Source organism: Micromonospora sp. NPDC005707 (assembly GCF_040631005.1).
In the GTDB taxonomy this organism is placed as follows: Bacteria; Actinomycetota; Actinomycetes; order Mycobacteriales; family Micromonosporaceae; genus Micromonospora.
The window spans coordinates 335975-392042 of record NZ_JBEXYR010000008.1 but is presented as its reverse complement, the minus strand read 5'-3'; the positions used below and the strand labels follow the sequence as shown (position 1 = coordinate 392042).

Sequence of the window (56068 nt, the reverse complement as noted above, 5' to 3'; positions counted from 1 at the left end):
GTTGACCAGCGGCGCGTACCGGGCGGCCCGGAGCAGGAACTCGTAGTCCTCGGCGTAGCTGCCCGGGATCTGCTCGTCGACCAGCCCGATCGCATCGAGCAGGGCGGCCCGGCGGATCAGGAACGTGGACGGGTGCAGCTCGGTGAGCCGGTCGCGGAGCAGCGCCTCCAGCGACACCCGGGACCGATCCAGCGACCGGTCCACCGTGCGGTCGTCGTAGCTGACCCGGATGCCGCAGCTGACCAGCGCGCCGTCCGGGTGCACGTCGAGCGCGCCGAGCTGGGCGGCGAGCTTGCCCGGCAGCCACTCGTCGTCGTCGTCGCAGAACGCGACGAGGTCGCCGGTGGCCGCCTCGATGCCGGTGTTGCGCGCCCCCGCCAGCCCCGGGCTGCGGGTGTTGGTGATGACCCGGACCCGCCGGTCGCCCCGGTCCAGCTCCAGCGAGCGGTCCGGCTCGGACTGGTCGTAGACCACGACGGCCTCGATCAGGCCGGGATGCGCCTGGCTGAGGATCGCGTCGAGTGCCGCGCGCAGCAGCTCCGGACGGTCCCGCGTCGGTACGACGACCGAGATGCTCGGCCCACTCATGCTTTCTCCACGGACTCGTCGGAACCCCGCTGGCCCAGGTAGCCGTAGCGGACTCGGAAGGGCAGCGTGGCCAGGCTGACCACGGCCCGGCTGCGGCGCGGCAGGCGATCCCGCCACGCCTCGTCCCGCCGCACGGTCAACGGCCCGCCGCTGAACCGCAGCGGGTTGCCGGCGACGCTGTGCGCCCGGAACGGGGCGGCGGGGGGCGACGGCTCCAGGTCGGGGTGCGGCGACGGACGCGCCGAGCTGGACTCGTCGGAGGTGAGGATGCGCAGCGCCTCGGGGTCGTCCGGCAGGCCGGCGAACTCGCGCAGCCGGCGGACCGTGCCGGCCGGGTCGGCGGTGAAGTCCTCGTAGCGCAGCCGGAGCACCTGCGCCCGGGCGGCGAGCAGGTGGAACGCGGCGTTCTGCGCGGTCCACAGCTTGCTCACCTCGAACGGCGAGAAGGTCGGCATGAAGTCCTCGCCGTCGACCACCTCCGGCCGGCGCACCTGCTTGCCCCAGGAGTACGCCACCGCCCGGCTGTCCCGGACCAGGTGCAGCACCCGCAGGTCGAGCCCCTCCGCCCAGCGCAGCGCGAAGGCGAGCGAGGCGTGCTTGCTGGAGTCGACCACCACCCGGGCGCCGGTCGCCGCGAGGGCGGCCCGGTAGATGCGGGTGTAGAGGTCGGCGTAGCGGCGGACATCGGCGAGCTGCTCGGCGGAGAGCGAGTTCTTGGCCAGCCGGGGAATGTGCCGGGTCCGGTCGACCCGGTCCTTGAGGGCCAGCACGTCGTCCCGGTCGACGGCGGACCAGCCGCCGAAGGCCTGCTCACCCACCTGCTGCCAGAACGGGCAGGCGGTGAAGCGCTCGCCGCAGCCGCACCGCTCGTCGGCGCCGAGCGCCCGCTCCCAGAGGTGCACGACCTCACCGACCGCGCAGACGTCGGCGCTCTGCGCGAGCAGCAGCTCCAGCAGCGTCGAGCCGCTGCGGCCGAGGCCGCCGACGAAGAGGACGCGGGGCTCGGCCGGCTCCGGGGCGCTCACCGGCGCCGCCCGCCGGCGCGCTGGTGCACCCGGCGGGCCACCAGGCCGTCGATCACCGCGCCCACCCGGGCCACCGCCTCGGCGCGCGGATCGGGCCGGTCCGGGTCCGCGGCCAGGACGAACCGGGCCGGGTCGGCGAGGCCCTCGTCGAGGGCGGCGACCAGCGCGGCCTCGGACTCGCACAGGTGGACCATGCCGGCCGCGCCCAGCCGCCGGGAGAACAGCTGCTGGTGGTTGTCGACGTGCTCGTCGTGGGCCGGGTCGCGGGGGACCACGATCGGCAGGTGGCCGGTGCGCCGGGCCTCGGTGATGGTGGCCGGGCCGCCGTGGCTCACCACGAGCGTCGCCTCGGCCATCGCCCGCTGGAGTTCCTCGTGGCCGAGGAACGGGGTGGCCTCGGGCAGCGCCGGTGGGCGGCTGTGGCCGTACTGGAGGACGAGCCGGACGCCGGGCCGGCCGGCGTGCCACCGCTCCAGCCAGCCCACCAGCCGGTCGAACCGGTGCACGTCGGTGCCGACGACGACCAGCACGTACGGCGCCGTCCGCCCGTCACGCTGCCGGGGCAACTGGGCGCTCACAGCACCACCTTCGTTCGCGACTGCGGGGCTCGCAGAACCGGCTCACTCCTCGCGCTCACAGGAGATTCCCCACGACGGTCGCCTCCGGGTACATGCGGCGCTGCTCCTCCCACTGCACGAGCATCGCGGAGAGGAAGGGGCGGCAGAGCCGGGCGGTCAGCGTCGCGCTGTCGATCCGGTCGTAGACCTCGATGTAGACCGTCGGGATCCGGCGCAGCCGGGCCGCGACCACGAACGGCAGGGCGACCCCGGCGCCGGTGGTGACCACGGCGTCGACCCGGCGCCGGCGGATCACCTTCAGCGCCAGGAAGGCGTTGCGGACCAGGTTCCGGACGTTCCGGGTGGTGGGGTGGTGGGCCCAGACCACGTCCTCGCCGTCGAGCAGCGAGCGCGCGTCCGGGGTGTCGAAGGTGACCCACGCCCGACGCCGCTCCCGGTACCACGGCTCCAGCGCCAGGAGCTGGGCCAGATGCCCGCCACTGGAGCCGACCAGCAGGACCTGCCCCGAGTCGTCGATTGACCCGCTCACCAGAATGTTCCTCCCCGTACGCCGCGACCACGTCCGGATTTTCGTGAATGACCCTCGGACGCGTCATGACAACCTACTGGCGCAGGGGTGGACAACTGAAGGGGCCGTTGGACGGATCCCCACCGGCCGGTCGGGTCACCCCGGGATTCCCGTGAACGGGATCCGGCGGAGGCTGCGAGGACCGAGGTCAGGCCGCGTACGACCGTCGTGGCGGGCCGGGCCAACCGCGCCGGCCGATGATGTGTCAGGATTCCGTCACCGCTCCGCACGAGGGCCGACGGCGACGCCGACCCCGGGGGCAGGTCGGGCCCGACACCGGGAAACCCGCCGAATGGCCAGCGCCGATCGGCCATATCTACGCGGGCTGCCTACACCTGGGCAGGCTTACCGGAACGTGAGCAGACTTTCCCTCATCGTTCGGATCGGGGACACTCAAGGTCACGGTCAGGTCCAGCTGTGCCGTGGACTGCCCGGCTCGGTCGAAAGGGAGCGACAGACTCTGATGCCCTCACCCCATTTGGCCGAGAGCGACTCCGACGGGCTTGCCCTGATGGCCTACCTGGGCTGGCTGCGCCGCCGTTGGTGGATCCTGCTCCTCGCCGCGGTTCTCGGTCTGGCCGGCGGCCTGGCGGTGAGCCAGCTCCAGCACGCGCGCTACACGTCGGGCACGTCGCTGCTGGTGCGCCCGCTCAGTGCCGGCGCGGAGAGCAACCCCAACGCCAAGGTGAACCTCGACACCGAGGCGCAGGTGATCCGTTCGCTGGTCGTGGCCGAGCGGGCCAAGGGCCTGATGAAGGTCGACACCGGAGCCGACCAGCTGGTGAAGTCGGTGACGGTCACCGTTCCGCCGAACAGCCAGATCCTCCAGGTGGCCTACGAGGCCGACAGCCCCACCCAGGCGCAGTCCGGGTCGCACGCCTTCGCGCAGGCCTACCTCGACCTGCGCAAGGCCACCGCGCAGAAGGCGCTGGACAACGAGACCACCGCGCTCAAGCAGCAGATCACCGACGTGAACAAGCAGCTCAGCGCGGTCGCCGGGCGGATCGCCGCGGCGCCGGCCAACAGCCCCGAGCGGGAGCGCGCCGAGGCCGACCGGAGCGTGCTGACCAACCAGCTCACCTCGCTGAACAACCGGCTCAGCCCGCTGCTCTCCGCCGACAGCGACCCGGGCGAGATCATCTCGGACGCCCGGTTGCCGGAGAGCCCCAGCTCGCCCAACCGGACCTTGAACCTGGCCAGCGGCATGGGCGCCGGCCTGCTGCTCGGCATCGTGCTGGCGCTGGTGCTGGACCGGCTGGACACCCGCATCCGCCGGGGGCGCGACATCTCCGACCGGGTCGGCCTGCCGCTGCTGCAGGAGCTGCCCGCGCGCACCCCGTCGCTGACGGTGCTGCCGGCCACCCACAAGATCTCCCGCGAGTTGGGCCGGCTGCGCAACGTGCTGCTCTCCGCGGTGCCCGAGCCGGCGCAGGCCGGCCGGGGGCGCCAGCTGCTGCTCTGCGACGGCTCGGCCGGCACCGCCGCCGGGTTCGTCGCCGCCAACCTGGCCGCCGCGTACGCCCGCACCGGCCAGCAGGTCGCGCTGATCACCACCAAGCCGGACTCGGCGCTGAGCAGCATCACCGGGGTGGCCGAGGGGCGGCACAGCCTGGCGTCGGTGCTCCGCCGGGACGTGCCGGCGCTCAAGGCGCTGGCCCCGCTGCCCGGCCTCGGCCAGCTCCGGGTGCTCGTCCCGGGCGACCTGGACGCCGAGGTCGAGCTGCCGGTCTCCGGCCTGCTGGAGATCCTCCGCGAGCTGTCCGCGCGCTTCGACCACGTGATCATCGAGACCGCCCAGCCGACCCTCGCCGTGGAGGCGCAGGCGCTGGGCCGGCACGTCGACGCGGTGATCGTGGTGGCCGAGAGCGGGCGGACCCGCAGCGGCGAGATCACCGCCGCGCTCCAGCAGTTCGAGCAGGTCAACGCACCGGTGATCGGGGCCGTGCTGGCCCCGCGCCTGCCCGCACCGACCCCCGGCGCCACCCGGCCGGCGGCCCCGGCCAACCGGCCCAAGCCGCGGCCGAGCCCCGGCCCGTCCGCCGAGTCCACGATGGTGCTGCCCCGCATGCACCCGTCCGCCTCGGGCGCCTCCGCCGGTTCCGGTTCCGCGAAACCGCCGGCCCCGGGCAAGGCGTCGGTCAAGCCGCCCGCGCCGGGCAAGCCGCTGCCGGTCAACGGCAGCGGCGGCACCTACCGGTCCCGGGGTGACGGCGACGGCCGCAGCTACGCCCTCGACTCCGGCGAGGACCTGGGGTGAAGCGTCGGCAGTTGCTTCGCGCCGCCCTCGCCCCGGCCTTCGTGGTCGGCTTCGGCACGGCCTGCAGCGAGCCCCAGCCCGAGGCGGGCAGCGTCGACGTGGTCGACCCGGGCAACGCCCCGGCGACGCCCGCGCCGAGCCCGACCCCGAGCCTGCCCGCCGGCCCGCTGACCGGCGCGCCGGTGAGCGCGGCGCCGCTGGCCGGCCGCCAGGCGGTCGCCGTGCCGCTGCGGGTCAGCCCCTCGACGACCCCGGCCGGGCTGGACGCGGCCGACCTGGTCTACGCCGAGTTCGCCGAGTCCGACACGCTGCACCTGACCGCGGTGTTCCACTCCCGTGACGCCGCCAAGGTCGGCCCGGTCACCGAGATCCGCCCGGTCGACATCCGGTCGGTCGCCGTGCTGCGCCCCGTCGTCGGCTACGCCGGCGGCCCCACCGGCTTCCTGACCCAGTTCGAGAAGTCCGGGCTGGCCGGGGTCACCCCGGACGACGGCGACGCCATCGACGACGGGTACACCTCGACGGCCGCGCTGCTCAAGGCCGCGCCGAAGGGCGGCCAGCCGCCCACGCCACCCCTCGACCACGCCACCGACGGCGCCGTACTCGCCGGGCGGGACCTCGTCCCGGCCACCGAACTGTCGGTCACCGTCTCCGGCGGCCCGCCCATGGTCTGGCGGTACGACCAGCAGAAGTCGCTCTGGGTGGGCAAGGTGGGCACCGCGAAGGTGAGCGCCGCGTCGGTGATCGTGCTGACCATGGAATACCGGACCCTCGACGTCCGGAACCCGTCGCCGCGGTCGCTCCCGTCGGCGAACGTCTTCGGTGAGGGCGCGGTGGTGGCGGTCTCCGGGCCGTCCAGCGCGAAGGGCCGGTGGCGCAAGCCGGGTCTGGGGATGGTCTGCACCCTCGCCGACGCCGGCGGCGACCTCCTGCACCCGCAACCCGGCAACGCCTGGGTGATCTACGCGCCGACCACCGCCAAGGTCACCGTGAAATGAGCACCGTCACCCCGCCCCGCCCGGCGCGCGGGTCGGCCCCGGTCGACGCGGCGGGACCGCCGCCCGCCGGGAACCGGCTCCCGCCGGCCACGATGCGGCCGAAGGGCTGGTCGCTGCGGTTGCCCACGGCGTGGCCGCTGATCGCGCTCTTCGTGCTCTACCCGCTGTGGTGGGCGCTCGGGGTGTCCAGCTTCGTCTTCGTCATCTTCGCGGTGCCGATGCTGGTGCAGATGGTCCGCCGGGGCCCGCTCCGGGTGCCGCCGGGCTTCGGGATCTGGCTACTCCTGCTGCTCTGGCTGGTTCTCTCCGCCGCGATGCTCGGCCTCACGGCGCCGAACACGCTGCCGCCCGGCGGCGGCGGCCGGTACATCGGCTGGGCCATCCGGCTGGCCAACTTCGTCAGCATGACCGTGGTCATGCTCTACGTCTACAACCTGGGCGAGCGGGAGCTGTCCCGGCGCCGGGTCGTCCGGCTCTTCGGGTTCATGGGCGTGGTCGTGGTGATCGGCGGCTGGCTCGGCTCGCTCTTCCCGACCCTCGGCTTCGTCGCGCCGCTGCGGTTCATCCTGCCGCACTCGATCGCCAGCCAGCCCTTCGTCGCCTCGCTCATGGACGTGAAGTTCGCCCAGGTCCAGCAGGTGATCGAGGGCGAGGCCAGCTCGCCCCGGCCGTCCGCGCCGTTCACCTACACGAACTCCTGGGGCGAGAACACGGCGATCCTGCTCGTCTGGCTGATCGTCGGCTGGGTGGTGCTGGGTAAGCCGCTGCGCCGGGTGGCCGGCGTGGCCATCGCGCTGGCCGCGATCTTCCCGATCATCTACTCACTCAACCGCGGCCTCTGGATCGGCCTCGGCATCTCCGCGGTCTACGTGGCGATCCGGCTCGCCCTGCGCGGCCGGATGGTGGTCCTCGGCGGGCTCGCCCTGGCGGTCGGTCTGATCGGGGTGCTGATCGTCGCCACACCGCTGGGCCGCACCTTCGACGAGCGACTCCAGAACGGGCACAGCGACGACATCCGCACCACCCTCTCCGAGGGCGCGGTCACCGCGGCGAACCACTCACCGATCCTCGGCTACGGCGGCAACCGGGCGCTGATCGGCAGCAACCGGTCGATCGCCATCGGCAAGTCCGACGACTGCAAGCAGTGCGGCAACCGGGAGCTGGGCAGCAACGGCCAGCTCTGGGCGCTGCTGGTCGGCCAGGGCTACGTGGGCGCGATCGCCTACAACGGCTTCTTCCTCTACTGCCTCTGGCGTTACCGGCGCGACCACAGCGCCATCGGGATCGCCGGCAGTCTCGTGCTCATCCTCATGCTCTTCTTCCAGTTCACCTACGGCGCACTGGAAGCCACCCTCGCCTACGGCCTGATCTCGGTCGCCCTGCTCGCCCGCAACGACCGGCTCCGCCGGGCGCTCGCGCCGGCGCCGCCCCGGGGCACCGTGGCCGGGCTACGGGCCCGACTGGAAGCAGCCGGTGACCGCTGATGGTGTTCCGCGTACCCCCGGACGGCGACGGCCGCTCCGCCTACCTCGGTGAGCTGGCCGGGCTGATCTGGCCCGAGCCGGCGGAACCCGCCCTGCGCAGGGGCGGCGCCGGCTGGGTGGTGGTGCCGTCGGCGTCCCGCCCCCGGCTGCTGGTCCCGACCGGCTCCGGCCGCGCCGCGGCGAGCGCCGTCCGGCACTCCACCGAGGCGGTCGGCCGCAAGGCCAGGCTGGTCCGGCAGGGCCTGGCCACCGCGTTCCGGCTCGGGCTGGGGCCGCTCGTGTTCCGCGACCGGCTGGTGGTGGCCGGCGGTGGGCTGGACGCGTACCTGGCCGAGGTGCTGGGCGAGCGGGCGCTGGTCAGCCTGCACATCGGGCCGGCCCGGGCGAACCGCAAGCCGGTGCTGCAACTGCTCGCCCCGGACGGCCGGGCCCTCGGGTACGCGAAGCTGGGCGTCGACCCGCTGACCCGCGCGCTGGTCGACGCGGAGGCCGCCGCGCTGGCCCGGCTTGCCGGCCTGCCGCTCGGCCCGGTGACCGTGGCCGGGGTACGCCACCACGGCGACTGGCACGGGCACGCGCTGCTGGTGCAGGAGGCGCTGCCGGTGCGGCTGCCCCGGGCCACCCCGGCCGCCGCCGAGGCGGCCGAGCGGGCGGCCATGGTGGCGGTCGCCGGCTGTCTGGGCGTACGCCGGCGGTCCTGGGCCGGGAGCGACCACGCGGCCCGGCTGGCCGACGCGGTGGACGCGCTCGGCGCGCGCCCGGAGGCCGGGCGGCTGCGCGCGGTGCTGAAGACGGTCGCGGACCTGGATCCGACGGTCGCGTTCGGCGCCTGGCACGGCGACTGGAACGGCGGCAACAGCGCGGTGCTGGCCGACGGCCGGGTGCTGGTCTGGGACTGGGAGCGGTTCGAGGCGGACGTGCCGGTCGGCTACGACGCGCTGCACCGGGTGGTGCAGACCGCGATCGGCAACGACGGGGTGGAGCCGACCGAGGCCGCGCGGGCGCTGATCGCCGGGGCGGCGCGGAGCCTGGCGCCGTTCGACGCCGACGGCCGGGGCACCGACCTGGTCGCCGTGCTCTACCTCGTGGAGCTGGCGGCACGCTATCTCCGGGACCGGCAGGCGGAGGCGGGTGCGCGACTGGGGCACGTCGACACCTGGCTGCTGCCCGCCGTGGAGGAGCACCTGGCCCGTCGGGCCCGGTGAGAGTGAGGAGTGGGGACGTGACGCTGGCCAAGGAGCAGGCGCTCCGCGCGGTGAAGTCGGTGAGCCGGACGGTCGGTCGGTTGACCGCCGGGTCGCGGATGGTGCCGGGATTCCTGATCGTGGGGGCGCAGCGCTGCGGCACCACCTCGCTGTTCAAGACGCTCTCGCAGCATCCGGGGATGCTGCCGCCCGCCTATCACAAGGGCGTGCACTACTTCGACATGGACTACCACCGGGGGATGAGCTGGTACCTCGGGCACTTCCCCACCACCGGCAAGGCGGAGGCGGTGAAGGCGCAGCTCGGCGTACGCGGGATCACCGGCGAGTCGAGCCCCTACTACATGTTCCACCCGCTGGCCGCGCAGCGGATCGCCCGGGACCTGCCCTCGGTGAAGCTGCTGGTGCTGCTCCGCGACCCGGTGGAGCGGGCCTACTCGGCGCACTCGCACGAGCTGGCCCGGGGCTACGAGACCGAGCGGGACTTCGAGCGGGCGCTGGCGCTGGAGGAGCAGCGGACGGCCGGTGAGCGGGAGCGGATGACCGCCGACCCGACGTACTCGAGCCACCACCTGCAGCACAACGCCTACCTGGCCCGCGGGCGCTACATCGAGCAGGTGGAGCGGCTGGAGGCGCTGGTCGGCCGGGAGCGGCTGCACGTGATCGACAGCGACGACTTCTTCGCCGATCCGCGCCCGTCCTTCGACGCGGTCTGCGACTTCCTCGGCCTGCCCCGGTGGGCGGACATCGCCTTCGGCAAGCACAACTCGCGGTCCCGCTCGCCCATGTCGGCCGAGCTGCGGGCCCGGCTGGAGGACCACTTCGCACCGTACGACGAGCGGCTGGCCTCCTGGTGGGGACGCGTGCCGTCGTGGCGGCGGTGACCCGGGCGGACGCCGGCGCCACCCCGACGCTGACCGCACCGGCCGGCGGCCCCGGTGCGGGCGCGGGCCTGGGCGGCGCGGCCCGGCAGGGCTTCGCCAACCTGGTCGGGGTGGGCCTTGCCGCGGTGGCCGGCTTCGGCCTGAACATCGTCATCGCCCGGGGCTGGTCGGTCCGCGAGGCCGGCATGTTCTTCGCGGCGACCAGCGCCTTCATGATCGCCGCCTCGGCGGCCCGGCTCGGCACCGACGTGGGGACCGTCTACTTCGTCAGCCGGCACCGGACCCTCGACGAGCGGGACCGGATCCGTGGCACGATCCTGGCCGGGCTGCTGCCGGTGCTGGCGGTGGGCGTGCTGCTCGGCCTGGCCGGTTGGCTGGCCGCCCCGGCGCTGGCCGAGGCCACCATGCCGGAGGCCGGTCCGGGCGCGGTGACCGCGCTGCGCATCCTGCTGGCCTTCGTGCCGCTGGCCGCGCTGAACGACTACGCGCTCGCCGCCTGCCGCGGGTTCGGCCAGATGCGGCCGTTGCTCACCGTGGAACGGCTCGGCCGCACGCTGGTGCAGTTCCTGGCCGTGGCGGTGGCCGCCTGGCTCGGGCTCTCCGCCACCGTCGCCCTGCCGCTGGCCTGGGTGGTGCCCTACCTGATCGCCGCGGCGGTCGCCCTGGCCTGGCTGGGCAAGCTGGTCCGCCGTGCCGGCCGGAACGTGACCCGGCCGGTGCCGGCGGGCGAGCTGGTCGGGCCGTTCTGGCGGTTCACCGGCCCGCGCGCCGTCAGCAGCCTGGCCGCGATCGTGGTGCAGCGGCTGGACATCGTGCTGCTCAGCGCCCTGCGCGGGCCGGCCGACGCGGCTGTCTACACGGCGGCGACCCGGTTCCTGGCGCTGGGCCAGCTCTCCAGCGTCGCGCTCTCCAGCTCGGTGCAGCACCGGCTGGCCGCCGCCTTCGCCCGTGACGACCGCGCCGAGGCGCGGCAGCTCTACCAGGCCGCCACCGGGTGGCTGGTGCTGCTCTCCTGGCCGGCCTACCTGGTGTTCGCGGCGTTCGCCACGCCGATGCTGGCGCTGTTCGGCTCCGGCTACGGCGACGGTCACCGGGTGGTGGTGCTGCTCGCGCTCACCATGCTGGTCGCCACCGGCTGCGGCATGGTCGACATGGTGCTGAACATGGCCGGCCGGACCGCCTGGACGTTCTACAACGCGATGGCCGGCACGGTGCTCAACGTGGTCGCCAACGTCCTGCTCATCCCGCGCTACGGCATCCTCGGCGCGGCCCTGGCCTGGACGGTCTCCATCCTCCTGACCAACCTGGTGCCGCTGACCCAGCTCTGGTGGTCGATGCGGCTGCACCCGTTCGGGGCCGGCACCCGCGCCGCGATGGCGTTGGCCGTCGCCGCGTTCGGCCTGCCGCTCGGGCTGGCCAGCCTGCTCGACGCCTCGGCGCCGGTGCGCGCGCTGGTGGCGGTCGGCGGCGCGGCGGCGTACCTGGCCGGCGCCTGGCGCTGGCGGACCACCCTGCACCTCGACGCGCTGCGCGCGCTGCGGCGGGGCCGCAACCGCGCCGGCGCGAACCCGGCCTGACCCGTTCCTGCGTACCGATGGGACCCCGATGACCAGCAGCACGCCCCTCTCCCCGCACTCCGGCCTGTCGACCGTGAAGGCCGCGAGGCTCGCCGCCGTCGGCCTGCTGGCGGACCGGAAGGAACGCCGGGAGCTGGAGCGGCCGGTGGAGGCCGCGAACCGCAAGCTCAGCCTGAAGGTCGAGCGGCCGATCTTCATTCTCGGCGCGCCCCGCTCCGGCACCACGTTCCTGGGCAGCTGCGTGGGCGCGCTGCCGGACGTGTCGTACCACTTCGAGCCCCGGCTCACCAAGGCCGTGGCCCGCTGCGTGTACGAGGGAAGCTGGACCCCGCAGCGGGCGGCCCGCTACTTCCGCGGCTACTACGGGGCGCTGCTCGCCGCCTCCGGCCACGGCGGGCTGCGGTTCGCCGAGAAGGACCCGGAGAACTGCTTCATCGTGCCGTTCCTGACCGAGGTCTTCCCGGACGCGGTCTTCCTGCACGTCTACCGGGACGGCCGGGACGTCGCGGTGTCGCACGCCGAGCAGCCGTGGCTGAACGCGGCCTCGACGGGCACCGGACAGAGCGGACGCGGGGGCACGCCGTGGGGCGCCGCGCCCCGGTTCTGGGTGGAGCCGGAGCGGCGCGACGAGTTCAGCCGGGTCTCCGACCTGGGCCGGTCCGCGTGGATGTGGCGCCGCTTCACCGGCAGCGCGCTGGCCCAGCTCGCCGAGGTGCCGGCGGAGCGCGTCCGGCACCTCCGCTACGAGGACATCGTCAACCGGCCGGCCGAGGCGGCCGAGGTGGTCGCCGATTTCCTGGCGGTCGACGACCCGGCCGGCCGGCAGGCGCTGCACGCCCGGTTCGCCAAGGCCCGGCCGAACTCGGTCGGCCGCTGGCGGCAGCGACTGACCGAACAGGACCTGGCCGACGTGCTCGCCGAGGCTGGGCCGCTGCTCAGGGACCTCGGCTACACCGCGTGAGGCCCGTCGCAGCGGTAGAGTGCCAGGGGTCGCCCGCCCGTCCCGGCGCGCCGCTCCGCTGACGCGGGGCCGCCGGGGCCGACGACCGTGGGGCCGGCGACCATCCTGGGGAGAGGTTGCGGTGGTACGACGGTTACGACGGACGATGGCGTCCGTGTTCGCCCTGGCCTGTCTCGTGCCGGCGGTGGCCGGCTGTGACTTCGGCTCCACCGGCGGGCCGGACGATGCGACGACGGCGGCGGCGCCGCCCCCGCCCACGGTGACGCCCCGGACCGGCCCGGTCCGGACCACCGGGCGCGGGCCGGAGCTGCCGGAGAGGGGCGCCTGGGTGGGCGCCTGGGTCAAGCCGCAGTTCCACAACGCCACCGGGCGGGCCGCCGCGTTCGACGAGTTCAACCGCGCGGCCGGCGGCGAACTGGCCATCGCGCACATGTTCCACGAGTGGAACGAGGCCTTCCCGGGCGCCACGGAGCGGGCCTTCCAGTCCCAGGGGAAGCTCCAGATGATCTCCTGGCAGGGCACCGACACCCGGTCGACGGTCAGCGGCGTCTACGACACCCTGATCCGGCAGCGGGCCGCCGACGTCAAGGCGTTCGGGGTGCCGGTGCTGCTGCGCTACCGGTGGGAGATGGACCGGCCGAACCTGGCCGCCAGCATGCACTCCCCGGAGGACTACGTCGCCGCCTGGAAACACGTCCGGGCCATCTTCACCGAGGCCGGCGTCACCAACGCGGCCTGGGTGTGGTGCCCGCACGCGGACGGCTTCGCCGAGCCCGACCGGGACGCCGCCGCCTACTACCCCGGTGACGACCAGGTCGACTGGCTCTGCGCCGACGTCTACCCCGGCCCGGAGTGGAACAGCTTCACCGACCGGATGGACCACTTCATGGCCTTCGCCCAGAAGCACCCGCGGCCCGTGGTGATCGGGGAGTTCGGGCTCACCCAGGAGGGGCGGCCCGGCCAGCGGGCCGACTGGATGCGCGAGGTCGGGCCGTACCTGAAGAAGCACCCGCAGATCAAGGCAGCCGTCTACTTCGCCGCCCGACAGACCACGAAACCCCTGTACGACAGCACCTTCGGCAACGACCCGGAGAGCGAGGCGGTGTTCCGCGAGATGGCCACCGACCCGTACTTCAATCCGCCGCCGCCGGACCTCAGTGTCTCCTCGACACCACCCTCCGTACCGGGTCGATGATCTTCCCTCGTCTTTTCGTGTGACCTGGTGCGTTTGCTCGGTCAAAAACGCCGATCCCGGGTGGACGGGCGACGGCCGGATGCGAGAAGGTATTGCTCTCACGTCTGCGGTCGGCCGTGCGGCGCCCCACCTCGCGCCGGCACCGGCCATCACCGCAGCGCCTCCGACGTTTCCCCCGGAGTAGCCTGTGCCTTCCTCGATCCTGAGACACCGCTCGGTGTCCGCTCTCGGCGCCGCCGTGCTCGGCATCGCCACCCTTTTCACCCCCGTACCCGCGCTCGCCGCACCCGCCCCGGACCACACCACGCTGGTCAGCGAGGTGCCGACGGACAAGACGCCGAACATCAACGACGGCAACGTCGTGGCCATCTACGACGCCGGCAGCAAGGTGATCGTCGGTGGTTCGTTCACCAAGGCGCAGAACCGCGGCTCCGCGACCACCGAGGTCGCGCGCAGGGGAGTGCTGGCCTTCGACAAGGCCACCGGCAAGCTCGACGACTCCTTCGCCCCGGTGCTCGACGGCGATGTGACCGCGCTGATCGCCGGGCCGACGCCGGGCACGGTCTACGTGGCCGGCACCTTCAACAAGGTCGGCGACAAGAACTTCCGGAAGCTGGTCCTGCTGAACATCGCGGACGGCACGCCGGTGGACACCTTCAAGAATCAGGCGTTCAACGGCACGGTCACCGACATCGCCCTGGTCGACGGCCACCTCCTGGTGGGCGGCATCTTCAGCACGGTGCTCGGCACCACCCGCAACGGGCTGGCCTCGCTGAACCCGACCACGGGCGCGGTGACCGACTACCTCACCGTGGGTCTGACCGAGAACCACAACTGGACCAGCACCAACGGCGGCGCCAAGGCCGGCGTCGGTGTGGAGAAGCTGACCGTCTCGCCGGACGGCAAGCACCTCGTGGTCATCGGCAACTTCAAGAAGGCCGACGGCGTCGTCCACGACCAGATCGTCCGGATCGACCTGGGCGAGAGCACGGCGACCATCGCCGACTGGAACACCGACCGCTACTCGGCGGCCTGCAAGTACACCTCGTTCGACTCGTACGTGCGGGACGTGCAGTTCTCCCCGAACGGCAAGTACTTCGTCGTGGTGACCACCGGCGCGTCGTACCCGGGAACGCTCTGCGACTCGGCGGCCCGCTGGGAGACCAGCGCCAGCGGCGACGGCCAGCAGCCGACCTGGGTCAACTACAGCGGCGGCGACACCTTCCTCTCCACCGGGATCAGCGAGGAGGCCATCTACGTCGGCGGCCACTTCCGCTGGTCGAACAACCCGCTCGCGCGGGACAAGGCGGGCCCCGGCGCGGTGCCGCGGGCCAGCATCGCGGCCCTCGACCCGGTCAGCGGCCTGCCCCTGTCCTGGAACCCGGGCCGCCACCCCCGCGGCTACGGCGTCACCGAGATGCTGGTGACCCCGCAGGGCCTCTGGCTGGGCAGCGACCAGGAGTACATCGGCGACTTCGACTACCAGCGGAAGCGGCTCGCCTTCTTCCCGCTGAGCGACGGCGCCACCCCGCACTCCACCAGCACCAAGGGCCTGCCCGGCAACGTCTACCAGGCCGGCCGCGCGGCGCAGAGCGAGGTCCTCTACCGGGTCAACGCCGGCGGTCCGGCCATCCCGGCGACCGACGGCGGCCCGGACTGGGCCGGCGACACCGCCGCCGCGCCCAGCCCGCACCACAACACCGGCAACAGCGTCTCGACCTACCCGACGAACGCGACGTTCGACGCCACGGTGCCGGCGAGCACCCCGGCGACTCTGTTCAACGCCGAGCGCTGGGACGCGGCGACCGCCCCGGACATGCAGTGGGACATCCCGATCGCCGCGGGCACCCGCGTCGACGTGCGCCTCTACCTGGCCAACCGGTACGCCAGGACCGGCGTGGTCGGCGCACGCAAGTTCGACGTCAGCATCGACGGCGTGCTCAAGCTGAACGACTTCGACCCGGTGGCCAGCGCCGGCGGCACCGACCGCGGCACCATGCGGTCCTTCTCCCTGGTCAGCGACGGCGTGGTCGACATCGACTTCGGCCGGGTGGTGGAGAACCCGCTCGTCCAGGGCATCGAGATCGTGAAGACCGCGCCGACGCCGGACGCGGCGGACATCCTCTACCGGGTCAACGCCGGTGGCGACCAGCTGGCCGCGTCGAGCGGGCCGGCCTGGGCCGCGGACACCGTGGCGGCGCCGAGCAGCTACCACAACACGGGTAGCAACGTCTCGACGTACACCACCAACGCGACGCTCGACGCCACCGTGCCGGCCGGCACTCCCGGGGCGCTGTACAACAGCGAGCGCTGGGACCTGGCGACCGCCCCGGACATGCAGTGGGACTTCCCGGTCCCGGCGGGCACCCCGGTCCAGGTGCGGCTCTACCTGGCCAACCGCTTCAACGGCACCGCCACGGCCGGCAAGCGCAAGTTCGACGTCAGCATCGACGGCGTGCTCAAGCTGAACGACTTCGACGCGATCGCCGCCATCGGCGCCACCAACAAGGGCACCATGCGGGCCTTCGCGGTCACCAGCGACGGCAACATCGACATCGACTTCGGTCGGGTCGTGGAGAACCCGCTGGTCCAGGGCATCGAGATCGTGAAGCTCCCGCCGGTGCCGCCGGCCACCACGGTGGACAGCATCACCAAGCGGTCGTACGACGGCGCTACCGCGGTAGGCAACGCGACCACGGTGGCCAACTCGGACAGCACCCGGTGGTCCACGGTGAAGGGCGCCTTCTGGGTCGGCGGTGACCTGTTCTACGGCGTCAACGGCGACCTCTACAAGCGCTCGTTCGACGGCGAGGCGTTCGGCACCCCGAAGAAGCTCGACCCGTACCACGACGCCAAGTGGGACCTGGTCGTCACCGGCTCCGCCCCGGAGGGCTCGACCTACGCGGGCATGACGGTCAACTTCTCCGCCGAGCTGCCCAACGTGACCGCCATGTTCTACACCGGCGGCCGCATCTACTACACGCTGGCCGGCCAGAGCACCCTGTTCTGGCGCTGGTTCACGCCCGACACCGGCGTCGTCGGTGCCGAGCGGGGCACGGTCACCGGCACCACCGCCTTCGCCGACGCGAACGGCCTGTTCCTGGACGGCGACAACCTCTACGTCGTCTCCCGCACCACCGGCAACCTCTCCTCGATGGCGTGGTCGGACGGCGCGCCGACCGGCTCCGCCACCGTGCGCAGCGGCCCGGGCGTCGACAACGTGGACTGGCGGGGCACCGCCGTCTTCGTCGGCCCCTGACCCGAGGCGGTACGACACGACGATGGCCCGGCCGGTATCGGCCGGGCCATCGCCCTTTCCGTCGTCGGTTCAGACCCGGGGCGCCGTGTGCTCCCGCGCCCAGACCCGCATGAGGTCGCGTACCGAGATCACCCCGGCCACCTCCCGGCCGTCGAGCACCACCAGGTGCCGGAAGCCGCCCCGGGCCATCGCGGCGGCCGCCTCCTCCACGGTCCAGTCCGGGCCCGCGTAGACCACGTCCCAGGTCAGGTGGGCTCCGGTGCGTTCGACGTCGGGGTCGAGCCCGGCCCCGATCGCGTTGAGCACGTCGCGTTCGGTCATGATCCCGACCCCCTCGGAGTCCGGGTCGATCACGACCGCCGACCCGACCCGCCGGGCCGACATCATCCGGGCCGCCTGGCGGAGCGTGTGCTCCGGGCCGACCACGAGAATCTCACTGGACATCGCTTCCCGTACCTGCATCACATCACTCCTGTGGGACGGCGGCCTCGGTACGGACATGGTGGGCCATCGATGCGGAACGGGACAAGACCGGGCATCGCCACGAACGGCCCCGGATCGCTACTGTCGTGAGGTGCCCACCGAGCCCCTCCGCTGCGCCGGCGCGCTGATCGTGGACGACGACGGCCGCATCTTCATCCAGCGCCGGTCCCCCGAGCGGCGTCTCTTCCCCAACTGCTGGGACATCGTCGGCGGCCACCTCGAACCGGGCGAGGAGGTGGACGACGCGCTGCGCCGGGAGGTCACCGAGGAGACCGGCTGGACCGTCTCGCACGTGCTCGGCCAGGTCGGCGAATACCGGTACACCGGCGACGACGGGCTGACCCGGGTCGAGACCGACTTCCTGGTCCGGGTGGACGGCGACCTGAGCCGGCCCCGACTGGAGGCGGGCAAGCACACCGAGTTCCGCTGGCTGGCGGAGCAGGACGTCGACCTGCTCGACGAGCACCGCGACGTCAACGACGGGCTGATCCGGCGGATCGCCGAGAACGCGTTCGCCGCCCTGCGTTCGATCGGTCTGTGAGCGCGACGATTCCGGGCCGCGGCGCTCCGCGGTCTCCGACGCACCGGGTCGGCCCGGGCGACGCCGTCGAACTGCCGCCGCACCGGTTCGCGGGGCTGGTCGCCCCGGCCGTCGACCGGGCCTTCGTCGCCGGCATGCTCGCCGGCCGCGACGGCGGCGGCGCGGAGCTGAGTTCCCGGTACGGGGGACCCGCCGCCACCGGCTTCCTCGTGGAGTTCCGCACCCGGCTGGCCGTACCGGGCGGCACGGTGGACGCCGCGGGCTTCGCGGCGGTGACCCGCTACCGGGACCCGGCCGCCTGCCAGCGGGCGCTGGACAAGCAGGTCGCGTACGGGATGATCCAGCGCTTCCCGGACGGCGGCTTCTGCGCCACCGAGCGCGGGCTGGCCTTCCTGGCCGAGCTGTTCGGCGTGCACGCCGAGGTGACCGAGGAACTGTGGGCGGGGCACGACGAGCGGGTGGCGCGGCTGGTCCCGGCCCTGGGCCGGGTGCTGGCCTACGCGTTCGCGTCGGCGGGGCCCGGCGCCTTCGCGACCATGGCCCCGCCGCACGAGCCGGACGGCACCCCGCCCGGGGTGCTGCTGCTCAACCGGCTGGGCACGCTGCGCTACCACCGCGCGGACGCGCACGCGGCGGCGTGGACGGCGGCGGGGCACACCGCGGCCAGCGTCGTCGAGCTGCCCGCGGGCCCGGAGCGGCTGGCGATCGAGCAGGAGACGGACCGGCGGGCGGCCGGCCCGTGGGCGGTGCTCGCCGCCGAGGAACGCCTGGAGCTGCTCGCCGACCTGGCGGCCCTGCCGGGCTGAACCACGGCCGGCCGCGGCACGACGATATCCTCCACCGAGTGGAGCGCAGTCGAGAAGAGGATGGTGCCGGCATGATCGGGATGGTGCTCGCCGCCGGTGCGGGGCGCCGGCTGCGCCCGTACACCGACACCCTGCCCAAGGCCCTGGTGCCGGTCGACGGGGAGACCACCATCCTCGACATCGCCCTGCGCAACCTCGCCGAGGTGGGGCTGACCGAGGTCGTGATCGTGGTCGGCTACGCGGCGGACGCGGTCCGGCAGCGGCAGGCCGCGCTGGAGGAGAAGTACGGCGTCACGATCACCCTCGTGCACAACGACAAGGCCGAGGAGTGGAACAACGCGTACTCGCTCTGGCTGGCCCGGGAGCACTTCTCCCGGGGGGTGCTGCTGGTCAACGGCGACACCGTGCACCCGGTGAGCGTGGAGAAGACCCTGCTGGCCGAGCGCGGCCCCGGCATCCTGCTGGCCGTCGACAACATCAAGGCGCTGGCCGAGGAGGAGATGAAGACCACCTTCGACGCGGCCGGCCAGCTCACCCGGATCACCAAGCTGATGGACCCGGGCGAGGCGTACGGCGAGTACATCGGCGCGACGCTGATCGAGCCGCAGGTGGCGGGCGCGCTCGCGGACGCCCTGGAGGCGACCTGGCGGCGCGACCCGAACCTCTACTACGAGGACGGCTACCAGGAGTTCGCCGACCGGGGCGGCGAGGTGCGGGCCGCGCCGATCGGCGACGTCTCCTGGGTCGAGGTCGACAACCACGCCGACCTGGCCCGGGCGCGGGAGATCGCGTGCCGCTACTAGCCCGGACGATCCTCACCCCGCTGCACATCGACGTGCGGCGCGGTGCGGTGGCCGACCTGGCCGCGATCCTGGCCGACGGGCGGATCTCCGCCGGCGGCGACGTGGCGGTGGTGGTCGGCCCCGGGCAGGGCGAGCAGATCGCCGAGCTGATCCGCCCCTCACTGCGGTCGGCCGACCTGTTCACCGTGGCCGGCGGCACCCTGGACGCCGCCGACGACCTGGGCGCGAAGCTGCGCAACCGGTCGTACGACGCGGTGGTGGGCATCGGCGGCGGCAAGACCATCGACGTGGCGAAGTACGCGGCGACCCGGCGCGGGCTGCCCATGGTCACCGTGGCGACCGCGCTGGCCAACGACGGCATCGCCTCGCCGGTGGCCAGCCTGGTCACCGAGGGCATCAAGGGCTCCTACGGGGTGCACATCCCGATCGCCGTGATCGTGGACCTGGACTTCGTCGAGGCGGGGCCGGAGCGCCACAACCGGGCCGGCATCGGCGACGTCGTGAGCAACATCAGCGCCCTGGCCGACTGGGAGCTGGCCCGGCAGGTCCGCGGGGAGCCGGTCGACGGCCTCGCCGCCTCGCTGGCCCGAATGGGCGCCGAGGCGGTGCTCGCCCACCGGGGCGACATGAGCGACGACAGCTTCGTCACGGTGCTCGCCGAGGCGCTGATCTCCACCGGCCTGGCCATGGCGGTCTGCGGCACCAGCCGCCCGGCCAGCGGCGGCTGCCACGAGATCATGCACGCCGTCGACTCGCTCTACCCGGGCACCGCCTCGCACGGCGAGCTGGCCGGGCTGGGCGCCCTGTTCTGCACCTTCCTCCGGGGCGACGAGCGCAAGCTCACCGAGATGTCGGCCTGCCTGGCCCGGCACGGCCTGCCCCGGCTGCCCGCCGACGTGGGCCTGACCGACGAGCAGTTCGTGGAGGCGGTGCAGTTCGCGCCGGCCACCCGGCCGGACCGCTACACCATCCTCGAACACCTGGCGATGTCGCCTACCGAGACGCGGGAGCGGCTGGCAGACTACGCCGGTGCACTCCGCGACCACCTCGGCTGAGCCGTCCCGCCCCTCCGTCGCCGACTTCCACCGGGTCAACCGGGGCGGCGGCCTGTTCAGCGAGTCGATCAGCCAGTGGATCGGCGCCGCCTTCGCGCTGGTCGCCCAGCGCCTGGGGCTGCGCCCGACCGCGCTGACCATCACCAACCTGGTGCTCGGCCTGGCCGCCTCGGTCACCGTGGTCGCGCTCGCCGACGACGTGGCGGCGGGGTCCGTCCCGGCCTGGGCGGTCGGGCTGGTCGCCCTGGTCGCCTGGCAGATCGCGTACGCGCTGGACTGCGCGGACGGTCAGCTCGCCCGGGTCACCGGGCAGGGCAGCGCGGCCGGCGCCCGGGTCGACGTGCTCTGTGACGTGGCCGCCCAGATCGCCCTGGTCACCGCGCTCGGCGCGACCGCCGTGGCGCAGCGCCCGTCGACGCCCACCTGGCTGGTGGCGGTCTTCGCCGGCACCTGGATGGTCAACCTGGTCACCTCGGTGATGCAGGCCGGCCCCAACGCGGCCAGCATGGTCACCTCGACCTCGCTCCCGGTCCGCCTGGCGAAGCTGGTCCGCGACTACGGCGCCGTGATCTTCCTGGCCGGCCTGGTCCTGACCGTGGCCCCCGCCCTGACCGTCTGGGTGATCGTCGCCTTCACGATCGTCAACGGCGGCTTCCTCCTGGCCAGCATCGCCTTCGCCGCCCGCGCCTCCCTCCGCTGACGGTGAGGCCTCGCCTCACCGTCAGCCGGCCGCCACCCCGAGTGGCGCCGCGGTGAGGGCCGGGTGGGTCAGTGGGGGGTGGGGGTTACGGCCGCGTAGATGTCGATGAGGCGCTTGGTCACCACGTCGGGGTGGAAGGTGCGCTCGTAGCGGGTGCGGGCGGCCGGGGCGAGCGTTGGCGCGCCGGCCCGGGCCACGGGGAGGGCGGCGGCCAGCGCCTCCGTGTCGGGCGCGACCACCCAGCCGGCCTCGCCGCGCTGCACCCCGCGGGGCAGGGAGACGTGCCCGTCGCCGGGCGCCGCGGTGGCCACCTCGGCCGGGCCGGTGCCGGCCGGCTCCCGGGGATCGTCCGCGCCGACCAGGTACGGGATGCCGCCCAGCGCGGTGCCGAGCACCGGCCGGCCGCTGGCCAGCGCCTCGATGATCACGGTGGGCAGCACGTCGTGCCAGGTGGAGGTGGCCAGCACCACGGCGCTGTCGGCCAGCACGGCGCGTACCCCGGCCCGGTCCAGCTGGCCCAGGTAGACCACGTCGGGCCGCTCGGCGGCGGCCGCCTCGGCCAGCGGGCGCAGCTCGCCGTCGCCGGCGATCCGCAGCGGGCCCAGTGACCCCACCGGGTGCCGCCGCCAGGCGTTCAGCAGCAGGTCGAGCCCCTTCTCCGGGCTCAGCCGGCCCATGAAGAGGAACCCGTCACCGGGCGGCGCCGGGGTCCCCGGGTCGGGCACCGCGTTGGGCTTGACCACGATCCGCTCGTCCGGGATGCCGTAGTCGCGCAGGTGGTCGGCGACCGCGGTGGTGAGCGCGATGTACCGGTCCACCGACTTCCAGGTCGGGCGGTGCACGGCGAGCGTGGTGGCCATCAGGGCGCTCTGTGCCCGGGAGCCCCGGTAGCAGCGGTGCACGATCGCCGGCACGCCCAGCGTCCGGCCCCGGCAGTCCTGGCAGATCACGCCGTCGCGGAAGTAGAGCCCGGAGGAGCAGACCTGGCGGTAGTTGTGCACCGTTTGCACCACCGGCACGCCGCGCTTGTGCGCGGTCCGCACCACCCAGGGCGAGAGCAGCGGGTACGGGTTGTGCAGGTGCAGCACGTCCGGGCGGTGCTCGGCGAGCAGGCGGTCCAGGTCGTGCTGGGCCTTCGGGGCCCAGATCGGCGAGATCGGCAGCAGCGCCTTGGCCGGCTTCGACATCGAGGGGATCTCGTCGGAGCTGCGCAGGAACGGCAGCACCTCGACCCCGGCCGCGGTCAGCTGGGCGATCTCCGCGTCGACGATGGTGTTCTCGCCGGAGGGCTGGGCTTCCCGGTACCGGTTGTGCGCCACCACGATTCTCACGGAGCTCGCCTCTCGTTCGCGACTGCGGGACTCGCAAGCTCATTCCTCGCGCTCACGGCAAAGAAGGCTACCTTTGTACGGTGCCTGAACTACCGGAGGTGGAAGCGCTCGCCGGCTACCTGCGCGAGCGGGCGGTCGGCCGGCGGGTCGAGCGGTTCGAGGTCGCCGCGATCAGCGCGCTGAAGACGTACGACCCGCCGCCGAGCGCGGTCGCCGGCCGGGCGGTGGTCGGCGCCGCCCGCCACGGCAAGTTCCTGGATGTCCGGTTCGACGAGGGCCTGCACCTGGTGGTCCACCTGGCCCGGGCGGGCTGGCTGCACTACCGGGAGGCGTTCCCGTCGACCGCCCCGCTGCGCCCCGGCAAGGGCCCGATCGCCCTGCGGGTACGCCTCGACGACGGCTCCGGCTTCGACCTGACCGAGGCGGGCACGCAGAAGAAGCTGGCCGCGTACCTGGTGACCGACCCGGCGCTGGTGCCGGGGGTGGGCAAGCTGGGCCCGGACGCCCTGGAGGCCGATCTGGCCACCTTCGGCGCCCGGCTGCGCAGCCGCCGGGGGCAGGTCAAGGGGGTCCTGACCGACCAGTCGGTGCTCGCCGGGATCGGCAACGCGTACTCCGACGAGATCCTGCACGCGGCGAAGCTCTCCCCGTTCGCGATCACCGACCGGCTGACCGACGACCAGCTCGCCACGCTGCACGCGGCGACCCGTGCGGTGCTCGGCGACGCGGTCCGGCGCTCGATGGGGCAGCGAGCCGCCGAGCTGAAGGGCGAGAAGCGCTCCGGGCTGAAGGTCCACGCCCGGAAGGGGTTGCCCTGCCCGGTCTGTGGCGACCTCGTGCGGGAGGTCTCGTTCGCCGATTCGAGCCTCCATTACTGTCCCACCTGTCAGACCGGCGGCAAGCCGCTGGCTGACCGACGGTTGTCCCGCCTCGTACGGTGAGTAACCACACTCCCCGGTTACGGAGAGGAATCGTCCGCGGATCGCCGAAGGTCCCACTCCGCACCTCTACCGGGGCCGCCATCCATCGGTATAGTGGCTCGGTCCCCGGCTTCACAACCGACTCGGAGCCGGCCAGATCCTCGCGAGCATCATCGGACGGCTTCTCCCTCTGGGGGCGGTCCGGGCCGGGCCCGCGTGGGAGACTGGGACGGTGGGCGACCCGGGCCCTCACGGCGAGTGAGGGCGCGTGTCATGCGGGAGGACATGGGTTGAGGTGACGACAAGCCTCCAGCGCCCGGTAACCAACACAGGCCGGAGCGAGAGCGTGCGGCACGTCGACAGCTTCGAGATCCAGCCGCCGACTCCGCCGTCGCACAACGGCGTGCCCCGGTTGGCATGGGCCCGCGCCCGCCGCCGGGTGTCCCGCTGGCATCGCCCCTACATCGCGATCCTCCTGCTGCTCGACTTCGGCGCGGCGGCGCTGGCCAGCTACCTGGCCATCCAGATCTTCGAGCAGGCCGACTCCGGCTTCCGGCACGCGCCCCAGTCGTGGTTCTACACCGTCGCGTTCCTGCTGTTGCCGCTCGGCTGGCTGCTCATCCTGTGGGGCAACCGCGCCTACGACCGGCGCTACCTCGGCCTGGGGCCGGACGAGTTCAAGCGGGTGACCCGGGCCGGCGTGGCGGTCGCCGCCACCGTCTCCTTCATCGCCTTCGCGACGAAGACCTACTCGCTGTCCCGGTGGACGGTCGGCTTCGCGCTGCTCGGCGCCATGCTGCTGATCCTGCTGGGCCGGATGATCGCCCGGGCCACGCTGCACGCGCTCCGCCGCCGGGTCGGCCAGGCCGGGCACCGGATGGTGCTGGTCGGGACCCTGCCGGAGTGCCTGGAGGTCTTCACCGCGGTCACCCGCAACCCGGGGGCCGGCCTGGTCCCGGTGGCCATCCACCTCACCGACGGGTACGCCGCCGCCCGGGGCATCGAGACCCCGGTGCCGGTCTACGCCGGCCGGGACGTGCTCGCGCTGGTGCGGGAGGTCGGCGGCGACACCATCGCGGTGTGCGGCTCGGCCAGCGCCGAGCCGGGCGAGCTGCGCCGGATGGCCTGGCAACTGGAGGGCTCCGGCGTCGACCTGGTGGTCGCGCCACAGCTCACCGACATCGCGGGCCCGCGGGTGCACATCCGCCCCATCGAGGGCCTGCCGCTGCTGCACGTCGAGGAGCCGACCCTGTCCGGGCCGGCCCTGCTTGTCAAGAGCCTGATGGACCGGGTCGGCGCCGGGCTGGGCCTGCTGCTGCTGGCCCCGCTCTTCGCCGCGGTCGCCATCGCCATCCGGATCTCCGACCCCGGTCCGGTCTTCTTCCGGCAGCCCCGCGTCGGGCACGAGGGGCGCACCTTCCGGGTCTGGAAGTTCCGGACCATGTACGTCGACGCCGAGGAGCGGCTGGCCGGCCTGGTCGACCAGAACGAGACCGACGGCATGCTGTTCAAGATGAAGCAGGACCCGCGGGTCTTCCCGGTGGGCCGCTTCCTGCGCGCCTCCTCGCTGGACGAGCTGCCCCAGCTGATCAACGTGCTCTGGGGCGAGATGTCCCTGGTCGGCCCGCGTCCGCTCCCCGCCGACGACGGTGACTTCCTGGGCGACGTCCGGCGCCGGCTGCTGGTCCGCCCGGGCATGACCGGCCTCTGGCAGGTCTCCGGCCGCTCCGACCTCTCGTGGGACGAGGCGGTCCGGCTCGACCTCTACTACGTCGACAACTGGTCGCTGGCCTACGACCTGAGCATCCTGTGGCGGACCGTCGGGGTGGTGCTCGCCCGCAAGGGCGCGTACTAGCGCTCCGGGCCGCCACCCGTCAGGATCGCGGGCGTGGGTGGCAACCTCTCGGCCGTGTTCGGCGTCGTCTCGCTGGTCACCGCGCTGGCCGCGGCGCTGTGGGCGGTGTTGCGGCTGCGCGCCCGCCGGGGCATCGCCACGGCCACCCAGCGGGCCACCTACGAGGTGCTGCACACCGCCGGGCTCGCCGCCGAGCCGCTGCGGGGCGGCCTGAGCGCGGCGGGGGCGGCGAAGGCCGTACGCCATCTGCGGGCCCTGGTGGGCGCGGCCGGGCTGGCCCTGACGGACCGGGAGGCCCTGCTCGCCCTCGACGGGCACGGCGCGCACCACGGCGACCAGTTGCTCGGTGCGGCCCGGAGGGCGGTCGGCACCGGGCGTTCGACGGTGCTGCGCGAGTCGGAGCTGCACTGCGACCTGGTGGACTGCCCGGTCCGGGGCGCGGTGGTGGCCCCGCTGAGCGCCGACGGCCGGGTGGTCGGTGCGCTGGTGGCGTTGGCCGGCGAGCGGCCGGCCCCGGGCCTGGTGCAGGCGACCCTGGAGACCGCGCACTGGGCCGGCGACCAGCTCGCCCTGGCCGAGCTGGACTCGTCCCGGGAGCGCCTGGCCCGGGCCGAGGTACGTGCGCTGCGCGCCCAGATCAGCCCGCACTTCATCTACAACGCGCTGACCGCGATCGGCTCGTTCGTCCGCACCGACCCGGAGCGGGCCCGGGAGCTGATCCTGGAGTTCGCCGAGTTCACCCGCTACTCGTTTCGGGCGCACGGGGAGTTCACCACGCTGGCCGAGGAGCTGCGCTCGATCGACCGCTACCTGACGATCGAGCGGGCCCGCTTCGGCGAGCGGCTCCAGGTGCGCCTCCAGATCGCCCCGGAGGTGCTGCCGGTGACCCTGCCGTTCCTCTGCCTCCAGCCGTTGGTGGAGAACGCGGTCCGGCACGGGTTGTCCCGCAAGCCGGGCACCGGCATGGTGAGCATCGAGGCCCGGGACGCGGGCGCCGAGTGCCACATCACGGTGGAGGACGACGGGGTGGGGATGGATCCGACGACGCTGACCGCCGGCATCGCCGAGCTCGCCGGGGCCGGTAGCGACCCGGCCGACGACCCGGGCCAGCACGTCGGCCTCTCGAACGTCGACGAGCGGCTCCGGTCGGCCTTCGGGGACGGGTTCGGCCTGATCGTCGAGACCGGCCTGGGCTCGGGTACGAAGGTCAGCATGCGGGTGCCGAAGTTCCACCCCGGGGTACGGGCGACGTCATGAACGCCGCGACCGGGTTTCTCCGCGTGCTGGCGGTCGACGACGAGCCGCCGGCCCTGGACGAGCTGGCGTACCACCTGCGGGCCGACCCCCGGGTGGCCCGGCTGCACACGGCCGGCGACGCGACCGAGGCGCTGCGGGTGCTGCGCGACGGCGACGTGGACGTGGTCTTCCTGGACATCCGGATGCCCGGGCTGGACGGCATGGAGCTGGCCCGGGTGCTGCGCCGGTTCGCCCGGCCGCCGGCCATCGTGTTCGTCACCGCGTACGACGACGGCGCGGTGGACGCCTTCGACCTGGGCGCCACGGACTACGTGCGCAAGCCGGTGCGTGCCGAGCGGCTGGCCGAGTCGCTGCGCCGGGTGATCGGGTCGCGGGTGGTCCCCTCGCACCCGGCGGCGCTGGCCCGGGCCGAGGAGGATCCGACCATCCCGATCGAGCTGGCCGGGACCACCCGGATGCTGCCCCGCTCGGCGGTGCGCTGGGTGGAGGCGCAGGGCGACTACGCCCGGCTGCACACCGCGGACGGCTCCCACCTGGTCCGGGTCTCGCTGGCCACCCTCGCCGAGCGCTGGGCCGACGCGGGGTTCGTCCGGGTCCACCGGTCCTACCTCGTGCAGCTCAAGCTGATCGCCGAGCTGCGGCTGGTCAACTCCGGCTACGTGGTGGTGATCGACGGGGCCGAGCTGCCGGTGAGCCGCCGGCACACCCGGGAGCTGAAGGACAAGCTGGTGCGCGCGGCCAAGCAGGACTGGAACCGCTGAGCTCAGAATTCTTCCGCCGGTCGGGAATACGCGCCCATTGTCGTACGCTGTACGGGACGCCGTACGACAGATGGAGGCCGCATGCCCGACAGCCGCTACGACGCCGCGACCGAATTCGACCGGCAACTCGACCGACTGGTGCAGCTCGGCTACCCGGCCCTGGCCGGGCTGACCGAGCCCGCCTTCCGCGACCTGCTCACCCCGCTCCGCGCACGGGCCGTCGCCGGGGCGGCGGACCTGGCCGCGCCCAGCGACGGGCGGGTGCCCTTCCTGCTGGTGACCACGCGCGAGCTGGTGCCCGTCCAGGAGCGGATCGCACTGACCACGCTCGCCGGCAAGCGGAAGCCCGGCATCCTCGACCGGAACTTCCCGGCCGACGACCTGCCGACGTTCGACCCGATCAAGGAGCTGGAGGTGCCGCCCGGGCCGGCCTACCTGCTCTTCGACGTGGACCGGGGCGAGGAGTACCGGAACCTCCCGCCGTCCACCGCGCTGGCCCAGATGACCGAGCGGGACCGGCTGCCGATCACCATCGACGAGGGCCTCGCCTTCGTCACCCTGCACCCGCCGGCGCTGGCCAGCAACCGGTGCTTCTCGCTGGTCGGCTCCCGCTGCGGGGACAAGCGGGTGCCGGCGCTCTGGATCAGCCAGGGCGCGCCGAAGCTCGGCTGGTGCTGGTTCGGCAACCCGCACACCTGGCTCGGCTCCGCCACCGCCGATCCGGTGCGCATCGGGCTCGACTGAACCCTCCCGTCGGCGCGGCCTCACCGGGCCGCGCCGACGCGAGTTCAGTGCGGCAGCGCGAAGCGCTTCCAGGTCGTGCCGTCGCTGGTGACGATCACGTGATCCGGCCCGGCGTCGGAGGGGTCGTCGCGGCCGTACAGCCAGGCCAGACCCGGAGCGACGGCGCCCGTGCCCTCCTGCGCCCGATAGTCGCGGGACACGGTGAAGTGGCGCCCGCCGTCGCGACTGACCAGGAGCTTCGCCGACAGATCCGGCGTGTCGGCGAAGGCGAACGGAACCAGCACGGCACCGTCGGCACCGATCGTGAGGAACGGTATCTGCTGGGTCGCCGGGAGGTCGGTGCCGGTGTCCGCCCAGGTCCGCGCCCCGTCGGTGGTCCGCAGCAGCCGGGCAGGGCCGGTCGGCACGGTGGAGCCGGGCGGTGGCGTCGCTTGGATCAACAGGTAACCCTCCCGGGCGTCCACCCCGAGCACCGCCACGACATTGGCGCCGGCTTGCGGGCGCCAACTCACCCAGCTCGCACCGCGGTCGGCGCTGCGGGCGACGATCGGCTGGTCAGCCTCGCCGGGCCAGTACGTCACCCAGATCGAGCCGTCGACGGCCGGGTAGATGCTGAACGGCGGGTACGAAGACGGCGACTTCCCGGTCAGCCGGTAGACCGTCGAGGTGGCATCGTCCACGGCCAGTGGCTCCCGGACCGCGGCGCAGCCCTGCTGGCAGAAGACCGGTCGCGCCCGCTTGGGGAAGTCGGCGACCGGCACGGTGGCCTCGTCCGCGTCCTGCCAGGTGCGACCGTGGTCGGTGCTGAGCAGATCGCGTTCGCCATCACGCACCAGGTAGATGCCGTTGCTGAGCACGGCGTACTCCAGATCTGCGTTCCGGTTGCCCGCGCTGTTGGTCGGGCAGCTCTCGGCCTCGTAACGGGCCGCGTCCCAGTCCGACCAGCTGCGCCCCTCGTCCGCACTGTGCGAGAAGAGCAGCGCGCACTCCATCCGGATGACCGCCACGCCGGAGTCCCGGCTCGTCAGGACGACCTCGCCGGCCCGCGCAGGACCGGCAGGCGGTTGGTCCGGACCGGCCCAGCCGGACCCGTTCGACCCTCCGAACAGCGGCGTCACCACCAGACCCGCCATGACGACCGCAGCGACCGCGAACCCGGTGGTCCGCTGTCGCCGACGGGACCGCGCCGCTGTCCGCAGGTCGGCGAGTGGCGGCTGGCGCACGGCCTCGGCCACGGTATCGACGTGGAAGCCGGTGAACTCACGATCGGACATCGATCCTCCCGATGCTGGTTTCGGCGGTGTCGGAGTCGGCGAGCAGCGCCGCCAGGGCCTGCCGGCCGCGGGAGAGGCGGGACTTGACCGTGCCCGGGGAGACGCCGAGGGTCGCCGCCACCTCGTCCACCGGCAGGTCGACCAGGTAGTGCAGGGCCAGGGCCTGCCGTTGACCCTCGGGCAGCTCGCGCAGCGCGCTGAGCAGGGCCAGGTGCTCGGGCGACCGGTCGGCCACCACGGGCGCTGGCCCGAGCCGCCGGAGCAGGGTGTCGAACAGCCGCCGGCGCCGGTGCCGGCTCCGGGCCACGTTCACCGCCACCCGGCGCAGCCACGCCTCGGGGTTGTCCAGGCCGGCGATTCGCCGGGGCGCGGCCAGGGCACGGGTGAACGCCTCCTGGACCGCCTCCTGCGCCTCGCTCAGATCACCGGTCACCGCGTACAGCTGGACGACCAGCCGGCGGAAACAGCCGGCGTACAACTCGGAGATCAGCTCGCCGTCGGACACCGCCACCTCCCCTCTCCACCTGTTCCACTCACCAGGCGGCCGGAAGGTTCCGGGGAACGATCAGAAAATGTCGCCGACGGGCAGCACGAGCGGGAACGGCTGATCGGTCCGGAGAACATCGGCGACGGTGAGCACGGCGGCCTCGCGGTAGGCCCCGCCGACCTGATCCAGCACGGTCAGGGCCTGCTTGCGCGGCTCGACCAGCCAGTAGTGGGGGATGCCCGCCACCCCGTACTCGTGCCGCTTGAGCACCAGGTCGCGGCCGGCGTTGCCGGGCGAGACCACCTCGACCACGAGGAGCACGTCGGCCGGGGCCAACGCGGGGCCGCCCCGGTCGAGGGCGTCCTCCCGGGCCACGAAGACGTCCGGAACGAAGTAGGAGGAGCGCTTTGCGCTGACCCCGATGTCCTGCCCGACGAGCAGCCCGGGAGGGGCCTGCCGGTCGAGGAGGCGGCGGAGGCGGTTGGCGATCGCGCCGTGGAAGACGTCCGCGTGAGGGGACACGAGCAGGCTCCCGTCGAAGATCTCGTAGTCCTGGCCGTCCTCCGGGAGATCCTGGAGGTCGTCGACCGTCCAGGCGCCGCCGCCCGGACGAGCTGGATTGGTCACCGTCACACCTCCTCTCTACCGGCTCACCCTGACATCCCGCTCCGTCGTCCACAACGAGGCGGCCGTCATCCACCGGGTTGTCCACAGGAGTGAAGCGTTGTCCACACGTTGTCCACAGGCCCGTCCCCGGCACCCTTGACATTCCCGCTGATCAGGCGAGACTGCCGGGGATGACCGGAGCGGAGGAGCAGGACGTTCCGGGGCGGCCCGAGCAGGCGGCTCCGGTCCCCGCCCCACGCGCCCCGCAGCCACCCCGGCGGACCCGCGTCGTGCTGGCCGAGGTCGCCCGGCCGCGCAGCCGGGCCGAGCGCACCCGCTCCGAGCTGACCCAGCAGACCCGGGTCGGCGAGACGCTGGTGCAGGGCCTCATGCGGGCCCAGCTCTCGCTGGCCCTGCGGCTGAGCCTGCTGGTGCTGATCGGGCTGGGCGGGCTGCCCTGGCTCTTCGCCATCGCGCCCTCGGTCGGCCGGGTCACCCTGCTCGGCGTCAACCTGCCCTGGCTGCTGCTCGGGGTGGCCGCCTTCCCGTTCCTCATCGGGGTCGGCTGGGCGTACGTGCGGCTTGCGGAACGCAACGAGCAGGACTTCACCGACCTGGTCCAGCGGCCGGAGCGCTGATGGGCAACGGCTACGTGGTCCCCGCGATCGTGGCGGTCACCCTGGTCACCGTCGGGATCGGCTTCTACGGGCTGCGGCTGGCCCGGACCACCTCCGACTTCCTGGTCGCCTCCCGGGCGGTCAGCCCCACCTGGAACGCCGCCGCGATCGGCGGGGAATACCTGTCGGCCGCGAGCTTCCTCGGCGTGGCCGGGCTGATCCTCAAGTACGGCGTCGACGTGCTCTGGTACCCGGTCGGCTTCGCCGCCGGCTACCTGGCGCTGCTGCTCTTCGTGGCCGCCCCGCTGCGCCGCTCCGGGGCGTTCACGCTGCCCGACTTCTGCGAGGTGCGGCTCGGCTCGCGGCGGCTGCGGAAGCTGGCCACCGTCTTCGTGATCTTCATCGGCTGGCTCTACCTGGTGCCGCAGCTCCAGGGCGCCGGGCTGACCCTCGCCACGGTGGCCGGCTCGCCCTATCCGGTGGGCGCGCTGCTGGTGGCCGTGGTGGTGACCGCGAACGTGGCGCTGGGCGGGATGCGGGCGATCACCTTCGTGCAGGCCTTCCAGTACTGGTTGAAGCTCACCGCTCTCGCCGTACCCGCGATCTTCCTGGCGTTGCAGTGGCAGGCCGACGCCCGCCCGGCGGTGACCCCGCCCGACGGGCCGGCGTTCCGGACCGCGACCACCGTCGTGGTCGAGCACCGCGCGACGCTCACCATGCCCGACGGCGACACCCGGGAGGTACGCCCCGGCGACCGCCTCGACTTCGCCGCCGGTGACCCGGTGCCCGAGGTCTCCGGCGCGGCCACCGCCGCCACCGACTGGCTGCTGCCCGACACGGCCGGCGACGACGACCGGGGGCTGTTCGGGACGTACTCGCTGATCCTGGCCACCTTCCTCGGCACCATGGGGTTGCCGCACGTGCTGGTGCGCTTCTACACCAACCCCGACGGGGCCGCCGCCCGGCGCACCACGCTGGTGGTGCTGGCCCTGGTCGGCGTCTTCTACCTGCTGCCGACGATCTACGGCGTGCTGGGCCGGATCTACACGCCGCAGTTGCTGGTCACCGGCCAGACCGACGCCGTGGTGGTGCTGCTGCCCGGTGCGGCGCTGGGCGACGGCACCACCGGCCGGCTGCTCGCCGCACTGGTCGCCGCGGGGGCGTTCGCGGCCTTCCTATCCACCTCGTCCGGCCTGCTCACCAGCGTGGCCGGGGTGATCTCCACCGACGTCCTGGGCCGCGGCTCGGTGCGCGGCTTCCGGCTCGCCACGGTGATCGCCGGAGGGGTGCCGGCGGTCCTCGCGCTGAACGTCTCCGGGCTGGACGTCTCCCAGGTGGTCGGGCTGGCCTTCGCGGTGGCCGCGTCGAGCTTCTGCCCGCTGCTGGTGCTGGGCATCTGGTGGCGCGGCCTGACCGACCTGGGCGCGGCGGCCGGGGTGCTGGCCGGCGGCGGCGCCGCGATCGGCGCGGTGCTGCTCACCGTGCTCGGCCCGCCGCTGTCCGGCTGGCCGGCCACGCTCACCACTCAGCCGGCCGCGTGGACGGTGCCGCTGGCGTTCACCGTGATGGTGGCCGTGTCGATGGCCACCCGGCGGCGGCTCCCCCGGGACGTCGGCGTCACGATGCTCCGCCTGCACACACCGGAGACGCTGCGCCTCTAGCGGGACGGCGGTACGGCTGAAGGAGGACCCGAAGATCCTCCTCTGGCCGGATCGGCTACTGGTCGGGGCGGGCTACGGTCGTGGGCATGACCGATCAGCACCCGGCGCTGTCCCTCCGTGGCCTGGCCAAGCGGTTCGACACCAAGGTCGCGGTCGCCGGCGTCGACCTCGACGTGCCGACCGGCTCGTTCTACGGACTGCTGGGCCCGAACGGGGCCGGCAAGACCACCACCCTCTCCATGGCCGTCGGCCTGCTGCGGCCCGACGCCGGCCAGGCCCGGGTGCTCGGGTACGACGTGTGGGCCGATCCGGTACGCGCCAAGGGGCTGCTCGGTGTGATGCCCGACGGGGTACGCCTCTTCGACCGGCTCAGCGGGGCCGAGCTGCTGGCGTACCACGGGTTGCTGCGCGGCATGGACCCGGCGGTGGTCGACCAGCGGGCGGCGGAACTGCTCGACGTGCTGGCGCTCACCGACGCCGGCCGCACCTTGGTGGTCGACTACTCGGCCGGCATGAAGAAGAAGATCGGCCTGGCCTGCGCGCTGCTGCACGGCCCCCGGCTGCTGGTGCTGGACGAGCCGTTCGAGGCGGTCGACCCGGTCTCCGCGGCCCTGATCCGGGACATCCTGCACCGCTACGTGGTGGGCGGCGGGACGGTCGTCTTCTCCAGCCACGTCATGGAGGTCGTCGAGCGGCTCTGCTCGCACGTGGCGATCCTGGCCGACGGCCGGATCAAGCGGGTCGGCACGCTCACCGAGGTCCGCGGCGAACGGTCGCTGGAGGAGGTCTTCGTCGAGGTGGTCGGCGGGCGGACGGCGACGGGCGAGGAGCTGTCGTGGCTGTCCCGGTGACCGCCGCCGAGCGGCCGGCCCGGGCCGTGTCCCCCCGGCACTTCGTCCGGCTGAAGCTGCGGGTGCTGCGCAACAACTTCCGCGGTCAGGCCTGGCGGATCGCCATGTTCGTGGGGGGTGTGCTGTTCGGGCTCTGGTTCGCCGTCGGGGGCTTCTTCCTGCTCGCCGCGCCCGGCCTGGCCGGCGAGTCCCGGTACGCCCTGATGACCGCCGCCTTCGGCGGCGGCCTGCTGACCCTCGGCTGGCTGCTGCTGCCGCTGGTCTTCTTCGGTGTGGACGAGACCCTGGACCCGGCCCGGTTCGCGCTGCTCCCGCTCTCCCGCCGCACCCTGGTCACCGGTCTCTTCGCGGCCGCCCTGGTCAGCGTCCCGGTGGTGGCGACGCTGCTCATGGTCGGCGGGCTGGTGGTCACCGCCGGCGTCCTGGGCGGCTGGTTCGCCGCGCTGGTCGGGGTGCTCGGGGTGCTTCTCGGCCTGCTGCTCTGCGTGGCCGCCGCCCGCGCGGTGACCAGCGCCTTCGCGACCATGCTCCGCTCCCGCCGGGTACGCGACCTGGCCGCCGTGCTGCTCGCGGTGCTCGCCGCCCTGCTCGGCCCGCTGCAACTGCTGGTGCTCGGCGCGGTCGAGCAGGCCGACTGGGACCGGCTGACCGGGGTGGCCCGGGTGGTCGGCTGGACCCCGTTCGGGGCGCCCTGGACGGCCGGCGTCGAGGTGGCCGAGGGGAACGCCGCGGCGGCCGGGCTGAAGCTGCTCATCACCGTGGCGACGATCGGCCTGCTCCTGCTGTGGTGGTCCCGGTCGCTGGAGTCGGCCATGGTGGGCGCGGCGAGCGGCGGGCCGGCCCGGGACCGGCGCGGCACGGTGGCGGGCGCGCCCGTCGGGCAGCTCTTCCCCCGGGCCGTGGGCTGGGCCCGGCGGGACCGGTTCGGCGCGCTGGTCGCCCGGGAGTGCCGCTACTGGTGGCGCGACGCCCGGCGGCGGGCCAACCTGATCACCGTGGCGGTGGTCGGCATCTTCGTGCCGTTGATGGTCAACCTGGGCGGGTCCCGGCTGGCCACCGAAGGCGGGGCGGCGTTCGGCGAGGCCACGGCCAACTCGTCCCCGGTGCTGGTGAGCCTCTCGATGCTGTTCGTGGGTGTGCTCGCCTCGGTGACCCTGGCCAACCAGTTCGGTTTCGACGGCAGCGCGTACGCGGCCAACGTGGTGGCGGGCGTGCCGGGGCGGGTGGAGCTGCGGGCCCGGATGGTCGCGTTCTCGCTCTACGTGGTGCCGATTCTCGCCGCGGTCGCCGTGGTGCTGGCCGTCGTCCTCGGCCGGCCCGGCTGGTTCGGTTTGATGGCGGGCGGGCTGCTCGCCGCGTACGGCTGCGGGCTGGCGATCAACGCAGCCGTCTCGGTGCTCGGCGGCTACTCGCTGCCGGAGACCAGCAACCCGTTCGCCATGAACACCGGCGCCGGGATGGCGCGGAGCCTGTACGCCCTGGTGTCCATGGTGGCCTCGGCCACGGCCGCCGTGCCGCTGGTGGTGGCCGCCGCGCTGCTCGGCGACGTCTGGCTCTGGCTGGCGCTGCCGATCGGCCTGGCGTACGGGCTGGGCGCCGCGCTGCTCGGCGCGTACCTGGCCGGGGACGCGCTGGACCGGCGCCAGCCGGAACTGCTGGCCGCGGTCACCCCGAGGCGCTGATGCCGGTCGTGGAGGCGGTGACCACCGTTCCGGTGCCCCCGGAGCTGGCCTTCGCGGTGTCGCAGACCGTGGCGCCGGTCCGCTACCGCTGGGACCCCTTCGTCCGGGAGCAGCACTTCGTCGACGGGGCGACCCGGCCCGGCAAGGGTGTGCGCACCTTCACCCGGTCCCGGCACGGCCTGGTCATGGTCAGCGAGTACGTCTCCTGGGCGCCGCCCACCAACGTGGGCATGAAGATGGTGCGCGGGCCGTGGTTCTTCGAGCGGTTCGGCGGCGGCTGGCGGTTCGCGCCCGGCCCCGACCCGGGCACCACGGTGGCCACCTGGCGGTACAACTTCCGCTGCCGCCCGGCGTTCCTGCGCCCGGTCGCCGACCGGATCGGAGTCTGGCTGCTCGGCCGGGACATCCGCCGCCGCATCGCCGGGTACGCCGCCGGCTGCGCCGACCCCGAGGTGCTGGCCGCCGCCCTCCGCTCCCTCGCCGCGTAGGCGAGGGATCTTGGACAGTTTCCGTTCGACCGGAACGGCAACTGTCCAAGATTCGCGGGTCAGGCCGTGCGGCGCATCGCCGCGTAGAGGTGGTGGCCGTCGCCCACGCTGGTCACGTTGACCAGCTCCCAGCCGTAGTTCGACAGGTGCTCGACCGCCTCCATGAGCGGCCGGAACCCGCTGCGCCCCCAGGAGTGCTTGGCGGTGACCACGAGGTGCCGGTGGGGGTAGGCGCGCAGGTCGACCTGACCGCCGAGAATGGCGTCGGCGGTGACGACCCGGTCCTGGGCGAGCTGCTGCGGTGGGACGAGAGACATGCCCGGCAGCGTAGGCCGCTCAGCCTAGATCGGCCCGGCGGAGGCTCGTGATCAGGGAACGCCAGGCGTCCGGGGTGAAGGCGAGCGTCGGCCCGGCCGGATCCTTGCTGTCCCTCACCAGCACCACCCCGGGCAGGTTGCCCGCCACCTCGACACAGTTGCCGTCATTGTCGGACCGGTTCGACTTCCGCCAGCGGGGCAGGGCACTGGTCATGACGTCACCCTCAGCTTGTTGATCACTTCGATGGAGGCGCTCGCGCCGAGCGCCTCCGCCAGGAGACGCTCCCACTTCCGCTGCACCCAGCCTATCCACTCCGGATAGTCCGCGATCTGGCCGCGAGCGGCGTTGTCCAGGCAGAGCAGACGATCGTCGCCGGGTAGCTGCGCGAGAGCGAAACCGCCTCCCATTGAGGGGTGCGCGCCAACCTCCAGCGGAAGGACGTGCAGCCGCACCTGCGGCAGCTCAGCTGATTCCACCAGGTGGCCAAGCTGGCGGTCCATCACGGCCGGACCGCCGACTCGGCGCTGCAACGCACTCTCGTCGACGACGAAGACGCACTCGGGTGGATCATCCCGGTGGAACAACCTCTGCCGGTTCATCCGGAAGCTCACGAGTTCTTCGACTCGATCGCTGTTGTACAGGCCGCCCGCCGAGAAGACCGCCCGCGCATACTCCTCGGTCTGCAGGAGGCCGGGGATCAAGCACGGTTCGAAGTTGCACAACCGGTTGGCCCTCTGCTCATAGCTCGGCCACGGCTCGAACGAGGTCGGCCCGCTCCTTTCCTCGTCCTTCTTGATCAAGTTGGTGAGGAGGCCGCCGGTGCCGAAGGCCTCGTCGGCGGCGACGGCGAACTCCATGGTCGGCCGGCGTCGCCCGGTCTCGATGGCGGCCACCGTGGAGGGGCTCCACCTGATCAGCGTGGCCAGCCCCTCCTGGGAGACGTCCGCACCGGCCCGGGCGGCCTTGAGCGCCCGGATCCACATCTCGATGTCCATCCTTACGTCCCCGGTAAGTACGTGATCGCGCTGTGTAGTAAGCCCTGGCATCCTCCCGCGCCGGGCGCGCCGAGTCCAGGGTGGAGAGGCGCGGCCCGGCTGGTGGAGGCGACGACCCGGCGGCTGGTCCTGCGGCAGGTCGCCCCGGCCATCCCCCGGCCGGGGCGACCCCTTCCCCGGGAGGCGTGATGGGAGACGACCGCCGAGATCTTGGACGGAAACGGCCCCCCGAGGGGCCGAATTCGTCCAAGATCTGGACGAGGCCGGGCCGGGCGCACGTGGCGATGCGGCCCGTGTGGCGGTGCCGGGTGTGCGGGGCGCACTGGCCGTGCCAGCCGGCGCGGCTCGCGCTGCTGACGGAGTACCGGCACGATCGGACCGCGCTGCTGCTCTATCTGGGTCGCCTCATGGCGGAGGCCGGCGAGCAGCTTCCGCGAGCCCGGGACCTGCACCAGCGCTTCCTCGGCTGGGCGCGGGGCCGGGGCGGCACAATGTTTCACGTGAATCATGAGCCGGGCGCCGAGATCCATCACACCGACCCGTTCGCCGTACCGGCCGGGCAGCGCTCGCCGGTCCGCCGGCTGCGCGGCCGGCTGGCCGCCCCGGTGACGCTCTGGACAGCGCCCGGCCCGGCCGGGCTGACCGTCTCGTCCACCCTGGTGGCCGAGGGGGAGCCGGACCGGCTGCTCGGGCTGGTCGACCCGGAGTCGGAGCTGTGGGCGGCGGTCGAGGAGGCGGGCCGGTTCGCCGTCGCTCCGCTCGGCCCCGGGCACCGGCAGCTCGCCGACCGGTTCGCCGGGCTCTTCCCGTCCCCGGGCGGCCTCTTCGCCCTCGACTCCTGGACCGACACCCCCTACGGGCCGGTGCCTGCGGACGCCGGCGGGTGGGCCGGGTGCCGGCTCGACACCGCCCGGGAGTACGGCTGGGGCCTGCTGGTCGAGGCCACCATCGAGGCGGTCGACCTGGCCGAGGAGACCGCGCCGCTGCTCCACTACCGCGGTCGCTACCGGGGGCTGACCGACTGACCACCGACCGCTGAGCGGAGTGACCTGGGTCACTCGGCGCAGCCGGACTGCCGTTCGGCGCAGACGTCGACCATGGCCGATCGCGGCCTTCCCCGGCGGGGAGCGCGCTCTCTACCGTGCGCGAAAACTCCCCACGCCTGCGAAGGTGGTGATCCACAGATGTCCACGGACACACCCGCGTCCGCACCCGCCGAGTCGGCGGCGGAACGGTACCTCGCCGTCCAGCGGTCGGACGAGTTCGCCGGGTTGCGGCGCGCGCTGCGCGGCTTCGTCTTCCCGATGACCGTCGCGTTCTTCCTGTGGTACGCGCTCTACGTCATCCTCTCCGCGTACGCGCGGGGTTTCATGGGCACGAAGCTGGTCGGCAACATCAACGTCGCCCTGGTCTTCGGCCTGCTCCAGTTCGTCTCCACGTTCGTCATCGCCTGGCTCTACTCGCGGTTCGCCGACCGGAAGATCGACCCGGTCGCCGACCGGATCCGCGCCGAGATGGGGGAGGTGACCCATGAACGCGGTCCTCGCGGCTGAGGCGGGCAGCACCACCGCCCGGAACCTGACGATCACCCTCTTCCTGATCTTCGTGGCGATCACGCTGGCCATCACGGTCTGGGCCAGCCGGCAGACCAAGACCGCCACCGACTTCTACGCCGGCGGCCGGTCCTTCTCCGGCTTCCAGAACGGCATGGCCATCGGCGGCGACTACATGTCGGCCGCGTCCTTCCTGGGCATCGCCGGCCTCATCGCCCTGTACGGCTACGACGGCTTCCTCTACTCGATCGGCTTCCTGGTCGCGTGGCTGGTGGCGTTGCTGCTCGTGGCCGAACTGCTGCGCAACTCCGGCCGGTACACGATGGCGGACGTGCTGGCGTTCCGGATGCGCCAGCGTCCGGTCCGGACCGCGGCGGCGGTCTCCACCATCACGGTGTCGATCTTCTACCTGCTGGCCCAGATGGTCGGTGCGGGCGCGCTGGTCGCCCTGCTGCTCGGCATCAAGCCGGGCACCACCTTCCTGGGCATGGACGCGGACACCGCCAAGGTGGCCACGATCATCCTGGTCGGCGCCCTGATGATCATCTACGTCACGGTCGGCGGGATGAAGGGCACCACGTACGTCCAGATCGTCAAGGCGTTCCTGCTGATGACCGGCGCGATCGTCATGACCCTGCTGGTGCTGGCGCACTACAAGTTCAACCTGTCCTCGCTGCTGGGTGACGCCGCCAAGCAGTCGGGCAAGGGTGCGGCCTTCCTCGAACCCGGGTTGCGCTACGGCGTGGAGACACCCGGCGACGCGCTGAAGACCTTCTACAGCAAGATGGACCTGCTCTCGCTGGGTATCGCGCTGGTGCTCGGCACCGCCGGCCTGCCGCACATCCTGATCCGCTTCTACACCGTGCCGACCGCGAAGGCGGCCCGGAAGAGCGTGCTCTGGGCCATCGGCATCATCGGCACCTTCTACCTGCTCACCCTCGCCCTCGGCTTCGGCGCGGCGGCGCTGGTCGGCGGTCAGGCGATCACGGCGCAGGACAAGGCCGGAAACACGGCCGCGCCGCAGCTCGCCGAGGCGCTCGGCATCGACTTCTTCGGCGGGGACCTGGGCGGGGCGACACTGCTGGCGATCATCGCGGCGGTCGCCTTCGCCACGATCCTGGCGGTGGTCGCCGGGCTCACCCTGGCCTCCTCGTCCAGCCTGGCGCACGACTTCTACGCCAACGTGGTGAAGGACGGCCAGGCGTCCGAGCGGCAGGAGGTGAACGTCGCCCGGATCTCCGCCCTGGTGATCGGCGCGGTCTCCATCGTGCTGTCGATCTTCGCGCAGAGCCTGAACGTGGCGTTCCTGGTGGCGCTGGCCTTCGCGGTCGCCGCCTCGGGCAACCTGCCGGCGATCCTCTACAGCCTGTTCTGGAGGCGGTTCAACACCTCGGGCGCGGTCTGGGCGATCTACGGCGGCCTGCTCGCCGCCGTGGTGCTGGTCTTCTTCTCCCCGGTGGTCTCCGGGGCGCCGACGGCCATGTTCCCCGACCACGACTGGCACTGGTTCCCGCTGTCGAACCCGGGCATCATCTCGATCCCGATCGGCTTCCTCTGCGGCTGGATCGGCACGCTGCTGTCGAAGGAGCAGGACGAGGAGAAGTACGCCGAACTGGAGGTGCGCTCGGTCACCGGCGCCGGCGCGCACTGATCACACCCCCCCCACCCCCGGTGGGCCGGAGCCGACGACGGCTCCGGCCCACCGGCTTGAGTAGGCTGGCCGGCATGAAGGTCGCTCCCCGCTTCGGCTCCGGACATCGCATCCTCGTCACCGGCGGCGCCGGCTTCGTCCCGTCCCACCTGGTCGACCGGCTCGTCGAGCGCGGGTGCACGGTCGTGGTGCTGGACAACTTCGTCACCGGCTCCAAGGACAACATCGCCCACCTCCTCGAGAAGCCGACCTTCACGCTGATCGAGGCGGACATCTCCGAGGGCCTGCCGACCGACCACCCGGCGATGGCCGAGCGGTTCGACGGGATCCTGCACATGGCCTCCCCGGCCAGCCCCACCGACTTCGAGAAGCTGCCGGTGGAGATCCTGCGGGTCGGCTCGGTGGCCACCCTGCACCTGCTGGAGCGGGCCACCGCCGACGGCGCCCGGTTCCTGATGGCCTCCACCTCCGAGGCGTACGGGGACCCGAAGGAGCACCCGCAGCGCGAGACGTACTGGGGCAACGTCAACCCGATCGGCATCCGGAGCGTCTACGACGAGGCCAAGCGCTTCTCGGAGGCGGCCACCATGGCCTACCACCGCAGCCGGGGCACCGACACCGCGATCGTCCGGATCTTCAACACGTACGGCCCGCGGATGCGGCCGGACGACGGCCGGGCCATCCCGACCTTCATCTCCCAGGCGCTGCGCGGCGAGCCGATCACCGTGCACGGCACCGGCAACCAGACCCGGTCGATCTGCTACGTCGACGATCTGGTGCGGGGCATCCTGCTGCTGCTCGACTCGACCCAGACCGGCCCGATCAACTGCGGCACCGAGCACGAGATGTCGATGCGGCAACTGGCCGAGACGATCGTGTCACTGACCGGAAGCAGCTCCGAGGTGAGCTACATCACCCGCGCCGCCGACGATCCGGAGAAGCGGCGCCCCGATCTGACGCTCGCCCGTGAGCTGCTGGGATACGAGCCCACCGTGACGCCCGAAGACGGCCTCCGACGCACGATCGAGTACTTCCGCGGCCGGCTAGGGTACTGAGTCCCGCTGGGAGGAGGCTGACACCCGGCTGCGCCTCAGGGCGCGGGTGGCTCCGCCGACCTACCCTCGGTTACATGTCAGCGACCTCGTCTGCCGGCGTCCCGCTTCCCGCACGTCTGAGTCGGAGCGCGGGCCGCGCCCAGGTTCCCGGCTCCGGCCAGGGCACCACCGGGCGTGCCCGCGCGACCGACGCCCGCTGGTACCCCTCGCACGACGACGAGCCGCGCTCCGGCGGCCCCGGGGGTCCGGGCGGACCGGCCGGGCCGGCCGGGCCGGGCGGGCCCGGCGGCGGCGCCGGCGGTCCCGGCCGGCGCGGCCCGCGGCCGAGGTGGGGGCGCATCGGCCTGGTGGCCGGCGTCGCGGTGCTGGTGCTGGCGCTGCTCGGCGGCGCGGGCGCCTGGCTCTACGCCCGCAACCTCAACGGCGATCTGGCCCGGACGGACCCCTTCTCGCAGATCACCGGGGGCCGGCCGGCCAAGCAGGTCGACGGCGCGTTGAACATCCTGCTGGTCGGCAGCGACTCGCGGGACCCGGACGCCGAGGTGGACGCCGCCGGCAAGTGGCGGGCGGACACGCTGATCGTCATGCACATCCCGGCCGACCACAAGCAGGCCTACCTGGTCTCGATCCCGCGTGACCTCTACGTGCCGATCCCGGAGAGCGCCGGCGCGTCCTGCGACTCGGGCTCGCGCAACAAGATCAACGCTGCCTTCGCGTTCGGCGGCCTGCCGCTCGCGGTGAAGACCGTGGAGTGCTTCAGCGACGTCCGCATCGACCACGTCATGGCGATCGACTTCGGCGGCTTCAAGGAGGTCACCGACGCCCTCGGTGGGGTGGACCTCAAGGTGGAGCGGACCATCAACTCGATCCACAAGCCGTACCGGACGTTCACCAAGGGCGTGAACCACATGAACGGCGCCGAGGCCCTGGACTGGGTCCGGCAGCGCAAGCAGTTCCCCGACGGCGACTTCGCCCGGATGCGCCACCAGCAGGAGTTCCTCAAGGCGCTCATGGACAAGGCGGCCAGCACGGGGACATTGACCAACCCCAAGAAGCTCAACGATTTCCTCAAGGCGGTCACCGCCGCCGTCACGGTCGACCAGGGATTCTCGTTGACCGACATGGCGCTGCAGTTCCGCAACCTGCGCGGGGAGAACCTGACCTTCCTCACCAGCCCGAACCTGGGGGGCCAGACCGTCGACGGCCAGTCGGTGGTGGTCTCCGACCGGGAGAAGGCGCTGGCGATGTACAAGGCCATCGCGGCGGACACGATGGCCGACTGGGTGAAGGCCAACCAGAAGACCGACACCGACGGGAGCGGCGGCTGACGCCGCCCCCGCGAGGCAACACATCCGGTCGGCGGTCAAGGCTCTTTCAACGGTGAGCCAACCGCCGACCGGATCTTTTCAATTGGCCGTTCGGTCACAACCCTGAGCCATTGGCCGAGATTGACGGGAATAGCCCTCGCACGAGGTCGCGAGAACGGGAACAGATACGTACAGTGGTCCCGCCCCCGATCACCGAGCTGGAGCACGCATGCCGGTCCAGACCAGCCGTCGCCCTCAGTCACTGGAGCCCGGTTCGCCCGGGCGGGTTCCCCCGATCATCCCCACGCAGCCCGGCCACGGCGGCCGCGGGCCCGGCGGCGGGAAGAAGCGCACCAAGCGCAAGGACCCGTTCTGGGCCAAGCTCACCGTGATCTTCGGTGCCGTGCTGATGATGACCAGCGGTGTCGCGATCGTCGGCAGCAAGGCGGTGATCGGTCAGGCGACCAGCAGCATCGACCAGGGCAACCTGCTCGGTGAGGCGGGCAAGACCGACGCCGAGGGCGGCAACAGCCTCGAAGGCCCGATCGACATGCTGCTGCTCGGCGTGGACGCCCGCCAGCGCTGGGCCGCCGACGACGTCCGCTCGGACACGATCATCATCCTGCACATCCCGGCCACCCACGACCAGGCCTATCTGATCTCCATCCCCCGGGACACCGAGGCACAGATCCCGGCCTTCGAGAAGAGCGGCTACCGGGGCGGCACCGACAAGATCAACGCGGCTTTCCAGATCGGCGCCCGCAACGGCGGCGGCTGGGAGGGCGGCGCCCAGCTGATGGCCAAGACCATCAAGTCGATGACCGGCATCAGCTTCGACGGCGCCGCGATCATCAACTTCGGCGGCTTCAAGAACGTGATCGACGCCCTCGGCAGCGTGCGCATCTGCGTGAGCCACGAGGTCAAGTCGCACCACATGATGATGGTCGACGGCAAGCCGATGTGGAACGCGGACGCGAAGAAGACCGGCAAGGCGATGACTCCGGTGGTGCACAAGAAGGGCTGCAAGGAGATGGAGGGCTGGGAGGCCCTCGACTACGCCCGCCAGCGCTACGGCCTGCCGAACAGCGACTACGACCGGCAGCAGAACCAGCAGCAGCTGATCAAGGCGATGGCCAAGAAGGCCACCGACAAGGGCATGCTGACCAACCCGATCAAGCTGAACGCGCTGATCAAGGCGGCCGGCAAGGCCTTCATCCTGGACACCGGCGGCGTGCCGATGGCGACCTTCATCTACACGCTCAAGGGCGTCAGCGGGAACGACCTGGTCACCCTCCGGACCAACGGCGGCACCTACAGCAGCGCCGGCAACGGCCGGGAGAAGTTCAACGAAACGACCATGGAGATGTTCCAGGCGGTCAAGAAGGACAAGCTCGCGGACTTCGTGGTGTCGAACCCGTCCGTCCTGTCCACCCGCAAATGACCTGGTGACCGGCCGGTAGCCGCGGCGAAAGCGGCACCGCCCGGGGCTTCCCCCCGTAGCCTGACGTGAGCGGGTCTCATGTCGCGGCTACGGGGGGTATGTCACGTCCAGGCCAGCACGGAACGCACGCGGGCGGGGTCGATCCGCCCGCTGGTCCCGGTTCCTGCTCGGCGCCGGTCTCGCGCTGCTCCTGCTCGCCACCCTCGGCGTGGCCGGGCTGCACTGGCTCACCAACCGGTACGACCGCACGGTCACCAAGGAACAGCTGCTCGACGCGTCGGCCCGGAAGTCGCGTACCAACCTCTCCGGCCCGCTCAACTACCTGCTGATCGGCTCCGATCACCGGCCCGGCGCGAACCCCGAGGACCAGCGCTCGGACAGCATCCTGATCGTGCACGTGCCGGCCGGGCTCCGGCAGGCGTACCTGATCTCCGTCCCGCGGGACCTGCTGGTCGCCATCCCGGCGGCGTCCGGCTACGGCGGCGGCCAGGACAAGGTCAACGCGGCGTACGAGCACGGCGGCGGTGGCGAGGCCGGGGCCCGGCTGCTCAGCGCCACCCTGGCCCGGCTCACCGGGGTCCGCTTCGACGGCGCCGCGCTGATCGACTTCTCCGGCTTCAAACAGGTCATCGACCTGCTCGGCGGTATCCGGATGTGCGTCGACACCCCGGTCCGGTCGATCCACACGAAGACCCAGTTCGACACCGGCTGTCAGCAGATGGACGGCGCCCGGACGCTGGACTACGTACGGCAGCGCTACGACCTCCCCGGCGGCGACTTCGACCGGCAGCGACACCAGCAACAGATGCTCCGGGCGGTGCTCGACCGGGCCGGCCAGACCCACCTGCGCAGCGACCCGGTGAAGCTGGACCGGGTGCTCCGGGCGGCCGGCGGGGCGCTGACCCTGGACAGCAACGGCGTACCCCTGGAGGACCTGCTCCTCGCGCTCCGCGGGCTGCCCGCAGACGCCCTGCACGGCGTCCAGGTGCCCTCCTACCCGCAGACCATCGACCAGGTCTCCTACGTGGTGCTGGACAACGGCGGCGGCGGGCTCTTCGACGCGCTGCGCGGCACCCGCATGCCGGAGTGGGCCGCCGCCAATCCCCGCTGGGTCAACCACCTCTGACCGGACGGGCCGTCTAGGCTTGGTAGCCGTGTTCGGACCACAGGTTCCCAGCGTGCCCGCGTCGGCCGTGCCCGACGACCTCTACCTGCTCGACGTCCGGGAGGACGACGAGTGGACCGCCGGCCATGCGCCGGCCGCCCACCACCTGCCGATGACCGAGCTGCCCGCCCGGATGGCCGAGGTGCCCGACGACCGCGAGGTGGCTGTGATCTGCCGCTCCGGCGGGCGGTCCGCGCAGGTGGTCGCCTACCTGATGCGCAACGGCTGGGACCAGGTGCGCAACGTCGAGGGCGGGATGGGCGACTGGGCCGCCGCCGGCCGCCCGGTGGTCACCGACGACGGGCAGCCGGGCCGGGTCGCCTGAGGCGCGACGCGGCCATGACCGTCCCCCTGGTCTTCGCACACCGCGGCGCGTCGTACGACCTGCCGGAACACACCCTCGCCGCCTACCTGCGCGCCCTCGACGAGGGCGCGGACGGGCTGGAGTGCGACGTCCGGCTCACCCGGGACGGGCACCTGGTCTGCGTCCACGACCGCCGGCTGGACCGGACCAGCAACGGTCGCGGGCTGGTCAGCGCGCGGACGCTCGCCGAGCTGGAGGCGCTCGACTTCGGCTCGTGGCACCCCGGCGGTGTGGCGGCCGACGGGGACGAACGGCTCGACGAGTCGCACACCCGGCTGCTCACGCTGGAGCGGCTGCTCGACGCGGTGCTGGCCGCCGGGCGGCCGGTCCGGCTGCTGATCGAGACGAAGCACCCGTCCCGCTACGGGCGGGACGTCGAGCGCCGCCTGGTCACCGTCCTGCGCCGGTACGGCCTGGCCGAGCCCGGTCCGGACGACCCGGTCCGGGTCACGGTGATGTCCTTCTCGCCGCTCGCCGTACGCCGGATCCGCGACCTCGCCCCGGCGCTGCCCACGGTGCTGCTGCTGGAGGTGCTGCCGCGCTGGCTGCGGCTGGGCCGGCTGCCGTTCGGCACCCGGATCGCCGGGCCGGGGATCGGCCTGGTCCGGGCCCGTCCGCAGCTCGTCCCCGCGCTGCGCGCCGCCGGCAACCAGGTCTACGTCTGGACGGTGAACGAGCCGGCGGACCTGGAGCTGGTGCTGGCCGCCGGGGTCGACGGGGTGATCACCGACCGCCCCGCCCGGACGTTGGCCCGGTTGGGCCGGTGAGGGCGGCCGGTCCGACCGGGGTGCGGTCGCCCGGCCGGGGGTGTCCCCGCACCGGGCGGCGGGGCACACTCGGGACATGCCGGAGCGAACCGACTTCACCGCCCTCATCGCCGGCCACACCAGCGTGATCAAGATGATCAACTCGGGTGAGGCCGGCCTGGCCGTGCTCACCCGGCTGCTCCGCGAGGTGGAGCCCGCCGTCGGCGCGGCCGGCCTGGTGTTCGTGGAGTTCGCACCCACCGGCGGCCGGGTGATCGCGGCGACCGGCAGCGCCGAGTTCGTCACCGGCCGCCCGCTGCCGGCCACCGACCCGGCCACCGTCTGCCTGCTCTCCGGCCCGCCGGTACGCGAGGTCCGGGTCGACGCGATCCCCGGCGCGCTGGCCGACGAGGTCGCCGCGCGCGGGCTGCGCCGGATGATCCTGGCGCGCGCCGAGATCGGCGGCCTGACCGTGGGCAGCCTGCACGCCCTCTACCCGGAGGGCGAGCCGCTGGACGCCTCCCAGCGGGCCGTGGTCGGCTACGTGGCCGCCTGCATCGCCCACATGTACGGCGACCAGACCGGGCTGCCGGTGCACGGCGACGGCCCGGTGGTGGCAGCGCTCGCCGACGGCCTGGCGGTGGTGGACCGCGAGCACCACGTGCGGCTCTGGAACCCGGCCGCCGCCCAGGTGACCGGGCGGCCCGCCGGTGAGGCGCTGAGCCAGCCGCTGCCATTCCCGCTCCCCCCGTCCGGGCAGGTCCTCGACCACCGGCTGCCGGACGGCCGCTGGCTGCGGATCACCTCCGGCGAGCTGCCCGGGCCGGGCACCCTGCGGGTGGTCACCTTCCGCGACATCACCGACCAGCAGCGGCGCGACAACGACCGCGACCTCTTCGTCGCGGTGACCAGCCACGAGCTGCGCACCCCGGTCACGGTGATCAAGGGATACGCGGACACCCTCACCGACCACTGGGAGTCGCTCAGCGACGACGACCGGCGGCAGGCCGCCCGGATCATCGGCCAGCGCGCCAACGAGCTGGCCCGGCTGGTCGACCGGCTGCTCACCGCCGCCACCGAGAACCGCCCCGGCGGCGAGCCGGCCGCCCCGTTCGACCTGGCCGACGCCCTGCGGGCGGCGGTACCCGACCTGCCGGCGGACGTCCGGCACCGGGTGGTCCTCGACCTGCCGGCCGACCTGCCCAAGGCGCTCGGCGACCGGCACAGCCTGGCCACCGTGCTCACCGAGCTGAGCACCAACGCCGGCAAGTACTCGCTGCCGGACACCCCCATCGAGGTCTGCGCCGAGGCGAACGAACGCACGGTTTCCTTCCGGGTCGCCGACCGGGGCATCGGCATCCGGCCGGAGCACGTGGAACGGGCGTTCGACCGGTTCTGGCAGGGGGAGTCCGGTGACCGGCGCCGCTACCCGGGAGCCGGGCTGGGGCTCTATCTCGTCCGGCAGATCGTTGAACAGCAGAATGGATGGGTATCCCTACGACCGAGGGCCGGTGGGGGTACCGTCGCAGAGGTGCGGCTGCCACGGGGGTGAACCCGGCCCGCACCGGGGTGGGGAAGGAACGACGGTGGGGACGGGTTCGGCCGAACGATCATGGTGCGTGGTGGTGCCCCACCACGCCACCGGCGCGCGCCTGGCCCGGCACCGGCTCGCCGACGAGTTGGCCGACGTCGTACCCCCGCCCCTGCTGGCCGACCTGGTGGCCGTCCTCGCCGAGCTGGTCGGCAACGCCGTCCGGCACGCCGACCCGCTGCCCGGGGGAGTGGTCCGGGTGGCCTGGCGGCTCCGAGCGGCGGCCGGTGGGCAGACCGTCCAGCTCCGGGTGACCGACGGCGGCTCCGCCTCCGGCCCGCTCATGCGTGTCGCCACCCCGGACGCCGTCGACGGGCGCGGCCTGCACATCGTCTCCGGGCTGGCCAGCCGCTGGGGCGTCGAGCGGGACGGGCTGGGCCAGAGCGTCTGGGCCGAGTTCGACCCGACCGGTTGCACGCGTCCGGACCTGGTCGTGGCCGGTTGAGCCGACCGGGGAGGCGGGTCCTGCCCACGGCCGTCCGGTCCGGCATCTAGGCTGTGTCGCCGTGAGCAAGCGTCGAAAGAGCCAGCGGGCCGCCGAAGCCACCCCGAAGCGGGAGAAGGTGCGCGACGTCTTCGTGCCCCGACCGTTCGAGGGCCTGGTCGACGAGCCGGAGTGGATCGCCCTGCGCGAACTGGTCCCGGCCGCCTCCGCGCCGCTGCGGCTGACCCCCGAGCTGGTCGAGGAGCACGGCGACCGGCCGGTGATCCTGGCCACCGTGCTGCCGATGGCCGCCCCGGCGATGACCAAGCCGGACGGGCGGGTCTTCATCGGCCTCCAGCGGCACCAGCAGTCCGGTGACGTCTCGCGGGACCTGGCCGACGCGCTGCTCTGCGCGCTGCGGACCGAGCCGGGCAGCCAGGTGAGCGTGCCGCCGCTGCCCGGGCCGGGCCCCCGCCTCCAGGACATCCTGGTGGACGGACCGCTGGAGATCACCATGCACGACGGCTTCGAGTTCTGGCTCGACCCGGGCGCCGCCGACGACCCGGGCGTGCAGGCGTCCCTGGAGCGGGCCAACGCGGCCATCTACCCGACGGTCAAGCTGGCCGCGGCGCGGGCCGCGTACTGGTGTCAGGTGCCCGAGAAGGCGCACGTGCGCTGGGTGCTGCCGGACGACGAGGACGCCGCGCTGGACGCCCTGTCCCGGCTGAGCGTGGCCGGCACGCTGACCCTGGGCGACGACACCCGCTTCGCCGGCATGTTCCGGGCGCACGGCCGCCTGGTGCCGGTCTGGGACCTGCCCGAGGACGTCCCGGCCGCCGACTGGGAGGAGCCGGTGACCGGCTTCGCCAAGCGGTACGCCGAGGCGCTGGAGGAGCGGGAGCCGCTGGACGCGGCCGCGCGCCGGGCCCGCCAGGGCCTGCTCGGCCGCCAGCTCACCCTGCGCTGAGGCCCAGCGGCTCGCGGACCAGCGGGCAGGACATGCAGCGGGGCCCGCCCCGCCCGGAGCCCAGCTCGGACCCGGCGATGGCGATCACCTCGATGCCGGCCCGTTCGAGCTGGGCGTTGGTCTCCACGTTCCGCTCGTAGCCCACGCAGAGCCGGGGGGCGAGCGCGAGCGTGTTGTTGCCGTCGTCCCACTGCTCCCGCTCGGCGGTGACCGGGTCCAGCCCGGTGTCGATCACCCGGAGCTGGTCGAGGTCCATGGCGTCGGCGGCGGCCCGCAGGAACGGCGCCGGGCCGTCGACCCGCGGGTCCTCGCCGTCCGCGCCGGCGATGACCGTGTACGCGGACAGCTCGCTGGCGATGTTCGGATACATGAGCACGGCGTCGACGTCGACCATCGTGCAGACCGTGTCGAGGTGCATGGTGGCCCGCTCCTGGGCGATCGGCACCACCAGGATGGTGTGCGCGAGCCCGGCGGCGAAGACCTGCCGGCCCAGCCGCTCCGCCCCGGCCGGCGTGGTCCGCTCGCCCACCCCGACGGCGAGCACCCCCGGTGCGAGCAGCAGCACGTCGCCGCCCTCCAGGTGCTCCAGCTCGGGGTGGTAGACGAACTCGGTGCCGACGAACCGCGGGTGGTGGCGGTAGATCGCGTCGGTCAGCGTGGTCTCCCGCCGACGGGCCGGCATGGCCAGGCTGGTCACCCCGACCCGGTCCCCGATCCAGACCGACGAGTCGCGGGTGAAGAGCAGGTTGGGCAGCGGGTCGATGACGAAGTCGTGCCGGTCCATCAGTGTCCAGACCAGACCGCCGGGGCGGTCCGGGCCGATCCGCAGCTCCTCGTGGGCCAGCCCGGCGACGAACACGTCGGCCAGCGCGGCCGGGTCGAGGTACGTCAGGTGGTCGGCGACGCGACGGCGCAGGGTGTCGCCCAGCCGGGGCGAGCGGAGCACCAGCTCGGTCAGCTCGGCCCGCGCGTCCGGCACGGCGAGGGTCTCGGCGAGCAGGGTGGCCAGGTAGAGCACCTCGACCCCGCGGGACCGCAGGGCGGCCGCGAAGGCGTCATGCTCCTCCTGCGCCCGTCCCACCCATGGGATAGCGTCGAAGAGCAAGGAGTCGTTGTTGCGTGGGGTGAGGCGGGCGAGTTCCGGCCCCGGGCGGTGCAGCAGCACCGTGCCGAGCCGACCGACCTCGCTGTCCACGTAGTGGGTCACCTTCGCAGCCTAGGACAGGCTTCCGCACCATCCGAGAAAAGAAGTGTGAATGAATATGGCATTCATCCGCACTCATTCCGGCGCTCCAACTTGCCGAGCACCGGGGGGCGCAACGTAGGGTAGTGGAGACATAACTTCGAGAGACCTTTTGCCGGAGGTCGCGATGACTGTCTTTCCCGCTCGCCGAGCCGTACCGAGCCGGGCACTGCCGCCCGTCTCGGTGCCGCACCCCCGGGTCGAGTCCACCTCGGTGCTCGAGCCGGCCCGACCGACTCCGCTGGAGTGGGCCCGCCGTCGGCGGGCCGAGCGGGGGGCCCGCCGGTTGGAGGCGGCCGGGGCCCGGGCCCTCGGTCAACTCGACCACCTCGGCCCCGCCTGGCACGTCATCGAGTGGCCCCGCACCGACGCCGCGGACGTCCTGCTCGACCGCACCCGTGACGAGCGGGCCGGGTTCCTGGCCATCGGGCCGAGCGGGCTCTTCGCGGTCACCATCGCCGACCACGGCCGCGCCCGGGTGCTCGTCGCCGGCGACGTCGTGCAGATCAACGGCAAGCGTCCGCCCTATGTGGCCGAGGCGCGCCGCGACGCCAAGCGGGCCAGCAAGGCCCTCTCCGACGCCGTCGGCCTGCCGATCCCGGTGAGCCCCGTGCTGACCTTCGTCGGCTCCGGGGTCATCAGCGTCTACGGCCTGCCGAAGGACTGCCTCATGGCCACCCACCGGGAGCTGGACCGCCTGCTCGTGGCCGGTGGCAACCGGATCAGTCCGGCCACCGCCGAGAAGCTCTCCCGGGTCGCCCAGTCCCCGTCGACGTGGCTCAACGGCACGTACCGTCCAGCGGCCGACTACCGGTGGTACGACGAGGGCCGAACGGCCGCTGACAAGCGGGCCGCCCGCCGGTAACGTCTCCGGCGACGCCACGCGGTCCGCGGGTCCGCCCCGGTGGTTCCGTCGGCCCGCGCCGTCGCCGGCCGCCCGGCACCGGGCACCGTCGCACCGACACCTGTCCCCCGGTCCCGCCGAGCCCCGGACCCCGTGCGGCTCCGGCCACCGGAGACGCAGCGCGGTCGGGCGGTCGTCGTGACGACCGGCTAGCGTGGACAGACCGTCGGTGTACATAGGAGGCGCGGTGGCCCACGTCGAACTCTCGCTCTCGGAAGTGTTCGTGCCTCCGGCGGGGACGCCCACCGAGCAGGAGTCCGACAATGTCGGGCGGTGGTCCGGCATGGTCTCCCAGGCCGCCGAGCCCTGCCTGCTGATCGACGCCGACACCACCGTGGTGGCCATCTCCTCGTCCGGCTGCGACCTGCTCTGCCTCGGCGCCCCGGAGGACGTGATCGGCCGGCCGCTGCTGGAGGGCGGCCTGCGCCTGGTCGACTTCACGGCCAGCCCCAGCGAGCTGACCGAGCAGGAGACCGACAAGATCCCGCCGCTGCTGGCAGTGCACTCCGGCCGGCTGGCCCGGGGGCTGCTCCGGGTCCAGGGGCCCGGCTCCGACGCGGGCACGACGGTCGACGCCATCTCCACGCCGGTGCTCACCGACGGCCAGGTGGCCGGCTCGCTCACCTTCTTCTCGGCGGTCTGACCTGCGGGAATGTGTGGCGATCGCCGCACCGGGCGGTGCTGGGGCACAGCCACGCGGAGGCCATAGGGTGCCCTCATGCTCGATGTCGCTCTGTTGCCGGGCGCGTACGCGGTGTGCCGCCTGCCGGCCGGCACCGTGCTGCCCCCGCACACCTGGGGCGCGCTGGGCGACCGCGACGTGGTGACGGTGAGCTGGACCGCCGACGGCGTCTCGGTGATCTGCCCCGCCGAGCGGGCACCCGCCGGGGCGGACGTGGAGACCGAATGGCGCTGCCTGCGGCTGGTCGGCCCGCTGGACGCGGCGGTCACCGGCACCCTCGCCGCGCTGATCGACCCGCTCGCCCGCGCCCGGGTCAACGTGGTGGCCTTCTGCACGTACGACACCGACCACCTGCTGGTGCCCGCCGTGCGACTGGTCGAGGCGACGAACGCGCTGGAACGGGCCGGGCACCGGGTCCAGACCTGACTTCACCCGCCCGGGTGATCCTCCTACGATGGGCTCGGCCGACCGGCCATGACGACATCCGTCGATGCCGAGGATCGCACCGTGCCCTGCATCCCGCCCCACCCCGCCCGCCGACGCCTCCCGGTGGTGCTGGCCGCCCTGCTCGCCCTCGCCGGCTGCGGCGCGCCGCCCCAGCTGACCGACCCGGCCGCCTCCGCGACCACCGCCCCGACCACCTCCGCCACCCCCAGCGCGACGCCGGCCGCACCGGTGACCCCGACCGGGCCGGCCCGCACGGCGCCCACCCCGGACCCGACCGCCACGCCCTGCCGGTCCGGCCCGTCCGGCGACCGGGTGATCGCCCTGCTGCGCGGTTCGGCCCGGGTGCTGCCCCGCGACGTCCGGGTCACGGTGCGGACGGGCCCGCTCTGCGCGGAGGGCTGGCAGTACACCGTGCTGGCGGTCAGCGGGCACGAGGAACTCCAGGTGGTCACCCGGGGCCGGCCCACCGCGCTGGAACTGGTCACCGCGGGCACCGACGTGTGCGGCGTGGAGGTGCGGGCCGCCGGCCCGTCCGGCATCCGGACCCTGGCCTGCGACGGCACCCCCGGTGCGTAGTCTGGTCGACATGCCGGGAACACCGCCGACCCGCTTCGTCTACCTGGGTCCCGAGGGCACCTTCGCCGAGCAGGCGCTGCGCACCGTCCCCGCCGCCGAGCGGGGTGGCCGGACGCCGGCGCGCAGCGTGGGCGAGGCGCTGGACGCCGTACGGGCGGGCGAGGCGGACGCGGCGCTGGTGCCCATGGAGAACTCGATCGGCGGCGCCGTCGGCGTGACCCTGGACGAGCTGGCCGAGGGGGAGCCCCTGGTGATCACCCGTGAGGTGATCCTGCCGGTCGAGTTCGTTCTCGCCGCCCGCTCCGGCGTCGCGCTGGCCGAGGTGCGCACCGTGGCGGCCCACCCGCAGGCGTCCACCCAGTGCCGGGGTTGGCTCCGCGACCACCTGCCCGACGCCACGGTGGTCGACGTGCTGTCCAACGGCGCCGCCGCGGCGGGCGCGGCGAACGGCGAGTACGACGCCGCCATCTGCGCCCCGATCGGCGCCACCCGGCACCGGCTGGCCGTGCTCGCCGACAAGATCGCCGACCACCCGGACGCGGTGACCCGGTTCGCGCTGGTCTCCCGCCCCGGCCCGCCCCCGCCCCCGACCGGCGACGACGTGACCTCGCTGGCGGTCTACATCGCGCACGACCGGGTCGGCGCGCTGCTCTCGGTGCTCACGGAGCTGGCCACCCGCGGAGTGAACCTGACCCGGATCGAGTCCCGCCCCACCGGCGAGGCGCTCGGCCGGTACGTCTTCTTCCTCGACTGCACGGGCCACGTCGCCGACGTGCGCCTCGGCGAGGCGTTGCAGGGGCTGCGCCGGGTCTGCGCGGACGTGCGCTTCCTCGGGTCGTACCCCCGGCACCGCTGGAGCCCGGCGGCGGGCGACCGGCCGGTCCCCGCTCCGGCCGGCCTCTCCGACACCGACTACGCGGACGCGGCGGCCTGGCTGACCCGGCTGCGCGCCGGCGAGCTGAACTGACGGTGGCGGGGCGCCCGGAGCGGGCGCCCCGCGCACCGGACGGTCACTGCAGCAGGCCGCCGAGCAGGCCGCCCTGCTGCTGCTGGGCGCCGCTGCCCTGCACCGGAGGCTCCTCCGAGGGCTGGACCACGACGAAGCCCTGACCGGCGAAGCTCATCGTGAACGCCTCGCCGGTGCTCCGGCCCAGCAGCGTGCCCAGGCCGAGCTGCTCGGCCCGGTGGTAGCCGGTCTGGAGGTTGGCCGACCAGCAGACCGCGGCCTGCGGGTCGACGTAGGTGGGCTGGTCGACGTTGAGCACCACCGGGGTGCCCTTGGTGGTGACCGCGATCCGGCCGTGGCCGGTGAAGACGCAGTTGAACAGGCCGGACGAGGACGCCATCCCGGCGCCACCGACCATCTTGATGTCGTACTGGAGGGTCGAGTCGAAGGCCAGCACGCTGGAGCCGTTGATCGACAGGGCGTCCCCGGGCTCCAGGTCGATGATGTGCACGTCCTTGGCGAGCTCGGCGAGGAAGACGTCGCCGCGCCCGGAGAGCTTCATCAGCGGCACGCCCTCACCGGTGAGCCGCTGCTTGATGAACTTGCCGATGCCGCCGGAGCCGAGCGCCTGGAACTGCACCTGACCCTGGTACGCGACCATGGACCCGACGCGGGCCATCGCCTCGCCGTTCAGCTCGATCTTCAGCATCTTGGAGTTCTGCAGCCGCATGCCCGGCTGCTGGGACTCCTTCTCAAGGTTCTCCGCGGAGAACAGCGCGCTGCGCATGGGGTTTCCTCCTGCATCGGGATGTGCCTGCACCGGAGGTTAGGGGACCCGCGCAACAGCGGGGATCAGCCGAGCGGGGCGCGCCGCGGGCCCGGTCAGCCCCACCCGAGGGCGTGCAGGCGCGCGTCGTCGATGCCGAAGTGGTGGGCGATCTCGTGCACCACCGTCACCGCCACCTCGTCCACGACGTCGTCCTCGGTGTCGCAGATCCCCAGGATGGGGTTGCGGTAGATGAGGATGCGGTCCGGCAGCACGCCGGCGTAGTCCCAGCCCCGCTCGGTGAGCGCGTGCCCCTCGTAGAGCCCGAGCAGGTCCTCGCCCGGCGGCGGGTCGTCCTCGACCAGGATGACCACGTTGCTCATCAGCCCGAGCAGCTCCTCGGGCACCTCGTCGAGCGCCTCGCCGACGAGCTCCTCGAACCGCTCCCGGCTCATCTGCACGGCCACGCGGCCCGGCCACCCTTCACGATCGGCGCGCGACACGGCAAGGGCGCCCGGTGGGAGCACCCTTGCCGTGTCGGGCGTGGTCAGCCCAGGCGGGCGTTCAGCGTGATCTGCGCGCCCGGGGAGAGCAGCCGGGAGATCGGGCAGTTCTCCTTGGCCGCCTCGGCCAGCTTGGTGAACTCGGCCTCGTCCAGGCCCGGGACCTGGCCGACGGTCTCCAGGTCGATCCGGGTCACGGTCATGCCGGCGTCGGTCTTGTCGAAGTGCACCTTGGCGGTGGTCTCGACCGAGGCGTCGGTGGCGCCCGCGTCGGCGAGCTGCTTGGAGAGGGCCATCGAGAAGCAGCTGGCGTGTGCGGCGCCGATCAGCTCCTCGGGGTTGGTGCCCTCGCCCTCCTCGAAGCGCGACTTGAAGGAGTAGTTGCCGGTGAGGCCGCCCTTGCCGGTGCGGACGGTGCCGGACCCCTCGGTGAGGTTGCCCTGCCAACGAGCGGAAGCGGTACGGATAGGCATGGCACCGACGCTAACCGAAAGCTGCCCGGCCCGCACCGGCCTGCGCGCTTGCGCTCCCTGTCACCGGGTGCCGCTTGTGCCATGATTCGACCCAGGCCCGCGTACGGGAAGGTGGCCGATGTCCCAGGATCCCCCCATCCCCAGGCAGGACAACCGGTCCGACGACACGACAGTCGTGGAGTGGGGCGACGCCGAACCGGCCCCGCCCGGCCGGGTCGGGCGCTCGCTCGCCGGCCTGGGCCGGGACCACCGCCTTCCGCCGGTGCTCGCCGGCCTCGGCGCGGTGGCCGCGGTCGCCTCGCTGATCGGCGAGTGGCTGGTGGTGACCGTACCCAACGAGGGCCCGGACGGGAGCAGCACGATCCGGCTTCCGAGCGGGGTCGCGGAGGTGGGCGGCTTCGGGGTGGCGTACCTGGTGGGACTGCTCGGCCTGGCGGTCGCCGTGGCCCTGGC

58 protein-coding genes (2 of these 58 cut by a window edge) are annotated in these 56068 nt (G+C 73.1%); 42 read left to right on the top strand and 16 right to left on the bottom strand.

The annotated features are described in order from the left end of the window. The 4 genes in view from ABZ452_RS19270 to ABZ452_RS19255 are tightly spaced (at most 55 nt apart) and all read right to left on the bottom strand, a layout consistent with a single transcriptional unit that may run on beyond the window. Window positions 1-588 carry the 5' portion of a glycosyltransferase family 2 protein gene (locus ABZ452_RS19270; RefSeq protein WP_355636656.1) on the bottom strand. It extends 327 nt beyond the left edge of the window, so 588 of the gene's 915 nt are visible here — the first part of the coding sequence; its start codon is at window positions 586-588; its stop codon lies off the left edge, out of view. Further along, window positions 585-1613, bottom strand: a complete 1029-nt coding sequence (locus ABZ452_RS19265; RefSeq protein WP_357944439.1) for a sulfotransferase — start codon at window positions 1611-1613, stop codon at window positions 585-587. Before ABZ452_RS19265 ends, ABZ452_RS19270 begins: the two co-directional genes overlap by 4 nt. Next, entirely contained in the window at window positions 1610-2191 is a 582-nt protein-coding gene (locus ABZ452_RS19260; RefSeq protein WP_357944437.1) for a glycosyltransferase, read from the bottom strand. The genes ABZ452_RS19265 and ABZ452_RS19260 overlap by 4 nt, the downstream gene beginning before the upstream one ends. A gap of 55 nt (window positions 2192-2246) precedes the next feature. After that, window positions 2247-2723 (bottom strand): UDP-N-acetylglucosamine--LPS N-acetylglucosamine transferase, encoded by a 477-nt coding sequence (locus ABZ452_RS19255; RefSeq protein WP_091265599.1) that lies wholly within the window; start codon window positions 2721-2723, stop codon window positions 2247-2249. A 499-nt stretch (window positions 2724-3222) separates the two neighbouring features. Here ABZ452_RS19255 and ABZ452_RS19250 point away from each other — a divergent pair, with 499 nt between their 5' ends. From ABZ452_RS19250 to ABZ452_RS19210, 9 genes are all read left to right on the top strand, one after another. Continuing rightward, entirely contained in the window at window positions 3223-5016 is a 1794-nt protein-coding gene (locus ABZ452_RS19250) for a Wzz/FepE/Etk N-terminal domain-containing protein (RefSeq protein WP_357944434.1), read from the top strand. Then, window positions 5013-6014, top strand: coding sequence for a DUF3048 domain-containing protein (locus ABZ452_RS19245; RefSeq protein WP_357944431.1), 1002 nt, complete (start codon window positions 5013-5015; stop codon window positions 6012-6014). Before ABZ452_RS19250 ends, ABZ452_RS19245 begins: the two co-directional genes overlap by 4 nt. After that, complete coding sequence (locus tag ABZ452_RS19240; protein WP_357944428.1) at window positions 6011-7498, top strand: O-antigen ligase family protein; 1488 nt, start codon at window positions 6011-6013, stop codon at window positions 7496-7498. The genes ABZ452_RS19245 and ABZ452_RS19240 overlap by 4 nt, the downstream gene beginning before the upstream one ends. After that, window positions 7498-8703, top strand: coding sequence for a hypothetical protein (locus ABZ452_RS19235; RefSeq protein ID WP_357944426.1), 1206 nt, complete (start codon window positions 7498-7500; stop codon window positions 8701-8703). Before ABZ452_RS19240 ends, ABZ452_RS19235 begins: the two co-directional genes overlap by 1 nt. A 17-nt stretch (window positions 8704-8720) precedes the next feature. Further along, window positions 8721-9584 (top strand): sulfotransferase domain-containing protein, encoded by an 864-nt coding sequence (locus ABZ452_RS19230; RefSeq protein WP_357944424.1) that lies wholly within the window; start codon window positions 8721-8723, stop codon window positions 9582-9584. Further along, entirely contained in the window at window positions 9554-11161 is a 1608-nt protein-coding gene (locus ABZ452_RS19225; RefSeq protein WP_357944421.1) for a polysaccharide biosynthesis C-terminal domain-containing protein, read from the top strand. The genes ABZ452_RS19230 and ABZ452_RS19225 overlap by 31 nt, the downstream gene beginning before the upstream one ends. A 28-nt stretch (window positions 11162-11189) precedes the next feature. Further along, a complete protein-coding gene (locus ABZ452_RS19220; RefSeq protein ID WP_357944418.1) occupies window positions 11190-12122 on the top strand; it encodes a sulfotransferase in 933 nt (310 codons plus the stop codon). Between the two features lie 145 nt (window positions 12123-12267). Beyond that, window positions 12268-13317 carry a glycosyl hydrolase gene (locus ABZ452_RS19215; protein WP_357944415.1) on the top strand — a complete coding sequence of 350 codons (1050 nt, stop codon included), beginning with the start codon at window positions 12268-12270 and terminating at the stop codon, window positions 13315-13317. Between the two features lie 217 nt (window positions 13318-13534). Next, window positions 13535-16576: a malectin domain-containing carbohydrate-binding protein gene (locus tag ABZ452_RS19210; protein WP_357944412.1), complete on the top strand. Its 3042-nt coding sequence runs from the start codon at window positions 13535-13537 to the stop codon at window positions 16574-16576. A gap of 69 nt (window positions 16577-16645) precedes the next feature. Here ABZ452_RS19210 and ABZ452_RS19205 read toward each other — a convergent pair whose 3' ends face one another. Then, on the bottom strand, window positions 16646-17038 hold the full coding sequence (locus tag ABZ452_RS19205; RefSeq protein ID WP_148429006.1) for a CBS domain-containing protein: 393 nt from the start codon (window positions 17036-17038) through the stop codon (window positions 16646-16648). Window positions 17039-17150: 112 nt separating this feature from the next. Between ABZ452_RS19205 and ABZ452_RS19200 the strand changes: the two genes are divergently transcribed. The 5 genes from ABZ452_RS19200 (at window position 17151) to ABZ452_RS19180 (ending at window position 20964) form a co-directional block, all read left to right on the top strand. Next, window positions 17151-17600 carry an NUDIX domain-containing protein gene (locus ABZ452_RS19200; protein WP_254341110.1) on the top strand — a complete coding sequence of 150 codons (450 nt, stop codon included), beginning with the start codon at window positions 17151-17153 and terminating at the stop codon, window positions 17598-17600. Then, complete coding sequence (locus ABZ452_RS19195) at window positions 17597-18406, top strand: hypothetical protein (RefSeq protein WP_357944408.1); 810 nt, start codon at window positions 17597-17599, stop codon at window positions 18404-18406. The genes ABZ452_RS19200 and ABZ452_RS19195 overlap by 4 nt, the downstream gene beginning before the upstream one ends. Before the next feature lie 71 nt (window positions 18407-18477). Then, the gene (locus ABZ452_RS19190) at window positions 18478-19209 is read left to right on the top strand and encodes a phosphocholine cytidylyltransferase family protein (RefSeq protein ID WP_357944405.1); all 732 of its coding nucleotides are present in this window, start codon (window positions 18478-18480) and stop codon (window positions 19207-19209) included. Then, on the top strand, window positions 19197-20264 hold the full coding sequence (locus tag ABZ452_RS19185; protein ID WP_357944402.1) for an iron-containing alcohol dehydrogenase family protein: 1068 nt from the start codon (window positions 19197-19199) through the stop codon (window positions 20262-20264). Before ABZ452_RS19190 ends, ABZ452_RS19185 begins: the two co-directional genes overlap by 13 nt. Next, window positions 20239-20964 carry a CDP-alcohol phosphatidyltransferase family protein gene (locus ABZ452_RS19180; RefSeq protein ID WP_357944400.1) on the top strand — a complete coding sequence of 242 codons (726 nt, stop codon included), beginning with the start codon at window positions 20239-20241 and terminating at the stop codon, window positions 20962-20964. Before ABZ452_RS19185 ends, ABZ452_RS19180 begins: the two co-directional genes overlap by 26 nt. A gap of 68 nt (window positions 20965-21032) precedes the next feature. Here the strand turns inward: ABZ452_RS19180 and ABZ452_RS19175 are convergent, their stop codons facing one another. Then, window positions 21033-22295 carry a glycosyltransferase family 4 protein gene (locus ABZ452_RS19175; protein WP_357944397.1) on the bottom strand — a complete coding sequence of 421 codons (1263 nt, stop codon included), beginning with the start codon at window positions 22293-22295 and terminating at the stop codon, window positions 21033-21035. A gap of 80 nt (window positions 22296-22375) precedes the next feature. On the opposite strand from ABZ452_RS19175, the gene ABZ452_RS19170 reads away from it, so the two are divergent. The 5 genes from ABZ452_RS19170 (at window position 22376) to ABZ452_RS19150 (ending at window position 27832) form a co-directional block, all read left to right on the top strand. Beyond that, window positions 22376-23236 (top strand): DNA-formamidopyrimidine glycosylase family protein, encoded by an 861-nt coding sequence (locus ABZ452_RS19170; protein ID WP_357944394.1) that lies wholly within the window; start codon window positions 22376-22378, stop codon window positions 23234-23236. Window positions 23237-23561: 325 nt separating this feature from the next. Next, window positions 23562-25070, top strand: a complete 1509-nt coding sequence (locus ABZ452_RS19165; RefSeq protein WP_357944392.1) for a sugar transferase — start codon at window positions 23562-23564, stop codon at window positions 25068-25070. A gap of 33 nt (window positions 25071-25103) precedes the next feature. After that, window positions 25104-26327: a histidine kinase gene (locus ABZ452_RS19160; protein WP_357944389.1), complete on the top strand. Its 1224-nt coding sequence runs from the start codon at window positions 25104-25106 to the stop codon at window positions 26325-26327. Further along, on the top strand, window positions 26324-27088 hold the full coding sequence (locus tag ABZ452_RS19155) for a LytTR family DNA-binding domain-containing protein (RefSeq protein WP_154229174.1): 765 nt from the start codon (window positions 26324-26326) through the stop codon (window positions 27086-27088). The genes ABZ452_RS19160 and ABZ452_RS19155 overlap by 4 nt, the downstream gene beginning before the upstream one ends. A gap of 81 nt (window positions 27089-27169) precedes the next feature. After that, window positions 27170-27832: a DUF5701 family protein gene (locus tag ABZ452_RS19150; RefSeq protein WP_357944385.1), complete on the top strand. Its 663-nt coding sequence runs from the start codon at window positions 27170-27172 to the stop codon at window positions 27830-27832. A gap of 44 nt (window positions 27833-27876) precedes the next feature. On the opposite strand, the gene ABZ452_RS19145 is transcribed toward ABZ452_RS19150, so the two are convergent. The 3 genes from ABZ452_RS19145 to ABZ452_RS19135 are packed head-to-tail and all read right to left on the bottom strand — an operon-like array spanning window position 27877 to window position 30220. Then, window positions 27877-29106, bottom strand: coding sequence for a hypothetical protein (locus ABZ452_RS19145; RefSeq protein WP_357944382.1), 1230 nt, complete (start codon window positions 29104-29106; stop codon window positions 27877-27879). Beyond that, a complete protein-coding gene (locus tag ABZ452_RS19140) occupies window positions 29093-29611 on the bottom strand; it encodes a sigma-70 family RNA polymerase sigma factor (RefSeq protein WP_357944379.1) in 519 nt (172 codons plus the stop codon). Before ABZ452_RS19140 ends, ABZ452_RS19145 begins: the two co-directional genes overlap by 14 nt. Before the next feature lie 60 nt (window positions 29612-29671). Continuing rightward, window positions 29672-30220 carry a Uma2 family endonuclease gene (locus ABZ452_RS19135; RefSeq protein ID WP_357944376.1) on the bottom strand — a complete coding sequence of 183 codons (549 nt, stop codon included), beginning with the start codon at window positions 30218-30220 and terminating at the stop codon, window positions 29672-29674. Window positions 30221-30390: 170 nt separating this feature from the next. Here ABZ452_RS19135 and ABZ452_RS19130 point away from each other — a divergent pair, with 170 nt between their 5' ends. The 5 genes from ABZ452_RS19130 to ABZ452_RS19110 all read left to right on the top strand — a co-directional run bounded on the left by ABZ452_RS19130 (window position 30391) and on the right by ABZ452_RS19110 (window position 35498). Beyond that, the gene (locus tag ABZ452_RS19130; protein ID WP_357944373.1) at window positions 30391-30837 is read left to right on the top strand and encodes a hypothetical protein; all 447 of its coding nucleotides are present in this window, start codon (window positions 30391-30393) and stop codon (window positions 30835-30837) included. After that, window positions 30837-32477, top strand: coding sequence for a cation acetate symporter (locus tag ABZ452_RS19125; protein WP_357944370.1), 1641 nt, complete (start codon window positions 30837-30839; stop codon window positions 32475-32477). Before ABZ452_RS19130 ends, ABZ452_RS19125 begins: the two co-directional genes overlap by 1 nt. Before the next feature lie 86 nt (window positions 32478-32563). Beyond that, entirely contained in the window at window positions 32564-33328 is a 765-nt protein-coding gene (locus tag ABZ452_RS19120) for an ABC transporter ATP-binding protein (RefSeq protein WP_357944367.1), read from the top strand. After that, window positions 33313-35010, top strand: a complete 1698-nt coding sequence (locus ABZ452_RS19115; protein WP_357944364.1) for an ABC transporter permease — start codon at window positions 33313-33315, stop codon at window positions 35008-35010. The genes ABZ452_RS19120 and ABZ452_RS19115 overlap by 16 nt, the downstream gene beginning before the upstream one ends. Next, window positions 35010-35498 carry an SRPBCC family protein gene (locus tag ABZ452_RS19110; protein ID WP_357944361.1) on the top strand — a complete coding sequence of 163 codons (489 nt, stop codon included), beginning with the start codon at window positions 35010-35012 and terminating at the stop codon, window positions 35496-35498. The genes ABZ452_RS19115 and ABZ452_RS19110 overlap by 1 nt, the downstream gene beginning before the upstream one ends. Before the next feature lie 59 nt (window positions 35499-35557). Here ABZ452_RS19110 and ABZ452_RS19105 read toward each other — a convergent pair whose 3' ends face one another. From ABZ452_RS19105 to ABZ452_RS19095, 3 genes are read right to left on the bottom strand one after another with little or no spacing between them, the layout of a single operon-like run. Beyond that, a complete protein-coding gene (locus tag ABZ452_RS19105; protein WP_357944358.1) occupies window positions 35558-35815 on the bottom strand; it encodes a hypothetical protein in 258 nt (85 codons plus the stop codon). Window positions 35816-35834: 19 nt separating this feature from the next. Continuing rightward, window positions 35835-36029, bottom strand: coding sequence for a DUF397 domain-containing protein (locus tag ABZ452_RS19100; RefSeq protein ID WP_357944355.1), 195 nt, complete (start codon window positions 36027-36029; stop codon window positions 35835-35837). Then, window positions 36026-36811 (bottom strand): helix-turn-helix transcriptional regulator, encoded by a 786-nt coding sequence (locus ABZ452_RS19095; protein ID WP_357944353.1) that lies wholly within the window; start codon window positions 36809-36811, stop codon window positions 36026-36028. The genes ABZ452_RS19100 and ABZ452_RS19095 overlap by 4 nt, the downstream gene beginning before the upstream one ends. A 284-nt stretch (window positions 36812-37095) precedes the next feature. On the opposite strand from ABZ452_RS19095, the gene ABZ452_RS19090 reads away from it, so the two are divergent. From ABZ452_RS19090 to ABZ452_RS19035, 12 genes are all read left to right on the top strand, one after another. Then, the gene (locus ABZ452_RS19090) at window positions 37096-37836 is read left to right on the top strand and encodes a flavin reductase family protein (RefSeq protein WP_357944611.1); all 741 of its coding nucleotides are present in this window, start codon (window positions 37096-37098) and stop codon (window positions 37834-37836) included. Window positions 37837-37995: 159 nt separating this feature from the next. Beyond that, window positions 37996-38364 (top strand): DUF485 domain-containing protein, encoded by a 369-nt coding sequence (locus ABZ452_RS19085; protein WP_357944350.1) that lies wholly within the window; start codon window positions 37996-37998, stop codon window positions 38362-38364. Beyond that, window positions 38342-40015, top strand: coding sequence for a cation acetate symporter (locus ABZ452_RS19080; protein ID WP_357944348.1), 1674 nt, complete (start codon window positions 38342-38344; stop codon window positions 40013-40015). The genes ABZ452_RS19085 and ABZ452_RS19080 overlap by 23 nt, the downstream gene beginning before the upstream one ends. A 74-nt stretch (window positions 40016-40089) precedes the next feature. Beyond that, window positions 40090-41070, top strand: coding sequence for a UDP-glucuronic acid decarboxylase family protein (locus ABZ452_RS19075; protein ID WP_357944345.1), 981 nt, complete (start codon window positions 40090-40092; stop codon window positions 41068-41070). A 74-nt stretch (window positions 41071-41144) separates the two neighbouring features. After that, a complete protein-coding gene (locus ABZ452_RS19070; RefSeq protein WP_357944343.1) occupies window positions 41145-42398 on the top strand; it encodes an LCP family protein in 1254 nt (417 codons plus the stop codon). A gap of 208 nt (window positions 42399-42606) precedes the next feature. Beyond that, on the top strand, window positions 42607-43818 hold the full coding sequence (locus ABZ452_RS19065; RefSeq protein WP_357944340.1) for an LCP family protein: 1212 nt from the start codon (window positions 42607-42609) through the stop codon (window positions 43816-43818). 208 nt (window positions 43819-44026) lie between these two features. Beyond that, window positions 44027-44944 (top strand): LCP family protein, encoded by a 918-nt coding sequence (locus ABZ452_RS19060; protein ID WP_357944337.1) that lies wholly within the window; start codon window positions 44027-44029, stop codon window positions 44942-44944. A 28-nt stretch (window positions 44945-44972) separates the two neighbouring features. Beyond that, window positions 44973-45308, top strand: coding sequence for a rhodanese-like domain-containing protein (locus ABZ452_RS19055; protein ID WP_357944334.1), 336 nt, complete (start codon window positions 44973-44975; stop codon window positions 45306-45308). Between the two features lie 14 nt (window positions 45309-45322). Next, window positions 45323-46114 carry a glycerophosphodiester phosphodiesterase family protein gene (locus tag ABZ452_RS19050; protein ID WP_357944331.1) on the top strand — a complete coding sequence of 264 codons (792 nt, stop codon included), beginning with the start codon at window positions 45323-45325 and terminating at the stop codon, window positions 46112-46114. Window positions 46115-46190: 76 nt separating this feature from the next. After that, window positions 46191-47645, top strand: coding sequence for a PAS domain-containing sensor histidine kinase (locus tag ABZ452_RS19045; protein ID WP_357944328.1), 1455 nt, complete (start codon window positions 46191-46193; stop codon window positions 47643-47645). Window positions 47646-47712: 67 nt separating this feature from the next. Then, window positions 47713-48129 (top strand): ATP-binding protein, encoded by a 417-nt coding sequence (locus ABZ452_RS19040; protein ID WP_357944608.1) that lies wholly within the window; start codon window positions 47713-47715, stop codon window positions 48127-48129. A 61-nt stretch (window positions 48130-48190) separates the two neighbouring features. Beyond that, window positions 48191-49075, top strand: coding sequence for a DUF5926 family protein (locus tag ABZ452_RS19035; RefSeq protein ID WP_357944325.1), 885 nt, complete (start codon window positions 48191-48193; stop codon window positions 49073-49075). Here the strand turns inward: ABZ452_RS19035 and ABZ452_RS19030 are convergent. Beyond that, a complete protein-coding gene (locus ABZ452_RS19030) occupies window positions 49062-50282 on the bottom strand; it encodes an arginine deiminase (protein WP_357944322.1) in 1221 nt (406 codons plus the stop codon). The genes ABZ452_RS19035 and ABZ452_RS19030 overlap by 14 nt on opposite strands. A 163-nt stretch (window positions 50283-50445) precedes the next feature. Here ABZ452_RS19030 and ABZ452_RS19025 point away from each other — a divergent pair, with 163 nt between their 5' ends. The 5 genes from ABZ452_RS19025 to pheA all read left to right on the top strand — a co-directional run bounded on the left by ABZ452_RS19025 (window position 50446) and on the right by pheA (window position 53894). Continuing rightward, window positions 50446-51183 carry a hypothetical protein gene (locus ABZ452_RS19025; RefSeq protein ID WP_357944319.1) on the top strand — a complete coding sequence of 246 codons (738 nt, stop codon included), beginning with the start codon at window positions 50446-50448 and terminating at the stop codon, window positions 51181-51183. Between the two features lie 226 nt (window positions 51184-51409). Beyond that, on the top strand, window positions 51410-51865 hold the full coding sequence (locus ABZ452_RS19020) for a PAS domain-containing protein (protein ID WP_357944316.1): 456 nt from the start codon (window positions 51410-51412) through the stop codon (window positions 51863-51865). Between the two features lie 75 nt (window positions 51866-51940). Next, entirely contained in the window at window positions 51941-52330 is a 390-nt protein-coding gene (locus tag ABZ452_RS19015) for an ACT domain-containing protein (RefSeq protein WP_357944314.1), read from the top strand. Window positions 52331-52411: 81 nt separating this feature from the next. Next, window positions 52412-52927 carry a hypothetical protein gene (locus ABZ452_RS19010; protein WP_357944312.1) on the top strand — a complete coding sequence of 172 codons (516 nt, stop codon included), beginning with the start codon at window positions 52412-52414 and terminating at the stop codon, window positions 52925-52927. A gap of 10 nt (window positions 52928-52937) precedes the next feature. Then, complete coding sequence (gene pheA, locus ABZ452_RS19005) at window positions 52938-53894, top strand: prephenate dehydratase (RefSeq protein WP_357944309.1); 957 nt, start codon at window positions 52938-52940, stop codon at window positions 53892-53894. A gap of 43 nt (window positions 53895-53937) precedes the next feature. Here pheA and ABZ452_RS19000 read toward each other — a convergent pair whose 3' ends face one another. From ABZ452_RS19000 to ABZ452_RS18990, 3 genes are all read right to left on the bottom strand, one after another. Then, entirely contained in the window at window positions 53938-54660 is a 723-nt protein-coding gene (locus ABZ452_RS19000) for an AIM24 family protein (protein ID WP_357944307.1), read from the bottom strand. Window positions 54661-54755: 95 nt separating this feature from the next. Further along, on the bottom strand, window positions 54756-55100 hold the full coding sequence (locus tag ABZ452_RS18995) for a metallopeptidase family protein (protein ID WP_357944606.1): 345 nt from the start codon (window positions 55098-55100) through the stop codon (window positions 54756-54758). Window positions 55101-55186: 86 nt separating this feature from the next. Further along, window positions 55187-55615 carry an OsmC family protein gene (locus ABZ452_RS18990; protein WP_357944305.1) on the bottom strand — a complete coding sequence of 143 codons (429 nt, stop codon included), beginning with the start codon at window positions 55613-55615 and terminating at the stop codon, window positions 55187-55189. Between the two features lie 118 nt (window positions 55616-55733). Here ABZ452_RS18990 and ABZ452_RS18985 point away from each other — a divergent pair, with 118 nt between their 5' ends. Further along, a protein-coding gene (locus ABZ452_RS18985; RefSeq protein WP_357944303.1) for a hypothetical protein crosses the window boundary here: on the top strand, window positions 55734-56068 show its 5' end (the start). Its footprint extends 409 nt past the window's final position; 335 of the gene's 744 nt are visible here — the first part of the coding sequence; it begins with the start codon at window positions 55734-55736; its stop codon lies beyond the right edge, outside the window.

Bases quoted from the DNA above. Each gene is read 5' to 3' on its own strand.
- ABZ452_RS19250 (WP_357944434.1), top strand. From the start codon at position 3,223: ATGCCCTCACCCCATTTGGCCGAGAGCGACTCCGACGGGCTTGCCCTG.
- ABZ452_RS19240 (WP_357944428.1), top strand. From the start codon at position 6,011: ATGAGCACCGTCACCCCGCCCCGCCCGGCGCGCGGGTCGGCCCCGGTC.
- ABZ452_RS19235 (WP_357944426.1), top strand. From the start codon at position 7,498: ATGGTGTTCCGCGTACCCCCGGACGGCGACGGCCGCTCCGCCTACCTC.
- ABZ452_RS19220 (WP_357944418.1), top strand. From the start codon at position 11,190: ATGACCAGCAGCACGCCCCTCTCCCCGCACTCCGGCCTGTCGACCGTG.
- ABZ452_RS19215 (WP_357944415.1), top strand. From the start codon at position 12,268: ATGGCGTCCGTGTTCGCCCTGGCCTGTCTCGTGCCGGCGGTGGCCGGC.
- ABZ452_RS19205 (WP_148429006.1), bottom strand. From the start codon at position 17,038: ATGCAGGTACGGGAAGCGATGTCCAGTGAGATTCTCGTGGTCGGCCCG.
- ABZ452_RS19190 (WP_357944405.1), top strand. From the start codon at position 18,478: ATGATCGGGATGGTGCTCGCCGCCGGTGCGGGGCGCCGGCTGCGCCCG.
- ABZ452_RS19155 (WP_154229174.1), top strand. From the start codon at position 26,324: ATGAACGCCGCGACCGGGTTTCTCCGCGTGCTGGCGGTCGACGACGAG.
- ABZ452_RS19150 (WP_357944385.1), top strand. From the start codon at position 27,170: ATGCCCGACAGCCGCTACGACGCCGCGACCGAATTCGACCGGCAACTC.
- ABZ452_RS19145 (WP_357944382.1), bottom strand. From the start codon at position 29,106: ATGTCCGATCGTGAGTTCACCGGCTTCCACGTCGATACCGTGGCCGAG.
- ABZ452_RS19130 (WP_357944373.1), top strand. From the start codon at position 30,391: ATGACCGGAGCGGAGGAGCAGGACGTTCCGGGGCGGCCCGAGCAGGCG.
- ABZ452_RS19125 (WP_357944370.1), top strand. From the start codon at position 30,837: ATGGGCAACGGCTACGTGGTCCCCGCGATCGTGGCGGTCACCCTGGTC.
- ABZ452_RS19120 (WP_357944367.1), top strand. From the start codon at position 32,564: ATGACCGATCAGCACCCGGCGCTGTCCCTCCGTGGCCTGGCCAAGCGG.
- ABZ452_RS19110 (WP_357944361.1), top strand. From the start codon at position 35,010: ATGCCGGTCGTGGAGGCGGTGACCACCGTTCCGGTGCCCCCGGAGCTG.
- ABZ452_RS19105 (WP_357944358.1), bottom strand. From the start codon at position 35,815: ATGTCTCTCGTCCCACCGCAGCAGCTCGCCCAGGACCGGGTCGTCACC.
- ABZ452_RS19100 (WP_357944355.1), bottom strand. From the start codon at position 36,029: ATGACCAGTGCCCTGCCCCGCTGGCGGAAGTCGAACCGGTCCGACAAT.
- ABZ452_RS19095 (WP_357944353.1), bottom strand. From the start codon at position 36,811: ATGGACATCGAGATGTGGATCCGGGCGCTCAAGGCCGCCCGGGCCGGT.
- ABZ452_RS19090 (WP_357944611.1), top strand. From the start codon at position 37,096: ATGCGGCCCGTGTGGCGGTGCCGGGTGTGCGGGGCGCACTGGCCGTGC.
- ABZ452_RS19085 (WP_357944350.1), top strand. From the start codon at position 37,996: ATGTCCACGGACACACCCGCGTCCGCACCCGCCGAGTCGGCGGCGGAA.
- ABZ452_RS19080 (WP_357944348.1), top strand. From the start codon at position 38,342: ATGAACGCGGTCCTCGCGGCTGAGGCGGGCAGCACCACCGCCCGGAAC.
- ABZ452_RS19075 (WP_357944345.1), top strand. From the start codon at position 40,090: ATGAAGGTCGCTCCCCGCTTCGGCTCCGGACATCGCATCCTCGTCACC.
- ABZ452_RS19070 (WP_357944343.1), top strand. From the start codon at position 41,145: ATGTCAGCGACCTCGTCTGCCGGCGTCCCGCTTCCCGCACGTCTGAGT.
- ABZ452_RS19065 (WP_357944340.1), top strand. From the start codon at position 42,607: ATGCCGGTCCAGACCAGCCGTCGCCCTCAGTCACTGGAGCCCGGTTCG.
- ABZ452_RS19050 (WP_357944331.1), top strand. From the start codon at position 45,323: ATGACCGTCCCCCTGGTCTTCGCACACCGCGGCGCGTCGTACGACCTG.
- ABZ452_RS19045 (WP_357944328.1), top strand. From the start codon at position 46,191: ATGCCGGAGCGAACCGACTTCACCGCCCTCATCGCCGGCCACACCAGC.
- ABZ452_RS19025 (WP_357944319.1), top strand. From the start codon at position 50,446: ATGACTGTCTTTCCCGCTCGCCGAGCCGTACCGAGCCGGGCACTGCCG.
- ABZ452_RS19015 (WP_357944314.1), top strand. From the start codon at position 51,941: ATGCTCGATGTCGCTCTGTTGCCGGGCGCGTACGCGGTGTGCCGCCTG.
- pheA (WP_357944309.1), top strand. From the start codon at position 52,938: ATGCCGGGAACACCGCCGACCCGCTTCGTCTACCTGGGTCCCGAGGGC.
- ABZ452_RS19000 (WP_357944307.1), bottom strand. From the start codon at position 54,660: ATGCGCAGCGCGCTGTTCTCCGCGGAGAACCTTGAGAAGGAGTCCCAG.
- ABZ452_RS18990 (WP_357944305.1), bottom strand. From the start codon at position 55,615: ATGCCTATCCGTACCGCTTCCGCTCGTTGGCAGGGCAACCTCACCGAG.